The organism is Streptomyces sp. NPDC005070 (genome assembly GCF_053600395.1).
On record NZ_JBSFZS010000003.1, the window covers coordinates 1 to 57,671 of the forward strand.

The following is a 57,671-nucleotide window of genomic DNA, read 5'->3' on the forward strand; positions in this document are numbered from 1 at the left end:
CACCGGCCTGTACGGCGACTCTCCTGGCCTCGATCCCGTGGCGCGGCCGGGAGTTCAGTCCTCCGAGGACTCCGTCCCGTCCGAGGTGTCCGGCGTGTCACCGGACCTGGATCCGGATCCAGGTCCCGGCGCGCCGGGCGGGTCCGAAGGGCCCGAGGAGTCCTCCGAACCCGGTGCACGGTCCTGGGCGTCCGTGCCGGCGCTCTCGCCCTGGTCCGTCGCCTTGCGCGGTTCCCCGGCCCCGGTGTCCTGCCCGGCGTCCGACTCCGGGCGCTGGGGCATCGTCGGCCGGCCGCGGCCGCCGGGGGTGTCACGCAGGTACGAGGCCGGCTCGCCGCTCTCCGTGGCGTGGCCCGGGGACCCCGCCGTCGGTCCGCCGCCGTCCCTGCGGCGCAGATAACGCTCGAACTCGCGGGCGATCGCCTCACCGGACGCCTCCGGCAGCTCGGCGGTGTCCCGGGCCTCCTCCAGCGTCTGCACGTACTCGGCGACCTCACTGTCCTCGGCGGCGAGCTGGTCGACGCCGAGCTGCCAGGCCCGCGCGTCCTCGGGCAGCTCGCCCAGCGGAATGCGCAGATCGATGAGGTCCTCCAGGCGGTTGAGCAGCGCCAGCGTCGCCTTCGGGTTGGGCGGCTGCGACACGTAGTGCGGTACGGCCGCCCACAGGGACACGGCGGGTACGCCCGCGTGCGTGCACGCCTCCTGGAGGATGCCGACGATGCCCGTGGGGCCCTCGTACTTGGTCTCCTCCAGGTCCATCGTGCGGGCCAGGTCGGAGTCCGAGGTGACACCGCTGACCGGCACCGGACGGGTGTGCGGGGTGTCGCCGAGCAGCGCGCCCAGGATCACCACCAGCTCCACGCCCAGTTCGTGCGCGAAGCCGAGCAGTTCGTTGCAGAACGAGCGCCAGCGCATCGACGGCTCGATGCCCCGGACCAGCACCAGGTCACGCGGCTTCTCGCCGCCGATCCGGACCACCGACAGACGCGTGGTCGGCCAGGTGATCTTGCGTACGCCACCGTCCAGGAACACGGTGGGGCGGTTCACCTGGAAGTCGTAGTAGTCCTCGGCGTCCAGCGCCGCGAACACCTCGCCCTTCCATTCCCTGTCCAGGTGCGCGACCGCGGCGGAGGCGGCGTCGCCGGCGTCGTTCCAGCCCTCGAACGCGGCCACCATGACTGGGTCGATCAGCTCGGGAACCCCCTCCAGCTCGATCACCCAGCGCCTCCTTCCGATCTGCCCTCGCGTACGCCTCAACCTTACGGCGTGCCGAGGGGACCTCCGCAGCCCCCTTGCACGGGGGAGTGAACGGATCACTGCCCCGTCGAAGGCCCGGAAACACGCGAGCCCGCCACCCCGCCCCGCGCCCCCGTCCCGGCCGGCCCCCGCCAACTCGCCTGCCGGCCACGAGCGTTGCCGCGGGGGAAGCGGCCTCGGAGCACGCGGCGCCCCGCACAGGGGTGAGGGGCGGCACCCCCCGTGGGAGCCGCCCCTCACCCGTCCGCCGGACGCCTACTTGCCGTCGAGCAGGTCCTGCACCTTGCCGCGGACCTCGTCCGTGGCGAGACCCCGGATCGTCAGCGTCGTACGGCGGCGCAGTACGTCGTCCACCGTCTCGGCCCACTCGTTGTCCCGGGCGTAGACGACCTGCGCCCAGATCTCCGGGGCGTCCGGGTGGACGCGCTCGCCGAGCGCCGGGTTCTCGTTCGCCAGCCGGGCGATGTCGAAGGCCAGCGAGCCGTAGTGGGTGGCCAGATGCCGGGCCGTGTCGGCGGCCATGCGCGGACCGGGCGCCGGTCCGTCCACCAGCAGGCGGTGGGCGACCGCGCGCGGGTTGGCGACACCGGGCAGCGGCAGCTTCTTCGGCAGCGTGGACATCGGCTCGAAGTCCTCGCCCAGCGGGTGGCCGGGCAGCGACTCCAGCTTCTTCATGACCGTACGGCCGATGTGCCGGAAGGTGGTCCACTTGCCGCCCGCGACGGACAGCATGCCGCCGCGGCCCTCCGTGACGACCGTCTCGCGCTTGGCCTTCGACGTGTCTCCGGGGCCGCCCGGCAGCACCCGCAGACCGGCGAAGGAGTATGTGATCAGGTCGCGCGAGAGCTGCTGGTCGCGGATGGAGAACGCGGCCTCGTCGAGTATCTGGGCCGTGTCCTTCTCGTTGACCGAGACGTCCGCCGGGTCGCCCTCGTACTCCTCGTCGGTGGTGCCGAGCAGCAGCATGTCCTCCCAGGGGAGGGCGAAGGTGATGCGGTACTTGTCGATCGGGGTGGCCAGCGCCGCCTTCCACGGGGAGGTGCGCTTCAGGACCAGGTGCGCGCCCTTGGACAGACGGATCGACGGAGCCGCGTTCGGGTCCTCCAGCTTGCGCAGGTGGTCGACCCACGGGCCGGTCGCGTTCAGCACGAGCCGGGCGTTCACGCCGAACTCGTCGCCGGACAGCCGGTCCCGCAGCTCGGCGCCCGTCACCCGGCCCCGGGTGAAGCGCAGGCCCGTGACCTCGGCGTGGTTCAGGACCGCGGCCCCCGACTCGACGGCCGCGCGGACCGTCATGAGGGCCATGCGGGAGTCGTTCATCTGGTCGTCGCCGTACACGGCCACGGCCTTGAGGTTGTCGGTGCGAAGTTCGGGCACGTCCTGCGCCGCCTTGGAGGGGCTGAGCAGGTGTCCCACGCCGTCACCGAACGCCGACAGGGCGGAGTAGGCGAAGACGCCCGCTCCGAGCTTCGCCGCGCCGTGCGGCCCGCCCTTGTACACGGGGAGGTAGAACGTGAGCGGATTCGCCAGGTGGGGTGCCACCTGGCGGGAGACCGCACGGCGCTCGAAGTGGTTCTCCGCCACCAGCTTCACCGCGCCGGTCTGCAAGTAGCGCAGACCGCCGTGGAGAAGCTTGGAAGAGGCGGAGGAGGTCGCGCCGGCGAAGTCGCCGGCGTCGACCAGCGCCACCCGCAGACCGGACTGCGCGGCGTGCCAGGCGGTGGAGATGCCCAGGATGCCGCCGCCGATGACGAGGAGGTCGTACGTCGCCTTGGAGAGCTGCTCCCGGGTCTCGGCGCGGCTCGGGTTGGAGCCGGAGGCCGGGTGCGTACCGAGGGCAGGCACGGACTGCAGGGTGGACTGGCTGGTCATTGCGGGTTCTTACTCCTCGTCAGTTCTCGTCTTCGATCCAGCCCATGGTCCGCTCGACGGCCTTGAGCCAGCTCTTGTACTCACGGTCGCGGACGTCCGCTTCCATGTTGGGGGTCCATTCCGCGGCCCGGCGCCAGTTGGCGCGCAGGTCCTCGGTGTTGGTCCAGAAGCCGACGGCCAGACCGGCGGCGTAGGCGGCGCCGAGGCAGGTGGTCTCGGCGACCATCGGGCGCACCACGGGGGCGTCCAGGACGTCGGCCAGGGTCTGCATCAGCAGGTTGTTGGAGGTCATGCCGCCGTCGACCTTGAGCGCCGTGAGCTCGACGCCGGAGTCCTTGGTCATGGCGTCGCTGATCTCACGGGTCTGCCAGGCGGTGGCCTCCAGGACGGCGCGCGCGATGTGCGCCTTGGTGACGTACCGGGTCAGGCCGGTGATCACACCGCGGGCGTCGGGACGCCAGTACGGGGCGAACAGGCCGGAGAAGGCCGGCACGAAGTACGCGCCGCCGTTGTCCTCGACCGAGGACGCGAGCGTCTCGATCTCGGCGGCGGACTTGATCAGGCCCATCTGGTCGCGCATCCACTGGACGAGCGAGCCGGTGACGGCGATGGAGCCTTCGAGGGCGTAGACCGGCTTCTGGTCGCCGATCCGGTAGCCGACCGTGGTCAGCAGGCCCGAGTACGAGTTGATGATCTTGTCACCGGTGTTCATCAGCATGAACGTGCCGGTGCCGTAGGTGGACTTGGCCTCGCCCTCGGAGAAACAGGTCTGGCCGAACAGGGCCGCCTGCTGGTCGCCGAGCGCGGAGGCGACCGGGATGCCGCCGAGCAGGTCGCCGAGCGGACCGCCGGTGACCTCGCCGTACACCTCGGCGGAGGAGCGGATCTCGGGCAGCATGGCCAGCGGCACGCCGATCGACTCGGCGATCTTCTCGTCCCACGCCAGGGTGTGCAGGTTCATCAGCATGGTGCGGGAGGCGTTGGTGACGTCGGTGACGTGCTTGCCGCCGTCGACACCGCCGGTCAGGTTCCAGATGACCCAGGTGTCCATGGTGCCGAAGAGGATGTCCCCGGCCTCGGCGCGCTCCCGCAGGCCCTCGACGTTGTCGAGCAGCCAGCGCGCCTTGGGTCCCGCGAAGTACGACGCGAGGGGCAGGCCCGTCTCGCGGCGGAAGCGGTCCTGGCCGACGTTGCGGCCGAGGTCCCGGCACAGGGCGTCGGTGCGGGTGTCCTGCCAGACGAGCGCGTTGTGGACGGGCTCACCGGTGTTCTTGTCCCACAGCAGCGTGGTCTCACGCTGGTTGGTGATGCCGATGGCCTTGATGTCGTCACGGGTGATGCCGGCCTTGGAGATGGCCCCGGCGACGACCTCCTGGACGTTGGTCCAGATCTCGGCGGCGTCGTGCTCGACCCAGCCCGGCTTCGGGAAGATCTGCTCGTGCTCCTTCTGGTCGACGGAGACGATGCGTCCGTCGCGGTCGAAGACGATGCAGCGCGACGAGGTGGTGCCCTGGTCGATGGCGGCGATGAAGGGGCCGGCGGTGTGTGCGTCGGTCACGGTGTGCTCCTGGTGTCCGTGGGAGAGGGGCTGTATACGGCGCGGTGCTTCAAAGCGGTGCTGTGCGGCTCATGGTGCATGGGACCGGTGCTGTGGGGCTCATGGTGCATGGGACGCGGCTTCCAAGCGTGCTGGAGCGGGGCTCCTAGGCGAAGGCGACGTTGTATATGCCTGCCGCGATCGCGCCGCCGATGAGCGGGCCGACGACCGGGATCCAGGCGTAGCTCCAGTCGGAACCACCCTTGTTGGGCAGGGGGAGCAGGGCGTGCACGATGCGCGGACCGAGGTCACGGGCCGGGTTGATCGCGTAGCCGGTGGGGCCACCGAGGGAGAGGCCGATGCCCACCACCACGAAGGAGGTGATCAGGGCGCCGAGGACGCCCAGGCCGTCGCCGTTGTTGTTCAGTCCCTGCGTGAGGATCGCGAGGATCAGGACCACGGTGCCGATGATCTCGGTGGCGAGGTTCTGCACGGCGTTGCGGATCTCGGGGCCGGTGGAGAAGACGCCGAGCACCGGTCCCGCGGCCTCCTCCTCGGCCTCGACGGCCTTCACGGCCGGCTTGCCGGAGCCGCCGACGATCTCGCTGTCGGTGAGGTGCGCGAGGAACTGGCCGTAGTAGGCGACCCAGACCAGCGCGGCACCGATCATGGCGCCGAGAAGCTGCCCGCCCCAGTAGGTGGCGAGGTTGCTGTAGTCGTCGTCCTTGATCGCGAGGGCGAGGGTCACGGCCGGGTTGAGGTGCGCGCCCGAGAGCGGCGCCGAGATGTAGACCGCGGTCATGACCGCGAAGCCCCACCCGAAGGCGATGGCCAGCCATCCGGCGGCTCGCGCCTTGGAGGCCTTCAGTGTGACGGCGGCGCACACGCCACCGCCGAGCAGGATGAGAACGGCGGTACCGATGGTCTCGCCGATGAAGATGTCGGAGCTGGACACCCGCGACTCCTTTGTCCTTCGTCCAGGGGAAGCCGAACCCCGGGTCCCACCGGTGGTTCGTGCTCTCGGGGAGTGAGAGCGATATCGGCCCTGGCATGGCCACACCTTAGCGTCTATTGCCGGTAGGTGTTCGACAATGCCGACCGATGGACGGGAGTCTTGCTCTCGCTTCGCCGACTCGTCAAGGGTTCGGTTATCGAAAGCGGGATCGTTATTGATTGCTGTGTGCTATCAGTGCGTCGCCGCTCGTCAGAGGGCATACGAAGGAGGCCGGGAAGCATTCCGCTTCCCGGCCTCGACACCCGCGAACACCGGACCTCGTCCCGTACGAAACCGGGACCGAGGTATGTGAAAAACACCGTCGAACGGTGTACGCGTCAGGGCCGCCGGCCATGGCTGGGCCCGCCCGAACCGCCCGGCGCCCGCAGTACGCGCCGGTACGGCCCCGCGAACGCCGTTCGTGTCAGAACCGACCCGCGCCCAGGTCGCGCGACACCGCGCGGGCGCAGTCGCGTACCGCGGCGATCAGCTCCGGACGCAGCTCCCCGTCCTTGCACACCCGCTCCACGGCTCCGGTGATGCCCACCGCGCCGACCGGCATGCGCCGCCGGTTGTGGATCGGGGCGGCGACCGAGGCGACACCCGTCCACGTCTCCTCGACGTCCTCCGCGTACCCCCGCGCGCGGGTCACGTCGAGGACGCCCTCGAAGTCGTCCAGTTCGCTGATCGTCCGCGGGGTGAACGGCTTGCGCTCGACCTCCAGGACCTCGCTGTGCGCCACCGGGTCGTACGCGGACAGCACCTTGCCCAGGGCCGTGGAGTGCAGCGGCTGCATCGCCCCCACCTCCAGGACCTGCCGGCTGTCGTCGGGCCGGAAGACGTGGTGCACGATCAGGACGCCCTGCTGGTGCAGCACGCCCAGATAGACGCTCTCGCCGCTGGAGCGCGCCAGGTCGTCGGTCCACACCAGGGCGCGTGCGCGCAGTTCGTGCACGTCGAGATAGGTGGTGCCCAGCCGCAGCAGTTCGGCGCCGAGCTGATAGCGCCCGGAGGCGGTGTCCTGCTCGACGAACCCCTCCTGCTGGAGGGTGCGCAGGATGCCGTGGGCCGTACCCTTGGCCAGGCCGAGCGAGGAGGCGATGTCCGACAGGCCGAGCTGCCGCTCGCCGCCCGCGAGCAGCCGCAGCATCGCCGCTGCCCGTTCGAGCGACTGGATGTTCCGTGCCATCGCCGTGCTGCCTCCGTCCCCTTCGACCGTCGGCGCGACTTCCCGCTGCCGTTCGGCAATGTCGAACACTACCGGTCGTCGCCGAGCTCCCGCCAATGGGTGGTCGTCCCGCGTTCCGTCCCTCTCCACACCGCCGTCACCCACGCCACGCCCGTCCGCCTCGTGGACGCCCACGCCTGATCCTCGGTGCTCCGGGCTACCCTGACGGCGTGCGCCTTCCATGGGAAGCGCAAAGCCGACAGCCGTCGCACTCCAGGGAGCACCTTCATGGCCTCGTTGCCGAACCCGTCCCTTTCGTCCGGTCCTTCCGAAGGCCGGGAGCGAACCGACGCACTCCGAGAAGCGCTCGCCACCCGTGTCGTGGTGGCCGACGGCGCGATGGGCACGATGCTTCAGGAGCAGGACCCGACGCTCGAGGACTTCGAGGACCTCGAAGGCTGCAACGAGATCCTCAACGTCACCCGCCCCGACATCGTGCGCTCCGTCCACGAGGCGTACTTCGAGGTCGGCGTCGACTGCGTCGAGACGAACACCTTCGGTGCGAACCACTCCGCGATGGCCGAGTACGACATCGCGGACCGCGTGAACGAACTCTCCGAGGCCGGCGCCAGGATCGCCCGCGAGGTCGCCGACGCGTTCGGCGCCCGCGACGGCCGCCAGCGCTGGGTGCTGGGCTCGATCGGCCCCGGCACCAAGCTGCCGACTCTCGGCCACGTCTCCTACGGCACCCTGCGCGACGGCTTCCAGGCCAACGCCGAGGGCCTGCTCGCCGGCGGCGCCGACGCCCTGATCGTCGAGACCACCCAGGACCTGCTCCAGACGAAGTCCTCCGTCCTCGGCGCGCACCGCGCCATGGAGGCCACCGGCGTCCGGGTGCCCCTGCTGGTCTCGATGGCCTTCGAGACCACCGGCACCATGCTGCTCGGCTCCGAGATCGGCGCCGCGCTGACCGCGCTGGAACCCCTCGGCATCGACATGATCGGCCTGAACTGCTCGACCGGCCCCGCCGAGATGAGCGAGCACCTGCGCTATCTCACCCGGCACTCCCGCATCCCCCTGCTGTGCATGCCGAACGCGGGCCTGCCGGTCCTGACGAAGGACGGCGCCCACTTCCCGCTCGACGCCGAGGGACTCGCCGACGCCCAGGAGAACTTCGTACGGGACTACGGCCTCTCCCTGATCGGCGGCTGCTGCGGCACGACCCCGGAGCACCTGCGACAGGTGGTCGAGCGGGTGAACGGCCTCACCCCCGCCGAGCGCAGCCCGCGGCCCGAGCCCGGCGCCGCCTCCCTCTACCAGACGGTCCCGTTCCGCCAGGACACCGCCTACATGGCGATCGGCGAGCGCACCAACGCCAACGGCTCGAAGAAGTTCCGCGAGGCCATGCTGGAAGCCCGCTGGGACGACTGCGTGGAGATGGCCCGCGACCAGATCCGTGAGGGCGCCCACATGCTCGACCTGTGCGTCGACTACGTCGGCCGCGACGGTGTCGCCGACATGGACGAGCTCGCCGGCCGCTTCGCCACCGCCTCCACCCTGCCGATCGTCCTCGACTCCACCGAGGTCGAGGTCCTGCGCGCGGGACTGGAGCGCCTCGGCGGACGCGCGGTCCTCAACTCCGTCAACTACGAGGACGGCGACGGCCCCGAGTCCCGGTTCGCGAAGGTCACCGGCCTCGCGCGTGAGCACGGCGCCGCGCTCATCGCGCTCACCATCGACGAGGAGGGCCAGGCCCGTACGGTGGAGACCAAGGTCGCCATCGCGGAACGGCTCATCGAGGACCTCACCGGTAACTGGGGCATCCACGAGTCCGACATCCTCATCGACACCCTGACCTTCACCATCTGTACCGGCCAGGAGGAGTCCCGCAAGGACGGCATCGCCACGATCGAGGCGATCCGCGAGCTCAAGCGCCGCCGCCCCGACGTCCAGACCACGCTCGGCCTGTCCAACATCTCCTTCGGCCTCAACCCGGCCGCCCGCATCCTGCTCAACTCGGTCTTCCTCGACGAATGCGTCAAGGCGGGCCTGGACTCGGCGATCGTGCACGCCTCCAAGATCCTGCCGATCGCCCGCTTCAGCGAGGAGGAGGTCACCACCGCCCTCGACCTCATCCACGACCGGCGCGCCGAGGGCTACGACCCGCTGCAGAAGCTCATGGCCCTCTTCGAGGGAGCCACCACCAAGTCCCTCAAGGCGGGCAAGGCCGAGGAACTGGCCGCGCTCCCCCTGGAGGAGCGCCTCAAGCGGCGGATCATCGACGGCGAGAAGAACGGCCTGGAGGCCGACCTCGCCGACGCCCTCCAGGACCGCCCGGCCCTGGACATCGTGAACGAGACCCTGCTCGACGGCATGAAGGTCGTCGGCGAACTGTTCGGCTCCGGCCAGATGCAGCTCCCCTTCGTCCTCCAGTCCGCCGAGGTCATGAAGGGGGCCGTCGCCTACCTCGAACCCCACATGGAGAAGTCGGACGCCGAGGGCAAGGGCACCATCGTGCTGGCCACCGTGCGCGGCGACGTCCACGACATCGGCAAGAACCTCGTCGACATCATCCTGTCCAACAACGGCTACAACGTCGTCAACCTCGGCATCAAGCAGCCGGTCTCCGCGATCCTGGACGCCGCCGAGGAACACAAGGCCGACGTCATCGGCATGTCGGGACTCCTGGTCAAGTCGACGGTGATCATGAAGGAGAACCTGGAGGAGCTCAACCAGCGGGGCATGTCCGCCGACTACCCCGTCATCCTCGGCGGTGCCGCCCTGACCAGGGCCTACGTCGAACAGGACCTTCACGAGATCTACCAGGGCGAGGTCCGCTACGCCCGCGACGCCTTCGAGGGCCTGCGCCTCATGGACGCCCTCATCGGCGTCAAGCGCGGAGTGCCCGGCGCGGTACTGCCCGAGCTCAAGCAGCGCCGGGTCCGCGCGACCACGGCGGCGCAGGTCGAGGAGCGCCCGCAGGAGGGCCACGTCCGCTCCGACGTCTCCACCGACAACCCCGTCCCCGAGGCCCCCTTCACCGGCACCCGCGTGATCAAGGGCATCCAGCTCAAGGAGTACGCCTCCTGGCTGGACGAGGGCGCTCTCTTCAAGGGCCAGTGGGGCCTCAAGCAGGCCCGCGCCGGCGACGGCCCCACCTACGAGGAACTCGTCGAGACCGAGGGCCGGCCGCGGCTGCGCGGTCTGCTGGACCGGCTCCAGCGGGACAACCTGCTGGAGGCCGCCGTGGTCTACGGCTACTTCCCGTGCGTCTCCAAGGACGACGACCTGATCATCCTCGACGAGCAGGGCAACGAGCGGACCCGCTTCACCTTCCCCCGCCAGAGCCGCGGCCGCCGGCTGTGCCTCGCCGACTTCTTCCGCCCCGAGGAATCGGGCGAGACCGACGTCGTCGGACTCCAGGTCGTCACCGTCGGCTCCCGCATCGGCGAGGAGACCGCCAAGCTCTTCGAGGCCAACGCCTACCGCGACTACCTCGAACTGCACGGCCTGTCCGTCCAGCTCGCCGAAGCCCTCGCCGAGTACTGGCACGCCCGCGTCCGCTCCGAGCTGGGCTTCGCCGGGGAGGACCCCGCCGCGATCGACGACATGTTCGCCCTCAAGTACCGCGGTGCCCGCTTCTCCCTCGGCTACGGCGCCTGCCCCGACCTGGAGGACCGCGCCAAGATCGCGCAGCTCCTGGAACCGGAGCGCATCGGCGTCCACCTCTCCGAGGAGTTCCAGCTCCACCCCGAGCAGTCGACCGACGCGATCGTCATCCACCACCCGGAGGCCAAGTACTTCAACGCACGGTGACGGCGCCGACGCGCCGGGGCCCGCGCCACGACGCACACTGATCGGATAAGTCGTACACTGGTCGGTCCATCGCAGGCCGGTTGTCCCCTGACGTACAGGGAGCGACCGGCCTGATCGTCCCTCAAGGAGGTGCGCCAGGATGACCAGTACGGTCCCCGCGCTCGGAACCCGTACGGCCGAAGGCTCAGCCCTTCAGGCCGTACTCCTCGACATGGACGGAACCCTCGTGGACACCGAGGGCTTCTGGTGGGACGTGGAGGTCGCGGTCTTCGCGGCCCTCGGGCACGCGCTGGACGACTCCTGGCGCCATGTGGTGGTCGGCGGGCCGATGACCCGCAGCGCCGGATTCCTCATCGAGGCCACCGGCGCCGACATCACGCTCCCCGAACTGTCCGTGCTGCTCAACGACGGTTTCGAGGAGCGCATCGGCCACTCGCTGCCGCTGATGCCGGGCGCCGCCAGACTCCTCGCCGAACTCGCCGCGCACGAGATCCCCACCGCGCTCGTCTCCGCCTCGCACCGGCGGATCATCGACCGTGTCCTGGGCACGATCGGCTCCCACTTCTTCGCCCTGACCGTCGCGGGCGACGAGGTCGAGCGGACCAAGCCGTTCCCCGACCCCTACCTCCTCGCGGCCGCCCGGCTCGGCGCCGAACCGGCCCGCTGCGCCGTCATCGAAGACACCTCGACCGGTGTCGCCTCCGCCGAGGCCGCGGGCTGCCAGGTGGTCGCCGTGCCCTCGGTCGCGCCCATCGCCCCGGCCGCCCGACGCACGGTCGTGAATTCCCTCGAAGAGGTCGACCTGCCCTTTCTGCACCGTCTGATGACAAAAGCCAACTGACCGGTCACCGAAAGTCGATCAAGCCTTCACTCAGCGTGCGGGTCCGCCTGCGGGGGAAAGCCGCGGCCGTTCCATGTGGTAAGCGCGGGCGAGGGACTGCCGGAATGCATAACGGGGCGGATCGATGAATTCCGGTACGCTTCAATCAATTTTGCGGTGTGACGTTCACCACGTGACGGAGGGTCGACAGCGGGACCGACTTGTGCCCGCCCCGCCCATTCGTGAAGCTTCGGTGTGCCCTTGTGTCCCGATTGATGGAAGGCTGCACTAATTCTTCCCGTGTCGGGTTATCGGTGCGTCCGCGCCCGGTTTCGCAGCGTGAGCGGAAGGCCGCTCCGACATAAGCCGGCCGACCTTGTGGTGCGGACTAATGTCATCGCGAGAACATCGCCGTATCCCCGTGACCGAGCCGCGCCACCCCTGCATGCCGGTTAGCGGAACCTACAGCTCTGGAGAAACACGAGCATGAACCGCAAGACTTTGGTGCTGCCGGCCGTGATCGGCCTGCTCGCCCCAGTGCTCGCCGCGTGCGGCGGGTCCGCCAGCGGGGGCGACAGCGGGGATGCCATCGTTGTCGGTACCACGGACCAGTTCACCGCGTCGAAGGATGCCCCGGCTCCCTTCGACCCGGCGTACGCCTACGACGTCGGCACCTGGAACGTGCTCCGTCAGACCGTGCAGACGCTGATGGTGCAGCCGCGTGGTGACGGTGACCCGCAGCCCGAGGCCGCCGAGAAGTGCGGATTCACCGACAGCGGCAACGAGCGCTACTCGTGCACGCTGCGCGAGGGCCTGGAGTTCTCCAACGGTGACGCGATCACCGCTAAGGACGTCAAGTTCTCGATCGACCGCGCCAGGGCCATCAAGGCCGACTCGGGCGTCTTCGCCCTGCTCTCGACCATCGACACCGTCGAGACCCGCGGCGACCGCGAGGTGATCTTCCACCTCAACAGCGCCGACGCGACCTTCCCGTTCAAGCTGTCGACCCCGGTCGCCGGCATCGTGAACCCGAACGACTACGAGAAGAACAAGCTGCGCGACGGCTTCTCGGTCGACGGTTCCGGCCCCTACACCGTGGAGACCGAGGTCAAGGACGACACCGTCGTCAAGGCCGTCTTCACGAAGAACTCCCACTACAAGGGGCAGTTGAAGGTCAAGAACTCCAAGGTCGAGCTGCGCTCCTTTACGGACGCCGGCGAGATGGGCACCGCCCTCGAAAAGGGCGACATCGACCTGATGACGCGCTCCATGACGCCGGACCAGATCACCAAGCTGGACAACGCTTCGGGCAGCAACGTCAACCTGAACGAGATGCCCGGTCTGGAAATCCGCTACCTCGCCTTCAACACGAACTCCGCCTCGGTGAAGTCGACGGCCGTCCGCCAGGCCATGGCGCAGATCATCAACCGCGGCGAACTCGTCTCCAAGGTCTACGGATCGCAGGCCGAGCCGCTCTACTCGATGGTCCCGGCGACCATCGCGGGCCACTCCAACGCGTTCATCAACAAGTACGGCGACCCGAGCGTCAGCAGGGCCCAGGGGCTGCTCACCAAGGCCGGCATCACCACCCCGGTCAAGGTCACCCTTCACTACACGACCGACCACTACGGTTCGGCCACCGAGAAGGAGTTCGAGGTCCTGAAGGCGCAGCTCAACAAGAGCGGCCTCTTCGACGTCAGCATCCAGGGCACGACCTGGGACAAGTTCGTCCCGGCCGAGCGCGCCGGCAAGTACGACGTCTGGGGCATGGGCTGGTTCCCCGACTTCCCCGACGCCGACAACTACCTGGCGCCGTTCCTCGACAAGGACAACTTCCTCAAGTCGCCCTACTCGAACCCCGAGATCATCAAGAACCTCATCCCCGCCTCCCGGCGCGAGGAGGACCGCACCTCCTCCAAGGCGCTCACGACCATGCAGGACATCGTCGCCAACGACGTCCCGCTGATCCCGCTCTGGCAGGGCAAGCAGTACATCGCCGCGCGTGACGACATCACGGGCTCGGAGTGGGCACTCAACTCCTCCTCCACGCTGCAGCTCTGGGAGCTCGGCCGCGGCGTCAGCGAGTAACAGCACCAACCGACCCGGGGCCACCACGCCCCGGGCCCGACCCGGGACCCGACGGTCCCGGGTCTTTCGGGTTCCACGACCCGGAACACACCTCCGCACGGGCGCCGCACACGGCTTTCCATACGAAAGGGCGCCCGTTCCCCAGCGGAAACGGGCGCCCTCACACTTCGGACGGACAAACCGGCCCGGGCACTACTGCGCCCCGGGACGCACCAGCCCGCTCTCGTACGCGTACACCGCCGCCTGCACACGGTCGCGCAGCCCCAGCTTCGTCAGCACATGCCCCACATGCGTCTTGACCGTGGTCTCGCTGACGAACAGATCGGCCGCGATCTCCGCGTTCGACAGACCACGCGCCACCAGCTTCAGCACCTCGACCTCACGGTCGGTCAACGTGTGCAACGTGTCCGGAACCGGCTCGTCCCCCGACGGCAGATGACCCGCGTACTTGTCCAGCAGCCGACGCGTGATGCTCGGCGCGAGCATCGCCTCACCCGCCGCGACCACCCGGATCGCCTGCACCAGCTCATTGGCCGGCGCGTCCTTGAGCAGGAAACCGCTGGCACCCGCCCGAAGCGCCTCCACCACGTACTCGTCGAGGTCGAACGTCGTCAGCACCAGAACCTTCGCCGGACCGTCCCGGCCCGGACCCGTGATCTGCCGCGTCGCCTCCACACCGTCCATCCGCGGCATACGGATGTCCATCAGAACCACATCGGGCTGCAGAGCACGCACCTGATCGAGTGCCTGGAGACCGTCACCGGCCTCGCCGACGACCGCGAGGTCCGGCTCCGCTTCCAGAATCATCCGGAAGCCGGTGCGCAGCAGCGGCTGGTCGTCGACCAGTAGGACGCGGATGGCCACGTAAGTCTCCTTCGCTAGTCCGGCCCCATTCTGCCCTGCTCCACGACACCCGACCCGGGCGCCCTGACCGGGAGCGGATATGCCGGGGGAGTACCACCGAATTCCGGACACACCGCCTGGTGATCACACCAACCGCAGAGCTTCGTGGGACGCGGCCGCCACTCGCCCGTCTCCGTCGCCTCCCGGATCGCGTCCCACAGCGCCAGCAGCTTGCGCTCGACCCGCTCCAGATCCCCGATCTCCGGGTCGTACGTCAGCACGTCACCGCTGCCCAGATAGACGAGCTGAAGACGGCGCGGAACCACCTGCTTCAACCGCCACACCACCAGCGCGTAGAACTTCATCTGGAACAGGGCGCCCTCGGCGTACTGCGGCCGCGGCGCCTTCCCCGTCTTGTAGTCCACGATCCGGACCTCGCCCGACGGAGCGACATCGACCCGGTCGATGATCCCGCGCAGCGTCAGCCCGGAATCCAGCCGCGCCTCGACGAACAGCTCCCGCTCCGCAGGCTCCAGCCGCGTCGGATCCTCCAGCGTGAACCAGCGCTCCACCAGCCGCTCCGCCTCCGACAGCCAGCGGGCCAGCCGCTCGCCCTCCGGATCGTCCGCGAACAGCTCCACGACCTCGGGCTTCGTCTCCCGCAGCCGGTCCCACTGCGCGGGGATCAACGACTTGGCACGCGGAGCCGTCCGGTCGGCGGCCGGAGCGTCGAACAGCCGCTCCAGGACCGCGTGCACCAAGGTCCCCCTCGTCGCCGCCTCACTCGGCTTCTCCGGCAGCTTGTCGATCACCCGGAACCGGTACAGCAACGGACACTGCATGAAGTCACTGGCACGCGAGGGCGACAGCGAGGCCGGAGCGCGCGCGACCGCGGGAGCCGGACCGTCGGCGACGGCTCCGCCGGCCACGGCCGCTTCTTCGGGCACGGCGCCCTCGGTGCTGGTTTCCATGACAACAGACCATACGGCCCGCCACTGACAGTGAACCGGTCCCGGCGGGCACCGCGGCACGGAAAACTGAAGGGGTGCCGGGGCGGAACGCACCGCGACGGCCGCATACCATCGACCCCAGACCCTTCCGCTCCGCACGACCCGGGGGCGGGGGACGCTTCGAACGAGGGGACATCGTGGACGAGAGCGGCGGGAGCGGGCAGCCGCGGTCCGGCACCGACGAGGCGACCGAGCACCACGCGAGGCCGTCGGCCTCCAGCGGTCCCTCCTCGGACGCGCGCCCCGGACCGGCAGGGCCCGGGACCACCGGGCCGAAGCCCACGGCCCCCGGACACGACTCCACCGAGCGCACCGACGCCACCACCCCCCACGGCGAGCACCCCGAGCCCGCCGACACCTCCGGGGGCCCTGAGCCCACCGGGACCCCCGGGCCCACCGAACCTTTTGAGCCCACCGAGGCCTCCGAGCCCACGGACCCCTCCGGGTCCTCCGGGACCACCGGAGCCTTCGAGCCCTCGGAGTCCTCCGAGCCCACGGAGCGCTCTCGGCCCCTCGAGCCCGCGGAATCCTCAGGGTCCTCCGCCGGGCCGTCCGGACCCTTCGACGCCTCCCAGCCGTCCGACGGCCGGGACCAGGACCAACGCGACCCCGCCGGCGCCCGCCGCACCCCCGCCCGCACCGGCACCACCAAAGGACGCCCCCCACGCCGCCCCAAGGATCCCGGCGGCGGACTCCTCATGGGCCGCCCCTTCGGCGTGCCCGTCTACGTCGCACCGAGCTGGTTCCTCGTCGCCGCCCTGATCACCTGGGTCTTCGGAGGCCAGCTCGACCGCGTCCTGCCCGACCTCGGCGCCGCCCGCTACCTCGTCTCCCTCTTCTTCGCCGTCGCCTTCTACGCCTCCGTCCTCGTCCACGAACTCGCCCACACCGTCGCCGCCCTCCGCTTCAAACTCCCCGTCCGCCGCATCCAGCTCCAGTTCTTCGGCGGCGTCTCCGAGATCGAGAAGGAAGCCGAGACCCCCGGCCGCGAATTCGTCCTCGCCTTCGTCGGTCCCCTCCTCTCCCTCGTCCTGTCCGGCCTCTTCTACCTCGCCATGCTCCCCGTCGAACCCGGCACCGTCCCCGGCGTCCTCCTCGCCGGCCTGATGATCTCCAACCTCATCGTGGCCGCCTTCAACCTGCTCCCCGGCCTCCCCCTCGACGGCGGCCGCATGCTCCGAGCCGTCGTCTGGAAGATCACCGGCAGAGCCATGAGCGGCACCGTCGCCGCGGCCTGGGTCGGCCGCGCCCTCGCCGTCTCCGTTCTCATCGGACTGCCCCTCCTCACCCAGTCCGAGACCCTGGGCAACGCCCCCGAGAACGCCGGCAGCATGGACACCATCACCGACGCCCTCCTCGCCGCCATCCTCGCGGCGATCATCTGGACCGGCGCCGGCAACAGCCTCCGCATGGCCCGCCTGCGCGAACACCTCCCCGAGCTGCGCGCCCGCTCCCTCACCCGCCGCGCCGTGCCCGTCGAGACCACCACCCCCCTCTCCGAAGCACTCCGCCGCGCCAACGACGCCGGCGCCCGCGCCCTCGTCGTCGTCGACGCCGACGGCGAACCGCTCTCCCTGGTCCGCGAGGCCGCCATCGTCGGCGTCCCCGAGCACCGACGCCCCTGGGTCGCCGTCAGCGGCCTCGCCCAGGACCTCACCGACGGCATGCGGGTCTCCGCCGAGCTCGCGGGCGAGGAGCTCCTCGACGTCCTGCGCGCCAGCCCCGCCACCGAATACCTGGTGGTCGAGGACTCCGGCGAGATCTACGGCGTCCTGTCCGCCGCGGACGTGGAGCGCGCCTTCGTCAAGGCCATGGCCCGGCCCTCCTGACGGTGGTCGGCGGCCCTGTCCCGGACCGGTAGGCTGTTCACATGTCCGAACCGACCGGTGCCGCCCGCAGGCGCGGGCCCTTCAAGGTCGGGGACCAGGTTCAGCTGACCGACCCCAAGGGCCGCCACTACACGTTCACGCTCGAGGCCGGGAAGAATTTCCACACCCACAAGGGTTCCTTCCCCCACGACGAGCTGATCGGTGCTCCCGAGGGCAGCGTCGTCCGCACCACGGGGAACGTCGCCTATCTCGCGCTGCGCCCCCTGCTCCCCGACTACGTCCTGTCCATGCCCCGCGGCGCCGCCGTGGTCTACCCCAAGGACGCGGGGCAGATCCTGGCCTTCGCAGACATCTTCCCCGGCGCCCGCGTCGTGGAGGCGGGAGTCGGCTCCGGCTCGCTCAGCAGCTTCCTGCTGCGCGCCATCGGCGACCAGGGCATGCTGCACTCCTACGAGCGCCGCGAGGACTTCGCCGAGATCGCCCAGCAGAACGTGGAGCGCTACTTCGGCGGACCCCACCCCGCCTGGCAGCTCACCGTCGGTGACCTCCAGGACAACCTGAGCGACACCGACGTCGACCGGGTCATCCTCGACATGCTCGCCCCCTGGGAATGCCTGGAGGCCGTCTCCAAGGCACTCGTCCCCGGCGGCATCCTCTGCTGCTACGTGGCGACCACCACCCAGCTCGCGCGGACCGTCGAGTCGATCCGCGAGATCGGCTGCTTCAACGAGCCGACGGCCTGGGAATCGATGATCCGCAACTGGCACATCGAGGGCCTGGCCGTCCGCCCGGACCACCGGATGATCGGCCACACCGGCTTCCTGCTCACCGCCCGCCGCCTCGCGGACGGCGTCGAGCCGCCCATGCGCCGCCGCCGCCCCTCCAAGGGCGCGTACGGCGAGGACTACTCCGGTCCGAACGCCGACGGCGGCGCCGGTCGCTGACGTACCCAACGCACCACACCTGTGGCCGAGTTCCCGGAACCCTTCGGGAACTCGGCCACAGTGCTGTTCCGTTGACGCACCACCAGAAACCCTTGTCCGAAACGCGGAACACCCCCGAGCCCCGAGGGCACACGCCGGTGACTCGGCCCGAGCTGCCCGGAGCGGGTGCTTCCGGCCGCTCCGGCAGAGGCCCCCCGGGTTCGCCGGGCCGCCCAGCGGCGGGACTCCGGCCGAGGGTGCATCGACCCGCTGCCGCTCCGCGCGGGGGTGTGCGGTGGGGTTTCCGCAGGCCCGGCCGACGGTGTGCCATAGGGATTCCGGAGGCCCGCCCGGGGCTCCGCCGTGGGACTTCCGTAGGCCCGGCCGGGACTGTGCCGGGGCTGTGCGGCGGCCCTGCCGGAAACCGTGCCGGAACTCTTCACGAGTCCGGACCCCGCCGTTCCACCAGGCTGTGACGTGTGGCACCATGCGGGACACCCACCCCACCGGCACAGCCCTCGCGGGAGACACCCCTAGTGCAGCAATCCGTTGTCCCGGAACTGGCACATACGCAGGCCAGCCCCATCCAGTGGGTCGCCACGGCCACCGCCATCGCCGGTGTCGTGGCCCTGTCCTCCCTCGTCCAGCCGGATCCGGCGAGGGCGGCCCAGCCCGGCGCCGACCCCAAACCGGCGGCGGCCCCCGCGACCGCCCCCGACCCCACCGGCGTCGACTTCCCGATCGTCTGCGGCCCCGTCAAGGCCCTCGTCGAGAAGAAGGCCTCAGGAGACCTGGACGGCGACGGCCGCCCGGAGACCGTCGCCGTCGTCCGCTGCGACGCCGGCTCCGGCACCCCGCCCAGCGGCGTCTACGTCCTCACCCAGGCCGAGGGAGCCAAGGAACCCAGGGTCGTCGCGACCCTGATCGATCCCAAGGACCGTCTCAGCGTCACGGACTTCGCGGTGCGCGACGGAGCCGTCACCGCCACGCTCCTCGGCTACTCCTCGGCCGACGTACCGAGTTGCTGCCCGGACCTGAGAGAGAACGCCAAGTGGCAGTGGAAGAACGGCGCGTTCATCCGTTCCACACCGTCCGAAGCGCGCGGCGCCTGAGCGCGCCCCCGGCGCGAGACCCGAACAAAAGACGACACCCTCCGCGGCGCGGAGGGTGCGAGGAACGGCCACATGGCGACGCGGGGTGCCCGCGAGGTCACTCCGCGTCAGGACCGAAGACTTCGACCTTGTCCGAAACGCGACGGACGTGGATGCAGTCGCCCGGACACTCCTTCGCCGAGTCCACCACATCGCGCAGAAGCGGCAGGGGCACGGGCGTTGTGGCCCCCACGGCCTGCAGGAGCTCGTCCTCGTCGCTCTTCACATAGGCCAGGCCGTCGATGTCCAGCTCAAAGACCTCGGGCGCGTACTGGACACAGATCCCGTCGCCGGTACAGAGATCCTGGTCGATCCAGACCTCAAGCGCCTCGCCGTCGACTGCGGCCTCCTGCTGCACGGTCATTTCTCCTGCCGTTTTCTGCGTCGAGCGAACCGAAGACTGGGGAATCGGGCCAGCTCTGACGGGTGTTGAACACTTCGACCCTACCTCCGCCCGCTTCCCAATCATGTTCGGTGGGTATTCCCCTGGCGTGAGGGAGAGCGCAAGGGTGAAGATCGGACACACCCCGACAGTCTTTGTGATCTAGGGGTTTCAATCGACACCCACCCAGGTAGGGTCTGGAAGCGTCCAGCTCCCCTTGGAGGAGGTGAGGACCGTGGCAGCCCACGACGACGACATGAACCGCGGCATCCGCCCGGGACGAGGGTCCGATGACCCCGCCGGGCAGATTGCCTACCTTGAGCAGGAGATCGCCGTCCTGCGACGCAAGCTCGCCGACTCTCCGCGACACACGAGGATTCTCGAAGAGCGGATCGTCGAGTTGCAGACCAACCTGGCAGGCGTGTCCGCACAGAACGAAAGACTGGCGAACACACTCCGTGAGGCCCGCGACCAGATCGTGGCCCTCAAGGAGGAGGTCGACCGGCTCGCGCAGCCGCCGGCCGGCTTCGGTGTCTTCCTCACGGCGAACGAGGACGGCACGGCCGACATCTTCACCGGGGGCCGCAAGCTCCGGGTGAACGTCAGCCCCAGCGTCGAGCTCGACGAGCTCAGGCGCGGCCAGGAAGTGATGCTCAACGAAGCCCTCAACGTGGTCGAGGCCATGGAATACGAGAGCGTCGGCGACATCGTCACCCTCAAGGAGATCCTGGAGGACGGCGAGCGCGCCCTCGTCCAGGGGCACACAGACGAGGAACGGGTGGTACGGCTCGCCGAACCACTCCTGGACGTCAACATCCGCCCCGGAGACGCCCTGCTCCTCGAACCCCGTTCCGGCTATGTCTACGAAATCGTTCCCAAGAGCGAGGTCGAGGAACTCGTCCTCGAAGAGGTCCCGGACATCGGCTACGAGCAGATCGGCGGTCTGGGCGGCCAGATCGAGATGATCCGCGACGCGGTCGAGCTCCCCTACCTCTACCCCGACCTCTTCAAGGAACACGAACTGCGGCCCCCGAAGGGAGTCCTGCTCTACGGACCCCCCGGATGCGGAAAGACGCTCATCGCCAAGGCCGTGGCCAACTCACTGGCCAAGAAGGTCGCCGAAGTGACCGGCCAGGCCACCGGCAAGAGCTTCTTCCTCAACATCAAGGGCCCCGAGCTCCTGAACAAGTACGTCGGCGAGACCGAGCGGCAGATCCGCCTCGTCTTCCAGCGTGCCCGGGAGAAGGCCAGCGAGGGCACCCCCGTCATCGTCTTCTTCGACGAGATGGAGTCCCTCTTCCGCACCCGCGGATCCGGCGTCAGCTCGGACGTGGAGAACACCATCGTCCCGCAGCTCCTCGCCGAGATCGACGGTGTTGAAGGTCTGCAGAACGTGGTCGTCATCGGCGCCTCCAACCGCGAGGACATGATCGACCCCGCCATCCTGCGGCCCGGCCGGCTCGACGTGAAGATCAAGATCGAACGCCCGGACGCCGAAGCGGCCAAGGACATCTTCCAGAAGTACCTCACCGAACGCCTCCCCCTGCACTCCGAAGACGTCGGAGAGCACGGCGGCGACAGGGCGGCAACCGTCCACGGCATGATCCAGACAGCCGTGGAGCAGATGTACGCCGAGTCCGAGGAGAACCGCTTCCTGGAGGTCACCTACGCCAACGGTGACAAGGAAGTCCTCTACTTCAAGGACTTCAATTCCGGCGCCATGATCGAGAACATCGTGGGCCGCGCCAAGAAGATGGCCATCAAGGACTTCCTGGAACACAGCCAGAAGGGCCTCCGGGTCTCCCACCTCCTCCAGGCATGCGTGGACGAGTTCAAGGAGAACGAGGACCTCCCGAACACCACCAACCCCGACGACTGGGCCCGCATCTCCGGAAAGAAGGGCGAACGGATCGTCTATATCCGTACGCTCATCACCGGAAAGCAGGGCGCGGACACCGGACGCTCCATCGACACGGTGGCCAACACCGGTCAGTACCTGTAAAAGACAGGGCGGCTGCGGGTGCCCTCCACGGGGCATCCGCAGCCGCCTGCTTTTCCGGTCACGGCAGTAACACAGCAATGACGCAAATGATCTCCCCACCAGCGCAGTGGCGTTCTAGGCTCTTTCGTACCGCCGAGTCGCGCAGTGCGGGGACGGGCACCGCACACGCACCGGAGCACCAGCGGTACTTGAGCAGCGCCCCCGACCGAGGGCGCCGCCGGGCAAGGAGGGCCGCATGACCGTACGGCGAGTAATGGGCATCGAGACGGAGTACGGGATCTCCGTCCCCGGTCACCCCAACGCCAATGCCATGCTCACCTCGTCCCAGATCGTCAACGCCTACGCGGCGGCGATGCACCGGGCGCGCCGCGCCCGCTGGGACTTCGAGGAGGAGAACCCGCTGCGGGACGCGCGAGGCTTCGACCTCGCCCGGGAGGCCGCCGACTCCAGCCAGCTCACCGACGAGGACATCGGCCTGGCCAATGTCATCCTCACCAACGGTGCACGGCTGTACGTCGACCACGCACACCCGGAATACAGCTCCCCCGAAGTCACCAACCCGCGGGACGCGGTCCTGTGGGACAAGGCCGGCGAGCGCATCATGGCCGAGGCCGCGGAACGCGCCGCCCAGCTCCCCGGCGCCCAGCCGATCCACCTCTACAAGAACAACACCGACAACAAGGGCGCCTCCTACGGCACGCACGAGAACTACCTGATGAAGCGGGAGACCCCCTTCTCGGACATCGTGCGCCACCTCACGCCGTTCTTCGTCTCACGCCAGGTCGTCACCGGAGCGGGCCGCGTCGGCATCGGCCAGGACGGGCACGAGCACGGCTTCCAGCTCAGCCAGCGCGCCGACTACTTCGAGGTCGAGGTCGGCCTCGAGACCACCCTCAAGCGCCCCATCATCAACACCCGCGACGAACCACACGCCGACGCCGAGAAGTACCGCCGGCTGCACGTGATCATCGGGGACGCCAACCTCTCCGAGATCTCGACCTACCTCAAGCTCGGCACGACGGCCCTCGTCCTCTCCATGATCGAGGACGGCTTCATCGCCGTCGACCTGGCCGTGGACCAGCCCGTACGCACCCTCCACCAGGTCTCCCACGACCCCACCCTCAAGCGACTGGTCACGCTCCGCAGCGGCCGCACACTCACCGCGGTGCAACTGCAGATGGAGTACTTCGAGCTCTCCCGCAAGTACGTGGAGGAGCGCTTCGGGGCGGACGCCGACGAACAGACCAAGGACGTCCTCCTGCGCTGGGAGGACACCCTGAACCGCCTGGAGAACGACCCGATGAGCCTCTCCGGAGAGCTCGACTGGGTCGCCAAGCGGGAACTCATGGAGGGCTACCGGCGCCGTGACGGCCTCGACTGGGACGCCGCCCGGCTGCACCTGGTCGACCTCCAGTACGCCGACGTACGGGCCGAGAAGGGCCTCTACAACCGTCTCGCGGCCCGCGGCAAGATCAAGCGACTGCTGGACGAGAACGAGGTCGAGCGAGCCCGTACGACGCCGCCCGAGGACACCCGCGCCTATTTCCGCGGGCGCTGTCTGGAGCAGTACGCGGACGACGTGGCCGCGGCCTCCTGGGACTCGGTGATCTTCGACCTGCCCGGCCGGGACTCGCTCCAGCGCGTCCCAACCCTGGAGCCGCTTCGCGGAACGCGTAATCACGTCAAGGAGCTCCTGGACCGCTGCCGCACGGCGGAGGACCTGGTCAGGGTCCTTTCGGGCAACTGAGCTTCCGCCCGGACGGCACGCGCCGGACAGGGTGGAATACCCGGCGTTACGGGAATCATCGAGGTGGTCCCCGTACGTTGTGGCAACTGCGGGGCCGATGTCGGACCCTGCTTGTAGGGTCTGATCAAGAACGTCGAACCGAGCGGGGTGAGGGTTATGGCGACCAAGGACACCGGCGGCGGACAGCAGAAGGCGACGCGTTCCACCGAGGAGGTCGAGGAACAGTCGCAGGACGCGCAGACGACCGACGACCTCAAGGAACGCCAGGAAAAGCTGAGCGACGATGTCGACTCGGTTCTTGACGAAATTGACGATGTACTCGAAGAGAACGCCGAGGATTTCGTGAGGTCCTTCGTTCAGAAGGGTGGGCAGTAAGCCACTTTTTCCATCGAATCGCAGGTTCGAGTCGAGCGTGACTGAAGAAGTGGAAGCGCGAAGCTGCTCGCGGTGCAAGCAGGCCAAACCGCGGGCGGCCTTCGCGAGCAACAGGTCGATGCCCGACGGTCTCCAGGTGTACTGCCGGGAATGCTCCGCGGAGTACTACAGGCAACGCCAGGAGGCCAAGGGCAGGGCGGTGCGGGTCAAGGTGCCCGTACCGCCCGGTCACAAGCACTGTCCGCAGTACCGGGTCGTGAAGCGGCACTCCGCATGGGAGCGCAACAAGTCCTCCTCGGACGGTTGGGCAAGTCATTGCCGTGAATGCCGTGCGGAGCGGAACCGAGTCAGCTATTACCAGCGCAAGTACGGCCTCACTCCAGCCGAGTTGGACGCGATGGTCGCGGAGCAGCAGGGAATCTGCTGTATCTGCCTAAACGCCCCTGCCGAACATGTGGATCACTGCCACCAGACGGGTAGGGTCCGAGGCGTACTGTGCTTCAGCTGCAATGCCGCACTGGGGCAGTTCAAGGATCGGCCCGACGTCATGAGACGGGCTGCGACATACCTGGAAGGAAACGCGTGGAAGCCAACACTCGTAGCACCGGGCGTCTACCGGCTGCCTTCCTGACGCCCGGGTCGTCGTCCTTCATGGACTTCCTGTCCGAGCACCAGCCGGAGATGCTCCCGGGCAAGCGGCAACTGCCGCCCGTCCAGGGCGTGATCGAGGCCCCGCACGGCACGACGATCGTCGCCGTCACGTTCCCGGGCGGAGTCGTCCTCGCCGGTGACCGGCGGGCCACGATGGGGAACATCATCGCCCAGCGCGACATCGAGAAGGTGTTCCCGGCCGACGAGTACTCGGCGGTGGGCATCGCCGGCACGGCGGGTCTGGCCGTGGAGATGGTGAAGCTGTTCCAGCTCGAGCTGGAGCACTTCGAGAAGGTGGAGGGCGCGCAGCTCTCCCTGGAGGGCAAGGCGAACCGCCTGTCCACGATGATCCGTTCCAACCTCGGCATGGCCATGCAGGGTCTCGCCGTGGTGCCGCTCTTCGCGGGCTACGACGTGGACCGCGGCAGGGGCCGCATCTTCTCCTACGACGTCACCGGCGGCCGTTCCGAGGAGCACGGCTACGCGGCGACGGGCTCCGGCTCGCTCTTCGCGCGCGGTGCCATGAAGAAGCTCTACGCCAAGGATCTGACGGAGGACCAGGCCACGACGCTGGTCATCCAGGCCCTCTACGACGCGGCCGACGACGACTCGGCGACCGGTGGTCCCGACGTCGCGCGCCGGATCTACCCGATCGTCACCGTGATCACGGAGACCGGCTTCCGCCGGCTCACCGAGGAGGAGTCCTCCGAGATCGCCCGCGTGATCCTGGAGAGGCGGCTCCAGCAGCCCGACGGCCCGCGTGCCGCGCTGTACTGAACGCCCGTCTCTCTTCCAGGTGATCCAGTGACTTCGACAGAAAGGGACGGATAGCCGGTGTCGACGCCGTTCTATGTCTCACCCCAGCAGGCGATGGCCGACCGGGCGGAGTACGCCCGCAAGGGCATCGCCCGTGGCCGCAGCCTGGTCGTGCTGCAGTATGCCGACGGCATCGTGTTCGTCGGCGAGAACCCGTCCCGTGCGCTGCACAAGTTCAGCGAGATCTACGACCGGATCGGCTTCGCGGCCGCCGGTAAGTACAACGAGTACGAGAATCTGCGGATCGGCGGTGTGCGGTATGCCGACCTGCGTGGCTACACGTACGACCGTGACGACGTGACGGCTCGTGGTCTGGCCAATGTGTACGCCCAGACGCTGGGCACGATCTTCTCGTCGGCGGCGGAGAAGCCGTACGAGGTGGAGCTGGTGGTCGCGGAGGTCGGCGAGACGCCGGACGGTGACCAGATCTACCGGCTGCCGCACGACGGTTCGATCGTGGACGAGCACGGTTCGGTGGCCGTCGGTGGCAACGCCGAGCAGATCAGTACCTATCTGGACACGCAGCACCGGGACGGTATGTCCCTGGCGGAGGCGCTGAAGCTGGCTGTCCAGTCGCTGTCCCGGGAGCCGAACGGCGGTGAGCGGGACATTCCGGCCGAGCGGCTGGAGGTCGCGGTGCTGGACCGGACGCGGCCGCAGAAGCGGAAGTTCAGGCGGATCGTCGGTCGTCAGTTGTCCCGGTTGCTGGAGGCCGGGGGCGCGGAGACGGCGACGGAGGCCGAGGACGCCGACGACGAGTGAGGTGGTGACGGGCGCCCGTTGTCGGGTGCGCGTACGCGAGGGGCCGCCCGGTGCAGACCGGTGCGGCCCCTTCCGTGTGTTCCGGGTCCTGACGGTGGGTGGCGGGTCTCAGGCGCCGGGAGGGGCTGTGGAGCCGCGTACGACGAGTTCGACGGGGATGTCTTCCTCCGGGGGTGTGCGGCCGTCCAGGACGGCGAGGAGGGCTTTCATGCCCTGTTCGCCGAATCGTTCGGCGTCGAGGCGGACCGTGGTGAGTTCGGGGTCGAGGGCGCGGGCGAGGGCGAGGTCGTCGAGTCCGGTGATGGAGATGTCGTCGGGGATGCGCAGGCCGAGGCGGCGGGCGGCCTTGTAGGCGCCGGCGGCGAGTTTGTCGTCGTCGCAGATGACGGCGGTGGGGCGGGGTCCCGGTGCGGTGAGGGCGCTGTGGGCGGCGGCGAGCGCGTCTTCGAAGGAGATGGGGGCGGGGGCGACGCGGAGGCTGGTTCCGGGGACTTCGACGAGGCAGGCGGCGAGTTCGCGGGCGCGGACCTCGAAGGTCCAGGAGGGGATGTCGGCGGCGAGGTGCAGGAAGCGGCGGTGGCCGAGGGCCAGGAGGTGGTCGGTGACCTGGCGTACGCCGTCGGCGATGTCGAGGTTGACGGTGGCGGCGCCCTGGCTGCCGGCGGGGTCGCTGTCGAGCATGACGAGGGGGAGCTGGTCGCCGCGGATGGCGGTGAGGGCGTCGGCGGCCATGGAGGAGGCGATGACGCCGTCGAGGGCGGCCTGGGCGGAGCCGAAGGGGTCGCGGGCGGGGCCGATGCCTTCGGGAGAGGGGTAGAGGACCACTCCGAAGCCGTGCTGGGCTGCGACGCGGGCGGCGCCGGTGTAGACGCCGGCGAAGAACTCGGTGGTGAGTGCGGGGACGACGAGGAGGACGGTGCGGGTGCGGCCGAGGCGGAGGTTGCGGGCGGCCAGGTTGGGGCGGTAGCCGAGTTCCTGGGCGGCGTCTCGGACGCGTTCGGCGGTGGCGGGGGAGACGCGGCCGCGCCATTTGTCGCCGAGGACGAGGGAGACGGCTGCCTGGGAGACGCCGGCGGCCTCGGCGACGTCCCGGCTGGTGGGGCGCGTGCTACCTCTTGCCACCGTGGGCCTGCTCCTTCGTCTGGACTCGCGGTCAGCGCACATGGTACGTATGGAGGCAGACGTTATACGTAACACTTGAACGTCGCGCGCTATCGAGAAGGGCATGCCATGGCTGCGGGATACCTGGAGATCCTCAGGGCGAGGCACGCCACCAGGCTGCTGGTGGGGACGCTGGTGGGGCGGTTGCCGAACGCCACCGCGGCCATCGCCGTCGTGCTGTTCGTGCGGGCCGAGGGCGGCACGTACAGCCTGGCGGGCGCGCTCGCGGCCGTGTACGGGGTGGCCAACGCGGTGGGGCAGCCGCTGCTCGGCCGGCTCGTGGATCTGCACGGCCAGCCGCGGGTGCAGTTGCCGGCGGCGGTGGTCTCGGCGCTCGGCATGGGTGTCTTCGCCGTGGCCGGGACGGAGCCGGTGGCGCTCGCGTGCGCCGCGATGGCCGTGGCCGGGCTCTTCACGCCTCCGCTGGAGGGCGGCCTGCGGGCGCTGTGGCCCTCGGTGCTGCGTGAGGAGGAGCAGGTGCACACGGCGTACGCGATGGACGCGGTGGCGCAGGAAGTGATGTTCACCGTCGGACCGTTGCTGGTGACGCTGTGCGTCGCGCTCTGGTCCGCGGAGGCCGCCCTGCTGATCCTCGCTGTCGTCGGTGTCCTGGGGGCCCTCTCCGTGGTCCTCTCGCCGCCTTCGCGCGCGTGGCGTTCGGCTCCGCGCGAGGCGCACTGGCTCGGTGCCCTGCGCTCGCCGGGGCTGCTGGCGCTGCTCGGGGCGTTCCTGTTCATCGGGATGGCGCTGGGTTCGATCACGGTGGCGGCGGTGTCGTACGCGGACGCGCACGGCGGGGACGCGGTGTACGGGTGGCTGATGGCGGGCATCGGTCTCGGCGCGCTGCTTGGTGGTGTGGTCTACGGCGCGCGGCGGTGGGGCGGGGCGCCGGAGCGGCGACTGCGGGTGCTGGTCGCCCTTCTGGCGGTGTGTTACGTCCCGCTGGTGCTGGTGCCGGGTCCGGTCGCGATGACGGCGCTGACGACGCTCGCGGGGGTGTTCCTGGCGCCGAGCATCGCGTGTGCCTTCGTGCTGGTGGACCGGCATGCGCCGACCGGTACGGTCACCGAGGCTTTCTCGTGGCTTGTGACGACGTTCACCGTGGGCGCGTCGGTGGGTACGGGCCTCGCGGGGCCGGTCGTGGAGTGGGGCGGGGCGGCCCGGGGTTTCGCGGTTCCGGGGGTCGCGGGGGCCGCCGCTCTGGTGGTTCTGCTGGCCACGGGCGGGGTCCTCGCAGCTGCCGGGAGGGGCGGGGTTGTTGCGGCTTCATCGGAAAATGATCCAAACCGAGCCGTCGAACCCCGTTTCAGCTCAGGGGATCGGGCGTAATGTTCAGTCATGGACCGCCGCATTTTCGGGCTGGAGAACGAGTACGGCGTCACGTGTACGTTCAGGGGACAGCGTCGGCTGTCTCCCGACGAGGTGGCGCGGTACCTCTTCCGCCGTGTCGTGTCATGGGGCCGCAGCAGCAATGTCTTTCTGCGGAACGGTGCCCGCCTTTATCTCGACGTGGGATCACATCCGGAATACGCGACACCCGAATGTGACAACGTGACGGAGCTCGTCACCCACGACAAGGCCGGCGAGCGCATTCTCGAAGGTCTCCTGGTGGATGCCGAACGGCGCCTGCACGAGGAAGGGATCGCGGGCGACGTCTATCTGTTCAAGAACAACACCGACTCGGCAGGCAACTCCTACGGATGTCACGAGAACTATCTGGTGGCCCGGCACGGGGAGTTCTCGCGCCTCGCGGACATCCTGATCCCGTTCCTCGTCACGAGGCAGTTGCTGTGCGGCGCGGGCAAGGTGCTGCAGACGCCGCGTGGTGCCGTGTACTGCGTCAGCCAGCGGGCCGAGCACATCTGGGAGGGCGTCAGTTCCGCGACGACGCGGTCCCGGCCCATCATCAACACGCGTGACGAGCCGCACGCGGACGCCGAGCGGTACCGCCGGCTGCATGTGATCGTCGGCGACTCGAACATGTCCGAGACGACGATGCTCCTCAAGGTCGGTGCCACGGACCTCGTGCTGCGCATGATCGAGGCGGGCACCGTCATGCGTGACCTGACGCTGGAGAACCCCATTCGGGCGATCCGCGAGGTCAGCCACGACATCACGGGCCGCCGGAAGGTGCGTCTGGCCAGTGGCCGTGAGGCCTCCGCGCTGGAGGTGCAGCGCGAGTACTACGAGAAGGCCGTGGACTTCTGCGAGCGCCGCGGTATCCGTACGGGGACGGTCGAGCAGGTCCTCGAACTGTGGGGCCGTGTCCTCGACTCGATCGAGGCCGAGGACCTCGACAGGATCGGCACCGAGATCGACTGGGTGATGAAGTACCAGCTCATCGAGCGGTACCGGGCCAAACACAACATGACCATGTCGCACCCCCGGGTCGCGCAGATAGACCTCGCCTACCACGACATCCACCGTCGTCGTGGCCTGTACTACCTGCTGGAGAGGAAGGGGCAAGCCGCGCGGATCTGTAACGACTTGAAGATCTTCGAGGGCAAGTCGGTGCCCCCGCAGACCACTCGGGCGCGGCTGCGTGGTGACTTCATCCGTCGGGCGCAGGAGCAGCGGCGGGACTTCACCGTCGACTGGGTGCACCTGAAGCTCAACGATCAGGCGCAGCGCACGGTGTTGTGCAAGGACCCGTTCCGTTCGGTGGACGACCGGGTGGAGAAGCTCATCGCCGGAATGTGAGCCGGGAGTTCCGTGGGTGACGTGGAACGCAACGCGGGGCGCCGTACGTTTTCCGTACGGCGCCCTGCTCACGTCGTAGAGTTGCGCGCACGCCATCCACCAAGATCGACCGATACGAGGCCCCCACCGTGCGCCGACGCTCACTCCTCCTCTCCGTACCCGCTGGACTGGTCACACTCGCCGGATGCGGTGACGACGGCACGTCAGACACGGCGAAGTCCAGCAACAGTCCGTCGCCTTCGGCTTCCTCGGCGGCGTCCGCGCCGCCCCCGCCGAAGATCGTCGACGGTCCGCTGCCGGCGATCACGGCCGGTACGAAGTTCGGTGAGAAGCCGACCGTGGCCAAGGGCACGGGGGAGCCGTCGAAGGATCTGGCGGTCAGGACGGTGATCGCGGGCAACGGGAAGACGGTCGCGGAGAACGACTACATCCAGGCCAATTACCTGGGTCAGATCTGGGCCACGGCGAAGGTCTTCGACAACTCCTACGACCGGGGGACGCCGCTGGTCATCCAGTTGGCGCAGGGCGGGATCATCGACGGCTGGCGTTATGGTCTGGTCGGCAAGAAGACCGGCAGCCGTGTCGAGATGGCGGTGCCGCCGACCTGGGGTTACGGCTCGGAGGGCAACGCGCAGGCGGGTATCAAGGGCACGGACACGCTGGTGTTCGTGGTGGACATCGAGGACACGTTCAACTCGAAGAGCTCCGCCAAGGGCAAGAACGTGCCGCAGGGGGACGCCTCGCTGCCGACGGTCGGCACGAACACGGACGGCTCGGCTCCCAAGATCACGGTGCCGAAGAAGGACGCTCCGACGAAGCTCGTGGCGAACTACGTGATCGAGGGCGACGGCGACGTGGTCAAGGCCGACAGCAGTGTCCTGGTGCAGTACGAGGGTGTGCTGTGGGACAGCGGCAAGGAGTTCGACTCGACGTACAAGCGGGGCCAGCTGACGCAGTTCTCGCTGCAGCAGGTCGTCAAGGGCTGGGCGCAGGGGCTGACCGGCAAGAAGGTGGGCAGCCGTGTCCTCATCGTGATTCCGCCGGCTCTGGGCTACGGCGACAACCCGCCGGCCGGCAGCGGAATCAAGAAGGACTCCGTTCTCGTCTTCTCGGTCGACATCCTGGCGAAGTTCTGACCCCTCCGGGGATGTAAGACTGTCCGTGTTGTCCTTACGTACACAAAGCAGGAGCAAAGACGTGAGCATCGAGAAGCCCGAGATCGATTTCCCCGAGGGCCAGCCGCCGGCGGACCTTGAGATCAAGGACATCTGGGAGGGCGACGGCCCCGAGGCCAAGTCGGGCCAGAACGTCACGGTGCACTACGTGGGTGTGGCGTTCAGCACGGGTGAGGAGTTCGACGCGAGCTGGAACCGGAACTCCCCGTTCCGCTTCCCGCTCGGCGGCGGCCGTGTCATCAAGGGCTGGGACCGGGGCGTGCAGGGCATGAAGGTCGGCGGTCGTCGCCAGCTCACCATCCCCGCGCACCTTGCCTACGGCGACCAGAGCCCGACCCCGGCGATCAAGCCGGGCGAGACGCTGATCTTCGTGGTCGACCTGATCGCGGTCTGATCACGGCGGACCGGATCCGATCCGGATCGGATCATCTGGGGCCCATGCCCGTCCGGGCATGGGCCCTCGGCTTTTGCCGCGCCACGGTGGAGCGGTACGGTCATCGGTCGGAAGCACCATAGGAAGGGCGTCGATGGCCATTGCCAAGGCCGAGCGGCTGATGAACCTCGCACTGTGTCTGCTCGGGACGCGGCGGCCGCTCAGCAAGCGGGAGCTCCGCGAGTCCATCGAGGCCTATCTGGAGGCCGGTTCGGACGACTCCTTCAACCGGATGTTCGAGCGGGACAAGGACGATCTGCGCGAACTCGGCCTGGTCATCGAGACGGTGGAGAACCTCGACGGCGACGTCGGCTACCTCGCCCGCCGCGACAGCAACCGCCTGCCGCCGATCACCCTCGACGCCGAGGAGGCCGCCGCCCTCGGTCTGGCCGCCAAGGTCTGGCAGCAGGCCCGGCTCGCCGGAGCCGCGAGCGGGGCGCTCCAGAAGCTGCGCGCCGCGGGTCTGCCCGAGGACGTGGACCCGTACGGATCCCACGGCGCCCTCGAACCGCACATCCCCGTCCACGAGGCCGCCTTCGAGCCGCTGATGCTGGCCTGCCGCGACCGCCGCCCGGTCGTCTTCGACTACCGCAAGGCCAACGCCGCGCAGCCCGGGACCCGGCACGTCGAGCCCTGGGCCCTGGAGTGCTGGCGCGGCCACTGGTATCTCGCGGGCTGGGACCGCGACCGCGGCGCCGAACGCGTCTTCAGGCTCTCCCGGATCACCGGCAAGGTCCGCGCCCGTGCGGGCCGCTACACCGCCGAGGTCCCCGACGTGGTGACCGTCCGCGAGACGGTGTCCGGCTGGGCAGGGGAGATCACCGACCGCTCCGCGCTGATCCGGCTGCGTTCCGGCGCGGGCTACCCGCTGCGCGCCAAGGCCGTCTCGGTACGGGAACTGGGCGACGGCTGGGACGAGTTGGAGATTCCGTACGGGCACGGTCTGGACGCCTGGCTCGTGGAGTTCGGGCCGGACGTGGTGGTCGTGGAGCCCGCCGAACTGCGGGCCGATGTGGTCGACCGGCTGCGCGCCGTGGCCAAGGGCTGAGGGGAAAGTAAGAAAGTGGCAGGAAAACCGGCCAGGCCCACGAACGCGATCGACCAGACCCGGCGGATGCTGTCCCTGGTGACGTATCTGCGCGAGCGCCCCGGTGCCCGCGTCAGTGATGTGGCCCGTGCCTTCGGGATCACCGAGGACGAGCTGATCTCCGATCTCGACGTGCTGCCGCTGTGCGGGACGAGTTTTCGCGGCGGGGATCTGCTCGACATCGACACGGACGGCGACCGGATCTGGTGGCACAACCCGGACGACGTCGCCGAGCCGCTGCGGATCGCCGCCGACGAGGCGACCGCGCTGCTGGTGGCCGCCCGCGCGGTGTCCACCCTGCCCGGTCTGCGCGAGGGCGACCGGCAGGCGCTGCTGCGGGCCACCGCCAAGGTGGAGGCCGCTTCGGGCGAGGCGGCCTGTGCCAGTTCCCGGCTGTCGGTGACCTTCGAGTCCGAGGGTGGTGTCTTCGCCGACGTGGACCGGGCGATCTCCGAACGGCGCCGGCTGTGGATCCGCTACTACTCGCCCTCGCGGGACGAGCTCAGTGAACGCGAGATCGACCCGATCCGCCTGGTCAGCGTCGGTCACACCTATGTGGAGGCCTGGTGCCGCCGCTCCGAGGCGCGCCGTACCTTCCGGCTGGACCGGGTCGCCGAGATCCGCATCCTGGACGAGCCGTCCGCGCCGCCCGAGATCGAGCTGCGGGACCTGTCCGAGGGTCTCGTCCAGCCCGCGGCGGAGGATCCCGAGGTCGTCGTCGAGGTGGGTCCCGGCGGGCGCTGGGTCGCCGAGTACTACCCGCACGACAGCGCGGATGAGCTGCCGGACGGCGGGCTGCGTATCACCTTGCGGACTCCCGACCCCGCCTCGCTGCGGCGGCTGGCCCTGCGTCTCGGCGGTGACGGCCGGATCGTCTCGCCGCAGGGTCTCGCGGACAGCGCGCGGAGCGCGGCCCGCGAGGCGCTCGCCGCCTACGACGGGCCCGGCGGGCCCGGAGCCCAGGACAGTCCGTACGAGGGGCGGGAGCAGGGGCTTTGAGGACGTCGGGGTCTGGTGCGCAGGGAAGGCCGGGTGGCCCGGAGAAGCCGGGTTCCGTGCGGCGGGCGGGCGTGACGGGGCGCGCCGGGTCGGCCGCGGGCGGTCCCGGGCGTGCCGGGTCCGTCCCGGGCGTGGCGGAGATCTCGGTGGGGACGGCCTTCGCCGGGATGCGCCGGGTCGTCGAGGTCATGTTCAAGGCCGCCTGCCCCGACTGCCGGGCCGGTTTCGAGCTCACGCCCGGTGCCCTGCGCCTGGCCATCGGCGCCAGCAGCCGTACGACGTTCTACTCGTTCACCTGCCCCGCGTGCGGGGCGGCCGTCCGCAAGCCCGCGGGGGAGCGCATCGTGGAACTGCTCACCGGGGGCGGGGTCCGCACGCTGCGGCTGCACTCCACCCTCTAGGGTCGTCGTCATGTTGTGGCCGATGTTTGCGATCGCCGCGGGTTTCCTGGGAATCACGGTTCTCGGGGTCCTCGCCGTCCGTGTCTTCCTGGAAACGGAGCGTCTGGGCCGCCAGGTGGCCGATTCCGCGCGCCGTATCAGCACCGCCTCCGAGGACCTGGAGAAGGCCGCGGCGGGGGCGGCGCGCTCCATGGATACGGTATGAGTCGTTCCATGGATGCGTAATGCGTCACGCTGGCCTGTCGACTTGGTGCGGGGGCCAGGTACGCTCATGGGCGCGGCCCGGAGAATGAGGCGCGGGCCGCGAACTGGGAGTACGCACAGGGATTGCCCCGCGTTCACCCCTGAGCGTTACGATCGCTGACATCACGATGATCGGACACATGTCCGATCGATCGGCCAGCACCCCGACCATGCAGCCTCGGTGAGAAGGTAAAGACTTATGTTCGGAAGGCTCGGAGCTCCCGAGATCATTCTCATCCTCGTCGTCATCATCCTGCTGTTCGGCGCGAAGAAGCTTCCGGACATGGCGCGCTCCCTCGGCAAGTCCGCCCGGATCCTCAAGAGCGAGGCGAAGGCGATGAAGGAAGAGGGCAGCGGCCCGGCCGCTCCGGCCGGTCAGCCCGCCGGTGACGAGCAGCCCCCCGCGCAGCGCACCATCCAGGCGGCCCCCGGCGACGTGACCAGCTCGCGCCCGGTCAACGAGCCGACGGACACGACCCAGCGCTGACGCAGGGCCGGTGACATCCGGCCCGCCGCATGAGATGAGGATGTGGGTTGCTCACGTCTGCCCGCAACACGGAGAAGGACCCCGAGGGGCGCATGCCCCTCGCGGACCATCTTCGCGAGCTTCGCAACCGGCTCGCGAAGGCGGTGCTGGCCATCGTCCTCGTGACGGTCGTCGCGGCCTTCTACTACAACGACATCATCAACTTCTTCACCAAGCCGGTCCTTGACTCCGTCGGGTGCCCGGAGACGTTCGCCGAACTGGCGAAGCAGCCCAAGAACCATCAGTGCGCGCAGATCACCATCAACGGTCTGCTCGCCCCGTTCACCCTGGCGCTGAAGGTCTCCCTGATGGCGGGCGTCGTGCTCGCCTCGCCGGTCTGGCTCTACCAGCTCTGGGCGTTCGTCGCCCCGGGTCTGCACAGGAGCGAGAAGAAGTACGCGTACGCGTTCGTCGGCACCGGCGTCCCGCTGTTCCTCGGTGGCGCGTTCTTCGCCTACAAGGTGCTTCCCACCACGGCGAAGGTCCTGATGGAGTTCACGCCGGACGGCGTGAACAACCTTCTGCCGCTGGACGACCTGCTCGACCTGGTCACGCGCATGGTGGTCGTGTTCGGTCTCTCCTTCGAGCTGCCCCTGCTGCTGGTGATGCTCAACCTCACGGGCATCCTCACCGGCACGCGCATGCTCGGCTGGTGGCGCGGCATGATCATCGGCATCACGGTCTTCGCCGCCGTCGCCACTCCCAGCACCGACCCGCTGACGATGCTCGCGCTCGCCGGGCCGATCTGGATCCTGTACTTCGGCGCGGTTCTCTTCTCCCTGCTCAACGACCGGCGCAAGCGCCGGCGCGACGAGTCCGGGCCCGCCGACGACGAGGCGTCCGACCTCGACCTCACCCCTGAGGACATCGGCGACGTCGAGAACGTGTCGGCCCGCCGGACCCTTCCGGAGCAGGCCACCACGGACCGGGTCAACGGTTATGACGACGTGACCTGACGGAGCCCGTGACCTCGTAGGGTCACCCTGTGACCAGCGAGATCACCCTCATAGTCAACCCCACCGCGGGCCGCGGCCGGGGCGCCCGAGCGGCGCTGCCGGCCGCTTCCGTTCTGCGTGCCGCGGGATTCTCCGTCGAGACCGTCCAGGGCGAGGACCCGGCCGACGCCCTGGCGCGGGCGCGCGAGGCGGTCGCCGGCGGCACCGGCGCCCTCGTCGCGGTCGGCGGGGACGGCATGGCGAACCTGGCGCTCCAGGCCGTCGCCGGAACCCGCACCCCCTTCGGGCTGGTCGCCGCCGGCACCGGCAACGACTTCGCGCGGGCCCTCGGCCTGCCCGTGGGCGACCCGGCGGCCGCGGGACGCATGATCGCCGAGGCGCTGAAGGGCGAGAGACTGCGCGAGGTCGACCTGGGCCGGGTGAACGGCACCTGGTTCGGCACCGTCCTCGCCTCCGGGTTCGACTCCCGGGTCAACGACCGCGGGAACCGGATGCGCCTGCCCGTCGGCCGCTTCAAGTACGACGTCGCGATGGTCGCCGAACTGGCCGCGTTCCGGCCCGTCCCGTACCGCATCACGCTCGACGGCGGCGAGACCCTGGAGACCGAGGCGACGCTGGTGGCCGTCGGCAACGGACCGTCGTACGGCGGCGGCATGAGGATCTGCCCCGGCGCGAGCCTCGGCGACGGACTGTTCGACATCACGGTGGTCGGGGACTGCTCCCGCTCGACCCTGCTCAAGATCTTCCCCCGCGTCTACCGGGGCACCCACGTCGGACATCCCGTGGTGAGCGTGCTGCGGGCGGCCAAGGTGGAACTCCTCGCCGAGGGCGTCACCGGCTACGCGGACGGAGAGCCGCTGGGCCCGCTGCCGCTCACGGCGGAGTGCGTACGGGCCGCGGTGCGCGTCGCACTTCCCTGAGCTGCGGGGATCCGGGGTTTCACAGCCGCTTATCGGGATAATGATCGTCCTTGTGTCAGTGCCTCCCGGTAGTCTCGAAAGCACGATGACAGAGGACCTCTCACCGGCCGAGCGGTACGCGGCAGCACGCAGGCGCGCTGCCGAGCAGGCCACCGCGCTCGCCTCCTTCCGCGAGATGTACGACTTCGGCCTCGACCCCTTCCAGATCGAGGCCTGCCAGGCCCTCGAAGCGGGCAAGGGTGTGCTGGTGGCCGCGCCCACCGGCTCGGGCAAGACGATCGTCGGCGAGTTCGCCGTCCACCTCGCCCTCCAGCAGGGCAAGAAGTGCTTCTACACCACGCCGATCAAGGCGCTCTCCAACCAGAAGTACGCCGACCTGTGCCGCCGGTACGGCGCGGACAAGGTCGGCCTCCTCACCGGCGACAACAGCGTCAACTCCGAGGCACCGGTGGTCGTCATGACCACCGAGGTCCTGAGGAACATGCTGTACGCGGGCTCACAGACCCTTCTCGGACTCGGCTATGTGGTGATGGACGAGGTGCACTACCTCTCCGACCGCTTCCGCGGCGCCGTCTGGGAGGAAGTGATCATCCACCTCCAAGAGTCGGTGACCCTGGTGTCGCTCTCGGCGACCGTCTCGAACGCCGAGGAGTTCGGCGACTGGCTGGACACCGTGCGCGGCGACACCCAGGTGATCGTCTCCGAGCACCGGCCCGTCCCGCTGTTCCAGCATGTGCTGGCCGGACGGCGGATGTACGACCTCTTCGAGGAGGGCGAGGGCCAGCGCAAGGCCGTCAACCCCGACCTCACGCGCATGGCGCGCATGGAGGCGAGCCGTCCGTCGTACCAGGACCGCAGACGCGGCCGCGCGATGCGCGAGGCCGACCGGGAGCGGGAGCGCAGACAGCGCTCGCGGATCTGGACGCCGGGCCGGCCCGAGGTCATCGAGCGGCTCGACGCCGAAGGGCTGCTGCCCGCCATCACGTTCATCTTCAGCCGCGCGGCCTGTGAGGCCGCCGTGCAGCAGTGCCTGTTCGCAGGGCTGCGGCTGAACGACGACGCGGCGCGCGCACGGGTGCGTGAACTCGTCGAGGAGCGCACCGCCTCCATCCCGGACGAGGACCTGCACGTCCTCGGCTACTTCGAATGGCTGGAGGGCCTGGAGCGGGGCATCGCGGCCCACCACGCGGGCATGCTGCCCACCTTCAAGGAGGTCGTCGAGGAACTCTTCGTCCGCGGCCTCGTCAAGGCGGTCTTCGCGACGGAGACCCTCGCGCTCGGCATCAACATGCCGGCCCGTTCGGTGGTGTTGGAGAAGCTCGTCAAGTGGAACGGTGAGCAGCACGCCGACATCACACCCGGCGAGTACACCCAGCTCACCGGCCGGGCCGGCCGCCGCGGCATCGACGTCGAGGGCCACGCGGTCGTGCTGTGGCAGCGCGGCTTCGTCCCCGAGCACCTCGCGGGACTCGCGGGCACGCGCACCTATCCGCTGCGCTCCAGCTTCAAGCCGTCGTACAACATGGCGGTGAACCTGGTCGAGCAGTTCGGTCGGCACCGCTCGCGCGAGCTGCTGGAGACGTCCTTCGCGCAGTTCCAGGCCGACAAGTCGGTCGTCGGGATCTCCCGGCAGGTGCAGCGCAACGAGGAGGGCCTCGAAGGCTACAAGGAGTCGATGACCTGCCACCTCGGGGACTTCGACGCCTACATGGGGCTGCGCCGCGAACTCAAGGACCGCGAGACGGATCTGGCCCGCCAGGGTATGTCTGAGCGCCGGGCCGAGGCGGCCGTCGCCCTGGAGAAGCTGAAGCCGGGTGACATCATCCATGTGCCGACCGGCAAGTACGCGGGACTGGCGCTGGTCCTCGAACCCGGGCTGCCCGCCGGCCGGTCGAACGGCCACCGCGGCTTCGAGCAGCACGACGGACCGCGTCCGCTGGTGCTCACCGCCGAGCGCCAGGTGAAGCGGCTGGCCTCGATGGACTTCCCGGTGCCGGTCGAGGCACTCGACCGGATGCGGATCCCCAAGTCCTTCAACGCCCGTTCGCCGCAGTCACGTAGAGACCTCGCCTCCGCCCTGCGCACGAAGGCCGGGCACATCGTGCCGGACCGGCACCGCAAGAGGCGCTCCGAGGCGGCCGACGACCGTGAGATCGCCCGGCTGCGCACGGCGATCCGCGCGCACCCCTGCCACGGCTGCAACGACCGCGAGGACCACGCCCGTTGGGCCGAGCGCTACCACCGGCTCCAGCGGGACACCTCGCAGCTCGAGCGCCGCATCGAGGGCCGGACGAACACCATCGCCCGTACCTTCGACCGGATCGTGGCCCTGCTCACCGAGCTGGACTATCTGCGGGCCGACGAGGTCACCGAGCACGGCAAGCGGCTCGCCCGGCTGTACGGGGAACTCGACCTGCTGGCCAGCGAATGCCTGCGCGCCAGCGTCTGGGACGGGCTCTCCCCGGCCGAACTGGCCGCCTGCGTCTCGGCGTTGGTGTACGAGTCGCGGGTCGCGGACGACGCGATGGCGCCGAAGGTGCCGTCCGGCAAGGCGAAGGCCGCGCTCGGCGAGATGGTGCGCATCTGGGGCAGGCTGGACGCGCTGGAGGAGGACTTCGGGATCAACCAGGCGGAGGGCGTGGGCCAGCGCGAGCCGGACCTCGGGTTCGCCTGGGCCGCCCACGAGTGGGCGTCCGGCAAGGGTCTGGACGAGGTGCTGCGCGAGGCCGAGATGCCCGCCGGTGACTTCGTGCGCTGGTGCAAGCAGGTCATCGATGTCCTCGGCCAGATCGCGGCGGCCGCGCCCGTCTCGGGCGGCGAGAGGTCGACGGTCGCGAAGAACGCACGCAAGGCGGTCGAGGCCCTGCTGCGCGGGGTCGTGGCCTACTCGTCGGTCGGCTGACCGACGACGGCCGGGCCGTCGCCGGGTCCGGGGCCTGAGCCCCGCCCGGCGGCGGCCCGTGCCCGAACCGCGGTGTGTCTGTGCCCGGCCGGCACCGGCCGCTCCCGGCTTCGGCGGGTGCGGTCCGCCGTCGGCCGGGTGTCGGTTGCCGCCGGGCGATGTCCGACCCTGCGGGGTGCGGTCAGCCGGGCTGCCGGTCGTCCAGGTACGCGCGCCAGCCGCCGTACCGGGTGATGTCGGGGGCGTCCTTCAGTGCGCCGGGTTCGCAGAGGAAGCCGGGCACGTGGGTGCCGTCGGCGAGTTCGACGCTGCCCAGGGTCATCGGGCGGGAGAGTGCCGCCAGCAGGCGTCCGAGGCCCTCGGCGGGCAGGCTCCACACCTCGGCCTCGACGGCGGCGCCGCCCGAGCCGACGTGGACGAGCCCAGGCTTCGGCGGACTGGTCGCCAGGGCGTGCAGACGGTAGACGGCGGCGGTCGTCGTCGTCCGTTCGAGGCGGGCGCCCAGAGACAGCAACTGCGGGTTCAGCGGCCGGCCGGACAGATGCGCCCCCACCACGGCGAGGCGGGTCTCCGGTTCCAGGAGGCGGGCGATCCCTGCGAGCCGTTCGTCGGTGAACGCCGGGCCGATCAGCATCACCCCGAACGGACGTCCCGCGGCCGTCCGTCCGGCCGGGACGGCGACCGCCGCCAGGTCGAACAGGTTCGTCGAGTTGGTGAAGCGGCCCAGCCGGGCGTTGGCGCCCAGCGGGTCGGCGGCGACCTCGGCGAGCGTGGGATGGCCGGGCGCGGTCGGCAGGAGCAGCGCGTCGGCGTCGGACAGTTCGGCCAGGGCCCGGGCGCGCAGGCCGGCCAGCCGCTCCTGGTCCGCGTAGAGTTGGTGGGCCGGGATGTCCCGCGCGCGGGTGATGATCCCGGCGACGGTCGGGTCGAGCCCGGCACCCCCCTCCGAGGTCTGCTTGTCGACAAAGCCCCCTACCGCCGTGTAGCGCTCGGCGACGAACGCGCCCTCGTAGAGCATCGCGGCGGCCTCGGTGAACGGGGCGAGGTCGAGGGTGCGTACCTCGGCCCCCGCCGCGACGAGCGCGCGCACCGCCGCCTCGTAGGCCTCCGCCCAGCCCTCGTCCAGTTCGCCGAGTTGTGCCGTCGGCGGGACGGCGACGCGCCACGGGCCGGGCGCGCGCTGTGCCAGGGGCGGCAGTTCGCGTCCGGAGGGGGACGCGAGACGGGCGAGGGCCTGTTCGGCCTCCGGCAGGGTGCGGGCGAACACGGTCACGCAGTCCAGGGAGGCGCAGGCCGGGACGACGCCGGTGGCCGGCACCAGGCCGCGGGTCGGCTTGAGGCCGACGATGCCGTTGAACGCGGCGGGCACGCGGCCCGAGCCGGCGGTGTCCGTGCCGAGCGCCAGGTCGACGATGCCGAGGGCCACCGCCACGGCCGATCCCGAGCTGGAGCCGCCGCTGATCCTTTCCGGGTCCAGGGCCCCCCGGACCGCGCCGTACGGCGAGCGGGTGCCGACCAGGCCGGTGGCGAACTGGTCCATGTTGGTGGTGCCGAGCACGACGGCTCCGGCCGCGCGGAGACGGGCGACCGCGGGGGCGTCGGCCTTCGGGGCGTAGGCGTAGGCCGGGCATCCGGCGGTGGTGGGCAGGCCGGCCACGTCGATGTTGCCCTTCACGGCGAGGAGCCGGCCGGCGAGCGGGAGACGCTCTCCGCCAGCTACCCGCTCGTCCACGGCACGGGCCTCGCGTTCGGCCTCCGCCCGGGGGCGCAGGTCGATCCAGATCTCGGGGCGGTCCACGGCCTCGATACGGGCGTACGCCATGCGGACTCGGGTGAGGGCGGACATCGGGACTCCTTGCGCTGAGAGGGTGCCCGGCCCGGGGCCCGGTCCGTGACGCGTCCCGTGACCCGCCGGGTTTCCCCCGCCCGGCGGGTCAGGGCCCTGAAAAGGAGACCGGCCGGGTGCGGGCGGCGGAGGAGCAGGGTCCACGGGCGGGCGGAGAGCAGGGTCGTACGGGCGGAGGGCAGGGGGCGGACGGGCGGAGACGGCAGCGGGCGCGGCGCGGGGTCAGGACGGGGACGGTTCCAGGGGCGCGAGCACGAGCAGGGCCGTGCCCGCCTCCACCTGCGCGCCCGGGCGGGTGAGGATCCGCTGGACCACGCCGTCGATCGGGGCGGGGACACGCGACTCCATCTTCATCGCTTCCAGCGCGAGCAACGGCTGCCCCGCCGTGACCTGTTCGCCCGGAGCCACGTTGAGCTGCCACACCGACGCGGCGAACTCGGCCTCGATCAGCCGGCCGCCCGCCGGGACCGTCACCTCGACGGCCGGCGCGGGCGCGGACCCCGCGTCCTCGGCCCGTGTGAACTCGCCCGCCGCCTCCCAGGCGTCCCGCTCGGCGGAGAACGCGCCGCCCTGCCGGGACCGGAACTCCGCGACGGACTCGGCGTTCTCGGCGAGGAAAGCCTCGTACGCGGCGAGGGAGAAGGTGCCCTCCTCCACGCGTGGCACGAAACGGCCGGAGACGATGTCGGCCCGCAGTTCGAGGAGTTCGTCCGCCTCCACCGGGTACCACTTGATCCGGTCGAAGAAGCGCAGCAGCCACGGCGAGCCCGGCTCGAACGCGCCGCGCTGCTGCCAGGGCGACCACACCTGGGTCGTACGGCCGACGAACTGGTAGCCGCCCGGGCCCTCCATGCCGTAGACGCAGAGGTAGGCGCCGCCGATGCCGACCGAGTTCTCGGCGGTCCAGGTGCGGGCCGGGTTGTACTTCGTGGTGACCAGACGATGGCGCGGGTCGAGCGGGGTGGCGACCGGCGCTCCGAGGTAGACGTCGCCCAGGCCGAGGACGAGGTACTCGGCGTCGAAGACGGTGCGGTAGACGTCGTCCACCGAGTCCAGGCCGTTGACCCGGCGGATGAACTCGATGTTCCAGGGGCACCAGGGGGCGTCGTCGCGGACACCGGCCATGTAGCGGGCGATGGCCTCGCGGGTGGCCGGGTCGTCCCAGGACAGCGGGAGATGGACGGTGCGGGAGGGGACGACGAGCAGGTCGCTCGGGGGCAGGGCGCGGACCGTGCGCCGTACGGCGTCCAGGAGTTCGCGCTGGGGCAGCCGGCGCGGGTCCGTCTGGATCTGCAGGGAGCGGATGCCCGGCGTGAGGTCCGTGACGCCGTCGAGATCCGCCTCGGTCACCGCCTCCATCAGCGCGTGCACCCGCATGCGCAGGGCCAGGTCCAGTTGCATGGGCCCGAACTCGACCAGCAGGTTGTCGTCGCCGCTGCGGCGGTACGTCACGTCGCCGTCCCGGGCGAGCACGCCGCCGTCGACGATCGCGGGCCGCGCCGAACCGTCGTCGGCCAGCGGCGCGAAGCGCACGGTGTCGCCGGGGCGGAGCTGGCCGAGCTTCCAGCGTTCCGTGGTGACGACGGTCGCCGGGCACACGAAGCCGCCGAGGGAGGGGCCGTCCGGGCCGAGCAGCACCGGCATGTCGCCGGTGTAGTCGACGGCCCCGACCGAGTAGGGGGTGTCGTGGATGTTGGAGGGGTGCAGGCCGGCCTCGCCGCCATCGGTGCGGGCCCAGCGGGGCTTGGGCCCGACGAGCCGCACTCCGGTGCGGGCCGAGTTGAAGTGGACCTTCCAGTCGGCGGCGTAGAAGTCGTGGATGTCGTCCTCGGTGAAGAACTCCGGTGCCGCGTGGGGTCCTTCGAGGGCGCCGATCCGCCATGCGGCGGTGAAGGCGGGGCGCTCGGCGGGCGGCACGGGTGTCCCGGATTCCGTGACCGTGCCGCCGTGCAGGACGTCGCCGGTGCGCAGGGTCCGGCCGCCGTGGCCGCCGAACCGGCCGAGGGTGAAGGTGGAGGCGCTGCCGAGGAAGGGGGGCACGTCCAGGCCGCCGCCCGCGAACAGTACGTAGGTGCGCAGTCCGTGCCCGTCGGGCGCCCCCACCTCCAGCACCGCCCCGGCCGGCACGGTGACCGGCTCCCACTGGGCGATGGCCGACCCGTCCACGGTGACCGGTGCGGGTGCGCCCGTGACGCAGACCGTCGTGGCGTGGGTGAACCTCAACGCCGGTCCCCGCAGGGTGCATTCGAGTCCGGGCGCGCCCTCGGGATTGCCGAGCGCTCGGTTGCCGAGCCGGAAGGAGAGGTCGTCCATCGGGCCGCACGGCGGTACCCCGACCTGCCAGTAGCCGGTGCGTCCCGGCCAGTCCTGCACGGTGGTGAGCGTGCCGCCGGACACGACCTCGACGCGCGGGGTGGGATCGCTCACGCCGGCCAGCGTGGCGGTGGAGTGCTCCGCCTTCCGGAAGGACGGTTCGGCGAGCGCGGCCCGCACCAGGCCGAGGTTCGTCTCGATGCCGTCCACGCGGGTCGCGGCCAGTGCCGCGTCGAGGCGTTCCAGGGCCTCGGCCCGGTCCGCCCCGTGGGCGATGACCTTCGCGAGCATCGGATCGTAGGAGGTGGTCACCTCGGTGCCGGTCTCGACCCAGCCGTCGACGCGGACCCCGTCGGGGAACGCGACCCGGGTCAACAGGCCCGCGCTGGGCTGGTGTTCGCGCGAGGGGTCCTCGGCGTACACCCGCGCCTCCACGGCGTGGCCGCGCGGTGCCCCCGGTTCCCGTACGACATCGGACTCGCCCCGGGCCAGCCGCAGCATCCAGGCGACCAGGTCGACGCCGTAGATCTCCTCGGTGACCGGGTGTTCCACCTGGAGGCGGGTGTTGACCTCCAGGAAGTACGCCTCCTCGCGGGCGGCGTCGTAGACGAACTCGACGGTTCCGGCCGAGCGGTAGCCGACCGAGGCGCACAACTCGCGTGCGGCGGAGGCGAGCCCGTCGCGGATGTGGGAGGGCAGGCCGGGGGCGGGTGCCTCCTCCAGGACCTTCTGGTTGCGGCGCTGGAGCGAGCAGTCGCGGTCGCCGAAGGTGACGACGCGGCCCCGGCCGTCGCCGAAGACCTGCACCTCGACATGGCGGGCGGGTTCGACCAGGCGCTCCAGGAACACCCCGGCCGAGGAGAACGAGGCCGCCGCGACGCGCTGCACCCGGTCCCAGGCCTCCGTCAGTTCCCCGGCGGATCGACATGCCGACATGCCGATGCCGCCGCCACCGCCGGTGGCCTTGAGCATGACGGGGTAGCCGATGCGGCCGGCCGCCTCCAGGGCCTCGGGGAGGCCGGGGAGCAGTCCGGTGCCCGGTGCGAGCGGTACCCCGGCGGCCTCGGCCGCCGCCCGCGCCGTGTGCTTGGCGCCGAACAGTTCGAGCTGTTCCGGTGCGGGCCCGACGAACACGATCCCGGCGTCCTCGCAGCGGCGGGCGAACGCCGCGTCCTCGGACAGGAAGCCGTATCCGGGATGGATGGCCCCGGCTCCGGTGTCCTTGGCGGCCTTCAGGACCAGGTCGGCGTCGAGGTAGGACTCCTTCGCGGGGGCGGGGCCGAGCCGTACGGCCTCGTCGGCGAGGCGGACGTGGGGTGCGGCGCGGTCGGCGTCGGAGTACACGGCGACGGTGCGCAGGCCCAGTTCGCGGGCCGTGCGGATGATGCGGACGGCGATCTCGCCGCGGTTGGCGACCAGGAGGGTGTCGAAGCTCATGCAGAGTCCCCGATCGTCATCGCGACCGCGGTCGGCTCGAAGCCGTTGCACGGGTTGTTGATCTGGGGGCAGTTGGAGACCAGGACGATCACGTCGCGGTCGGCACGCAGGGTCAGCCGGCGTCGCGGGGCGGAGATGCCGTCGACGATGCCGAGGGTGCCGTCCTTCTCGACGGGCACGTTCATGTACCAGTTGATGTTCGACACGAGATCGCGCTTGCCGAGGCCGTAACGGGAGCCCTCGGCGAGGAAGTTGTCCACGCAGGCGTGCTGGGACCAGGTGTGGTGGCCGTAGCGCAGGGTGTTCGACTCCTTGGAGCAGGCGCCGCCGACGGTGTCGTGCCGGCCGACCTCGTCCTCGGTGACGGTCATGAGCGGGGTGTGCTCGTTCGACATCAGCACGCTGCCGGTGGTCAGGAAGATGTTTCCCTGGGCCTGGATCGTGTCGGGCGCGCTGTAGCGGACGGCGGTGTCCGCGGCGTCGTACACCAGGAAGTCGACGGCCTGGTTGCCGTGCAGGTCGGTGACGGTGAGCGTCTGGCCGGCGCGGAGGAGCGCGGACCAGGCGGCGCGGGCCGGGACGGTGACGTGCGTCATGCGAGCCCCCTCGTGGCAAGGAATTCGGCGGTGTTGAGGAAGGCGCGGCGGCCCTCGGGTGTGGCCTCCCACAGCGGGTCGCCCGCCGCGGTCGCCCGCGCGCGCCAGGCCAGCACCTCCAGGGGGGTGCTCGTGTAGGCGGGGCGCGGGTCGGCCGGGTGCGGCACGTTCGCGATCAGCACGGTGACGTCCTGCTCGGCGCGCAGGGTGACGGCGGCGCCGGGTCCGGCCGAGCCGGTGAAGTCCGGCGAGCCGTCGTCGCGTATCTCCACGCCCTGGAAGAAGGAGAGCGAGGGCGGCAGGTCGCGGGGTGTGAGCCCGTTCTTGGCGGCGGCCAGCTTGAACAGCTCGCGGCCGGCCGGGGACGCGGACTGCGGGGTTCCGTCCCCGTAGCGCCCGGTGTTGCGTACGAGCGTGGAGGTGCCGCAGAGGGTGTCGTGCCGGCCGGAGGTGTCGGCGATCACGGAGGCGAGCACCCGGCCCTGGTCGGAGAGGAGCAGCCGCCCCGCGCCCAGGTAGGCGTTCCACTGGACCTTGACGGTGTCGGCGACGTTCAGGCGTTCCCACGGCCGGTCCGCGACGTACAGCAGGAGGTGGGCGCAGGCGTCGCCGGCGAGGTCGGTCAGGCGCAGTTCGGTGCCTCGGGCCAGCACCTTGTGCGTGTAGTTGCCGCCGGCCACGGACTCGGCCCAGACGAGGGGGCCCGCCTCGGGCGGCGGGGCCGGCCAGTCGTCCGCGGGGACCACGGGCATCGTCTCGGCGCGGGTTCCCTGCTGGGCGCGGGCGTGATCGCGTGCTCCGTGTGTGGTCGCTGTCGCCATCGCGGGTCCTCCGACTCCTCGGTCATTTCTGTCGCGTGACAGAAATTAGGGGCGGGGCGGGTCGCGGCCGTGTCCCGCGTGTTGCCGGGCGGTTACCTGTCCCTCACGCGGAGCGCGCCGCCGGTGAGGGGCCGTGCGCGGCGCGGCCCGGTGTCCGCCGTGCGCGCCGCGGCGCCCCGCCCGGGGCGCGTCGGGTGTGCGAGGATCGAACGCATGGGAACGGGTGGCGGACGCCGGGTCGGCAGGCCCCGGGCCGCGCAGCGGCCGGACAGCGGGCTGTCGCCGCGCGCCGAACTGCTGGACGCGGCCGCCGAGTTGTTCACGACGCGGGGATACGCGGCCACCACCACCCGGGCCGTCGCCGAGCGGGCGGGCATGCGTCAGGCGTCCATGTACCACTACGTCACCGGCAAGGAGGAGCTGCTCGCCGAGCTCCTGGAGTCCACGGTCACCCCCTCCCTGGCGTACGCCCGTGAGCTCCTCGCCGACGACACGGCGTCCGCGGAGGGCCGGCTGTGGGAGCTGTGCCGCACCGATGTGGAGGTGTTGTGCGGGGGGCCGCACAATCTCGGCGGTCTCTATCTGCTGCCCGAGGTGCGCGCCGAACGCTTCGCCGGCTTCCATGCCGTGCGGGCCGAACTCAAGGACACCTACCGCCAGTTGCTCGCGGCCACGACGGCCGGCGGCGCGCTCCCCAAGAGTGAGCTCGATCTGCGGACGGATCTGCTGTTCGGGCTGATCGAGGGCGTCATCCTCGTGCACCGCTCCGATCCGCAGCGCCCGGTGTCCGCCTTCGCCGAGGCCACGGCGGACGCGGCGCTGCGCATCGCCGGGGTCTGATCCCTCACCGCCATGCCGTTCGCACGCCCGTACGCCATCACGCAGCGTGTGCGAACGGGGGCGCAGCGTGTAAATGAGGCTGAGGGTACTCCAGTCCCACGGGTGGTTTCAGGTGCTCGCCGAATATGACACAGCGTTGATCCGGTCGGACTAAGCTCGCCCGCGGCGCACCGAGTTGAGGCTTATTCGTGCGCTTGTTCCCAAAAGTTCCGAAGATCTGGTTTGACCCATGCCGATCCGTGCCGATTCCCCCACAAACCTCCCCCACCCCCAGCCGATTTGTCTCAGAGGGCATACATGGTGAGTGTTCAATCGCCTCCCGGTGACAGTGAACTTCCCTACGCGCGCGTGCTGTTGCTGCCGGCCGTACTGATGGCGGTGGCGACCGGCGCCGCCGTCGCCGTCGTGACCGAGCCGGCCCGGGGCGCGGTGGCCCTGTGCGGCGGCTTCGCCACGCTGCTGGTCATCGCGATCGGCGGCGAAGCCGTCCGCCGCGGCCGCGTCACCCGCGAACTGCGGGCCGACTTCGCGCGCCGCACCGCCTCCCTGGAACAGCGCGTCGTCGCGCACGATCAGGAGATCGTGCGCTTCACCCGGGACGTCCTGCCGTACGCGATCGACCGGCTGCACGAGGGGAACTCCCCGTCGGAGGTCATGCGCACCCTGGGCCGCGACAACCCGGACCTCCGCGAGATCCCCGCGTCCCAGAAGGACCTGCTGAAGAAGCTGCTCAAGGCCATCGACACCGAGGAGTCGATGCGCGACGCGGCCCAGCGCTCCTTCGTCAACATCGCCCGGCGCGTCCAGGCCATCGTCCACCAGCAGAACAACGAACTCCGCGAGATGGAGGAGGACCACGGGCGCAACCCCGAGGTCTTCGACGACCTGCTGCGCATCGACCACGGCACCGCGCTGATCGGCCGGCTCGCCGACTCCATCGCCGTGCTCGGCGGCGGCCGCCCCGGACGGCAGTGGCCCGAACCCGTACCGCTGTTCAGCGTCCTGCGCGGCGCGATGTCACGCATCCTGGAATACCGGCGCATCGAGCTCCACAACATCGTCGACATCGCCGTCGACGGTGTCTCCGTCGAACCGCTCATCCATGCCCTGGCCGAGCTCCTGGACAACGCCACCCGGTACTCACCGCCCCACACCAAGGTGCACGTCACCGCGATCGAGGTGCAGACCGGCATCGCCATCGAGATCGAGGACGGCGGCGTCAGCCTCAGCGACGAGGCCCGCGGCAAGATCGAGGAACTGCTCCGGCTGGCCGCGGCGGGCGTCGACCCGAACACCATGGGCCAGGCACCCCGGCTCGGGATGGCCGTCGTCGGACGACTCGCGCAGATGTACAACATGCAGATCTCGCTGCGGCAGTCCGCGTACGGCGGTGTCCGCGCCGTCCTCGTCGCACCGCGTGCCATGCTCACCACCGACTTCGCCCCCGGTCTCGCGCACGGCATCGGGGCCAGCTCCGTGGCCGGCATCGACAACGGCGGCGTCGAGGGCCCCGCGCGCAAGCCCAAGAAGCGCCGGCCGACCACCGGCCCCCGGATCCCGTCGTCGAGCGGCGACCCGCTCGAGGACGACGTCCCGGTCGTCACGGAATGGACGCCGAACGGTCTGCCGCAGCGCCGCAGCCGCATGAAGGTCCCGCTCAGCCGGCGGTACGCCGAGGCCCGCGCGGAGCAGGAGGCCGCCGAGGCCGCCGCCTCCTGGGAACCCGACCCCGCGCCGCAGGAGAAGGAGCCCGAACCCGGGCTGTGGGTCGAGGCGTTCATGAACGGGCTCAAGGGCGACCCGGACCCGGCCGCACTCAGCACGGACAGCAGGCCGGGCCCGGCCGAGGCCGACGACGAGAGGGACCTCAAGTGATCCAGCAGCGAGCCAACTTCGACTGGATGCTCAAGGAACTCGCCGACGGAGTGCCCGGCATCCAGCAGATCGTGGTGCTCTCCGCCGACGGCCTGCGCATCGCCCGCTACGGCGGCGACCCGGACGCGGCCGACCGCGTCGCCGCGGCCTGCGCGGGCCTGCAGAGCCTCGCGGGAGCCGTCGCGGGCGAGATCCCCAAGAGCGACGGCCGGATGCGGATGGTCATCATCGAGATCAACGGCGGCTACTTCTACCTGATGTCGGCGGGACCCAACGCCTACCTCGCCGTCCTCGCCAACCAGACCGCGGAACCCGGGCTGATGAGCAACCGCATGCGCGACCTCGTCGTACGCATCGGCGCCCATCTCACCAGTCCGCCGCGCCGCAACGGGCAGACCGTATGAGCCCTCCGCAACGCCGACGGCGCCAGCCGAGGGAGCGGCCCCCCGAACCCCCCGCGCCGCCCTCCCCCCTCGCGGGCCCGGAAGACTCCGCGGGGGAGGGGCAGGAGGGCGAGGAAAAACCGAAGAACCCGGAGCGGCTGTACGTCCTCACCGGCGGCGGTGAGGACGGCGACCGGGCCGAGGTCGACCTGGTCACGCTGGTCGTCGCCCGTGCCGTCACACCGCCGCCCGCCACCCAGCCGGAGCAGTCGGCACTGCTGCGACTGTGCAGAACTCCCCTGTCCGTGGCCGAGATCTCGGCCTATCTCAATCTGCCGTTCAGCGTGGTGACCGTCCTGCTCACCGAGCTGCTGACGGCCGAACTGGTACGGGCGCGCGCCCCGATCGTCCGTCAGGCGCTTCCCGACCGTTCCCTCCTCGAAGCGGTGATGCATGGACTTCAAAAGCTCTGACACCGTCACGGGCCCTCGCGCCGAGGACCACCTCCCGCACACCGCGCAGGCGGCGGTGAAGATCGTGATCGTGGGCGGCTTCGGAGTCGGCAAGACGACCATGGTGGGCTCCGTCAGCGAGATCAAGCCGCTGACGACCGAGGAGACCATGACACAGGCCGGTATAGGCGTCGACGACAACTACGGGTCCGAGACCAAGACCGCCACCACCGTGGCCATGGACTTCGGCCGGATCTCGATCACGGACCAGCTCGTGCTCTACCTGTTCGGCACGCCGGGCCAGGAGCGCTTCTGGTTCCTGTGGAACGGCCTGTTCGAGGGGGCGCTCGGCGCGGTCGTCCTGATCGACACCCGCCGCCTCGAGGTCAGCTTCGACGTGATCGGCCGCCTGGAGGAGCGCGGTGTTCCGTTCGTCGTCGCGATCAACGACTTCCCCGACGCGCCCCGGTACCCGGTCGAGGACCTGCGGACCGCGCTCGACCTCGCCGAGGAGATCCCGATCGTGCGGTGCGACGCCCGCCGCAGGGCGTCCAGCCGGGACACCCTCATGACCCTGATGCGGTTCCTGCATTCCCTCGCGATGACGTCGGCGCACCGCTGAAGGCCGTACGGTGAAAGCAGCATCCGTACGCCAACTACCAATCCACAGAACGTACTTGAGCTTCGGAGCGATCATTGTGACGACCGAATCCCATTCCCCGGCCGGTACGGAAGAACCCGCGTTCGACCCCCCGCCCGGCTGCCCCGCCCACGCCATGGGCCCCGGCGTCGGGCCGGGCGGACTGCGCCGCCTGTACGGGCCCGAGGCGGAGGACCTGGGCACGCTGTACGAGAAGCTGCGGGCCGAACACGGCGCCGTCGCACCCGTGTTGCTGCACAACGACGTACCCGTCTGGGTGGTCCTCGGCCATGCCGAGAACCTGCACATGGTCAGCACCCCCGCGCACTACGCCCGCGACAGCCGGCTGTGGACCGCCGTCCAGGACGGCACGGCGGGAGCCGACCACCCGCTCGCCCCCCACATCGCCTGGCAGCCCATCTGCTCCCACGCCGAGGGCGACGAGCACCTCAGACTGCGCGGCGCCGTCACCGGCGCCATGTCGACCATCGACTTCCGCAGCCTGCGCCGCTACATCAACCGCGCGACCCAGCGTCTGGTCAACGCGTTCTGCCCGCTCGGCGAGGCCGACCTGGTCGGACAGTTCGCCGAACATCTGCCGATGTCCGTGCTCTGCGAGATCATCGGCATGCCCGAGGACTACAACGACCGCATGGTGCACGCCACCCGTGACCTGCTCAAGGGCACCGACACCGCCATCGCCAGCAACGAGTACGTCATGAGCGTGCTGACCCAGCACACCCTGCGGCGCCGCGCCGAGCCCGAGGACGACTTCACCAGCCACCTCATCAACCACCCGGCCCGGCTCACCGACGACGAGGTGGCCCAGCACCTGCGGCTCGTCCTCCTCGCCGCCTACGAGGCCACCGCCAACCTCATCGCCAACGTGCTGCGCATGCTGCTCACCGACCCGCGTTTCCGCGCCCAGCTCAACGGCGGGCAGATGACCGTGCCCGAGGCGGTCGAGCAGTCCCTGTGGAACGAACCGCCGTTCAGCGCCGTCCTCGGCTACTTCGCCAAGCAGGAGACCGAGCTGGGCGGCCAGCGCATCCGCAAGGGCGACGGACTGCTGTTCGGGATCGCGCCCGGCAACGTCGACCCCCGGATCCGTCCCGACCTGGCCGCGAGCATGCAGGGCAACCGCTCCCACCTCGCCTTCGGCGGCGGCCCCCACGAGTGCCCGGGACAGGACATCGGCCGTGCCATCGCCGATGTCGGCGTCGACGCCCTGCTGTTGCGCCTGCCCGACGTCGAACTCGACTGCGACGAGAGCGACCTGCGCTGGCGCAGCACCATGTCCTCGCGCCACCTCGTCGATCTGCCCGTGCGCTTCGAGCCCAAGCCCACACAGGAGGTCACCCAGCGGCCGTCCGTGCGCGCCCTGCCCGCCCAGCGGACCCCCTGGCAGGTGACCACCGAAGACGCCGCCGCACCGGCCACGCCCGCACCGCAGCCCAAGGCCCCCGAGCCCGTCCCGGCCGCTCCCGGGCCCGCCGCCCGGCCCGGCGCCTGGCAGCGCCTCCTGCGCTGGTGGCGCGGCTACTGATCCCCGGCGCCCCGGCCCGACCAGGTGTCGTACGCGGTCCACGCCTCCAGCGTCCGCCCGCTGACGAACCGATGGGCCCGGCCGGTGACCGGATCGGTGAACTCCAGCGTCCGCGCCAGCAGTTGCAGCGGACGCCGGAAGTCACCGGCCGGCATCGGCCCGGTCACCACCGGGTACAGCGGATCGCCGAGGATCGGCACGCCCAACGCGCTCATGTGCAGCCGGAGTTGATGGGTCTGCCCGGTCCGCGGAGTCAGCCGGTAACGCCCGAGACCGTCCCGGTGCTCGACGAGGTCGACCCCGCTGACCGCGTTCGGCTCGCCCGCCACCTCCCGGGCGGCCATCACCCCGCGCTCCTTGAGGATGCGGCTGCTGACCGTACGCGGCAGACCCAGACCGGAGTCGTACGGTGCCACGGCCTCGTACTCCTTGCCGATCAGCCGGTCGCGGAACAGCGACTGGTACGCGCCGCGCTCCCCGGGCCGCACGGTGAACAGCACGAGCCCCGCGGTCAGCCGGTCGAGACGGTGCGCCGCGCCCAGTTCCGGCAGCTCCAGCTCCCGGCGCAGCCGCGCGAGAGCCGTCTCGGCGACATGGCTGCCGCGCGGTGTGGTGGCCAGGAAGTGCGGCTTGTCGGCGACGACGATGTGCTCGTCGCGGTACACCACGTCGAGCGGGAACGGCACCTGCTCCTCGTGCGGCAGTTCTCGGTGGAACCACAGGAACAACCCCGGCGCGTAGGCCTCCTCGGCGGTCAGCGGCCGTCCGTCCTCCAGGACGATCAGACCCTCGCCGATCATCGTGTCGATGACTCCGCCGCCCGCCGCGAGCCGTTCCACGAGGTACGCCCGCGCCGTGGCCCAGCTCCCCTCGCGCGGCAGTCTGATCCGCACGGGGTCGACCCCGTGGCGCTGCGGGAGGGGAGCGGGCGGGATCCGGGGCTTACGTCTCACCCGGTCAAGCGTACGAGGCCTCGGCGGCCTCGGGCGCCGCTCCCTTCGCCGACCGCGCCTCGAACGCCCGGTACACGGCGCCCACCACCAGCGTCACGGCGAGGAACAGCAGGGTGAACCAGCGGAAGTACCAGTGCCCGCCCGCCGGGTCGTACACCGCGGCACGCGGCCACGCCAGGTTGACCGTCATGAAGAGGCCGTAGGCGAGGGCGAGCGCGTTGACGGGGACGCCCCAGCGGCCCAGCGAGAAGAGCGGCGCGCCCGTCTCGTCGGTGCCCTCCACCGCGAAGCGCCCGCGCAGCCGGCGCACCAGCAGGGGGCCGGTGACCATCGCGTAGGCGAGGTACAGCATCACGATGCAGGTGGTCCCGATCGCCAGGAACGCGTCCGGCGAGGCGAAGTTCAGGAGCAGCAGGGCCGTCGCGAGGACGCCGACGACCAGGGCGGGTGCGGCCGGCATGCCGGTGCGCGCGTCGACCTTCGCGAGCCGGGCGGAGAAGGGGAGCCGGCCGTCGCGGGCCATCGAGAAGAGCATGCGGCCGGCGGCGGTCTGGATCGCCAGGGTCGCCACCGCGATGGCCACCACTACGTCGGCGAGCAGCGCCCGGCCGACCCCGTCGCCGAGGCTGCTGGTCAGGACGTAGCTCAGCCCGTCGACGCCGAGCCGGCCGTCGGTCAGGCTCGGGGCGGCGAGCAGCCCGCCGAGCACGATCAGCCCGCCGAGCAGACCGGCCGCGCCGAGCGCGGTGAGGATCGTACGGGGCGCTGTGCGCCTCGGGTGGTGGGTCTCCTCGCTCATCTCTCCGGCGCTGTCGAAGCCGATCATGACGTACGCGGCCATGAACGAGCCCACCATCAGCGCCCCGAACAGGCCGGTGCCGCCTCCGCCGGTGTGGAAGGTGATGCCGGGGGAGCGCTCGGAGTGGGTGAACAGCAGCACGATGATCAGGACGGCGCCGATGATCTCGGCGGTGACGCCGATCCGGTTGACCGCGGACATCACGCGGTTGTCGAGGACGTTCACCAGCGTGGTCAGGACGAGCAGGACGGCGCCCAGGACGGCCGCGTTGGCGGCACCGTCGGGGCTGGTCGGGGCCGGATCGTCGCCGATGAGCTGGAATCCCGCCCAGATCGCGGGCAGGACCATCTGCAGCGCGAGGGCCGCCGCGGCGACCACGACGGTCTGTCCGATCACCATGATCCAGCCGGCGAACCAGCCGAAGGAGGGGTTCGACAGGCGCGAGGACCACTGGTAGATCGCGCCGGAGATCGGGTAGCGCGCGGCGAGTTCCGCGAAGCAGGCGGCGACCGCGAGCTGTCCGGCGAACACCGCCGGCCAGGTCCAGAAGAAGACCGGGCCGCCGAAGGAGTACCCGAAGGCGAAGAACTGGAAGACCGTGGTGAGGACGGAGATGAAGGAGAACCCGGCGGCGAACGAGGCGTACCGGCCGAGGTTGCGGTGCAGTTCCTGGCGGTAGCCGAACTCGGTCAGGGAGCGGTCGTCCGGCGATGCGGGCGGATCGGGCCGTACATCGGAGGGGGCGGTGGTGGTCACGGCGGTACCTGCCTTCGGCGCGAAGGGTGAGCGGGAAGGGCGAGCAGGATTCCTGTCGGGTGACAGAAATTAGGGAGCCCCTGTTTCCCCCGCGTGACGCGCCCGTATCGCCGACGGACCCAATTCCTCACGCCCCCGGCGTCCGCCGTTCACGGGCTCCTCGCGCCCCCGGCGTCCGCCGTTCACGGGCATGCCTTCCGCTCCTCGCGCCTCGCCGCCGGGTCCGCAGGCCTGTTCCTCGCGGGTCCGCCGCCCGGTGGCACCCGTGCATACGTCAGGAGGCGGACCCGCGTCATGCGGGTCCGCCTCCTGGGGCGTACGGGGACGAGGGAGGGCCGGTGTCAGGCCGGTACCTCCTGCTCCGCCTCCACCTGAGCGTTCCAGTCACGCTTCGCGGCCTGCCAGCCGTCCTCGTTGTGGCCGAGGCGCCAGTAGCCGGAGATGGACAGGTCCTCGCGCGGAATCCCGCGCTCGACCCGCAGCAGACCCCGCAGTTCCTTCACGAAGGCGGCCTCGCCGTGCACGAACGCGTGCACCCGGCCCTCCGGGAACTCCAGGGCCCGTACGGCCTCCACCAGGGCCGCGCCGATGGGCCGGTCGCCGCGGTGCAGCCAGACGATCTCCGCGTCGGAGTCGATCTTCTGCTCCTCCTCGGGCCCGGAGACCTCGACGAAGACGCGGACCGTGGCGGCGTCGGGCAGTGACTCCAGCGCGGCGGCGATCGCGGGCAGCGCGCTCTCGTCACCGGCGAGCAGGTGCCAGTCGGCAGTCGTGTCGGGCGCGTAGGCGCCACCGGGGCCCATGAAGCGGACGAGGTCACCCGGCTGTGCCCGAAGGGCCCACGGCCCCGCGAGTCCCTCGTCCCCGTGCACCACGAAGTCCAGGGTCAGCTCACGAGTCCCGGCATCCCAGGCGCGCACGGTGTACGTCCGCGTCACCGGCCACTGCTCGCGCGGGAACTCCTCGCGGACGCGGTCCATGTCGAAGGGCTCGGGGTAGGTGACACCCGCGGGGCCGAAGAGCAGCTTCACATAGTGATCGGTCCTGCCGCCCGTGGCGAAGTCCGTCAGAGTGTCGCCGCCCAGGACCACCCGTTGCATGTGGGGCGTCAGCCGCTCGGTCCGCACGACCTTCGCGGAGTGGGGCTTCCGGGGCTTGCGTTCCGGGCGCTCTGCCATGACTGCCTCCTGCTCAAATGGTTAGGCTTACCTAAGTTAGCATTCCTTCCTCGGTAACACCTATGCACGAAGGGGTATCCGTCGGGTCAAAAGTGTTCAGCTAAGCCTGCAGTGTCACGAGCAGGCGGTGCAATGAGCCCCCCAGACCCCAGCGCGCCGCCAGTTCCTCCAGCGCGGCGGGATCGCGCGGGGCGTGCGGCAGCGCCGTGTCCACCCCGGGAAGCGGCACGTCCCCGGCCACCTTGACGACCGTCGGCGCCACGGCGATGTACGGCCGCGACTCGTCGAGCCGCTTGCGCTGCGAAGGCGTCAGCTTCGCCCTGGGGTCGTCGACCGCGGCCATGATGCCGGCCAGGTCCCCGAACTCGGCGAGCAGCTTGGCGGCCGTCTTCTCTCCGATGCCGGGCACTCCGGGCAGCCCGTCACTCGGGTCGCCGCGCAGCAGCGCCAGATCCGCGTACCCCGGACCGTCGACTCCGTACTTCTCGCGCAGCCACGCCTCGTCGGTGAGCTGGAGCATGCCGACGCCCTTGAGGGGATACAGCACGCGCACCCCCCGCGCGTCGTCGACGAGCTGATACAGGTCGCGGTCGCCGGTGACGATGTCGACCGGGCCGGTGGCGCGGCCGGTGAACGTGCCGATCACGTCGTCCGCCTCGTACCTCGCGACGCCCACGCGCGCGATGCCCAGCGCGTCCAGGACCTCCTCGATGACGGGCACCTGCGGGGAGAGCGTGTCCGGCACCTCCTCCTCGTCCGGGCCGGTCTCCGTCTCCACCGCGACCCGGTGCGCCTTGTACGACGGGATCAGGTCGACCCGCCACTGCGGACGCCAGTCCGCGTCCATGCAGGCCACCAGATCGTCCGGACGGTGGTCCTTGACCAGGCGGTCGATGAACTCCAGCAGTCCGCGCACCGCGTTCACCGGTGTGCCGTCCGGGGCCTTCACGGATTCCGGGACGCCGAAATAGGCGCGGAAGTACAGCGAGGCGGTGTCGAGGAGCATCAGTCGTCGCGTCTGCAGAGTCACGTTCCGCATCATGCCGTACCCCACTGACAGTGACCTGGACCACTCCCGTGTTTGCTCCGTGTAAGCGGGGGCAGGCGCCGCCACTGACGAACGCGGTTGTGAATTCAACCGTCATCGGCAGCCGGGAACACGCGGGTCGTCCTTCCGCGTGTGCGCCCCTGCCCCGACGAGAGGCACCTGTGTCATCCAGGCTTGAGGCCGACCATCTGTACAAGGTGTTCGGAAGACGACCGGAAGCGGCGGTGGAACGGCTCCGCCAAGGGGCCGACCGTGAGGAACTGCGCGCCGACGGCACCACCGCCGCCGTGATCGACGCCTCCTTCACGGTGGAACCGGGCCAGATCTTCGTCGTCATGGGCCTGTCCGGATCCGGCAAGTCCACGCTGCTGCGCATGCTCAACGGACTGCTGGAGCCCACCGCGGGACACGTGCGCTTCGATGGCCAGGACCTCACCGGGCTCAGCGCGCGCGAGCTGCGCGAGGTCCGCTCCCGGAAGATCAGCATGGTCTTCCAGCACTTCGCGCTGTTCCCGCACCGCAGCGTGCTGGAGAACGCCGGCTACGGCTTGGAGGTCCAGGGCGTACCGGCCGCCGAACGCCGTGAACGGGCGGCCGTGGCCCTGGAACTGGCCGGACTCGCCGGCTGGGAGAAGTCCTGGC

The 57,671-nt window shown here is 70.3% G+C and carries 48 protein-coding genes (1 of these 48 running past the window's edge); 31 read left to right on the forward strand and 17 right to left on the reverse strand.

Features of this window, described 5'->3' with window-relative positions:
* Positions 1-54: 54 nt before the first annotated feature.
* The 5 genes from ACWEBX_RS01535 to ACWEBX_RS01555 all read right to left on the reverse strand — a co-directional run bounded on the left by ACWEBX_RS01535 (position 55) and on the right by ACWEBX_RS01555 (position 6,849).
* The gene (locus ACWEBX_RS01535) at positions 55-1,218 is read right to left on the reverse strand and encodes a PAC2 family protein (RefSeq protein ID WP_451882885.1); all 1,164 of its coding nucleotides are present in this window, start codon (positions 1,216-1,218) and stop codon (positions 55-57) included.
* 294 nt (positions 1,219-1,512) lie between these two features.
* The gene (locus ACWEBX_RS01540) at positions 1,513-3,129 is read right to left on the reverse strand and encodes an FAD-dependent oxidoreductase (RefSeq protein WP_451882886.1); all 1,617 of its coding nucleotides are present in this window, start codon (positions 3,127-3,129) and stop codon (positions 1,513-1,515) included.
* 19 nt (positions 3,130-3,148) lie between these two features.
* Positions 3,149-4,687 (reverse strand): glycerol kinase GlpK, encoded by a 1,539-nt coding sequence (gene glpK, locus ACWEBX_RS01545; RefSeq protein WP_451882887.1) that lies wholly within the window; start codon positions 4,685-4,687, stop codon positions 3,149-3,151.
* A 145-nt stretch (positions 4,688-4,832) separates the two neighbouring features.
* Positions 4,833-5,621: an MIP/aquaporin family protein gene (locus ACWEBX_RS01550; RefSeq protein WP_451882888.1), complete on the reverse strand. Its 789-nt coding sequence runs from the start codon at positions 5,619-5,621 to the stop codon at positions 4,833-4,835.
* A 463-nt stretch (positions 5,622-6,084) separates the two neighbouring features.
* Entirely contained in the window at positions 6,085-6,849 is a 765-nt protein-coding gene (locus tag ACWEBX_RS01555) for an IclR family transcriptional regulator (protein ID WP_451882889.1), read from the reverse strand.
* Positions 6,850-7,116: 267 nt separating this feature from the next.
* On the opposite strand from ACWEBX_RS01555, the gene metH reads away from it, so the two are divergent.
* The 3 genes from metH to ACWEBX_RS01570 all read left to right on the forward strand — a co-directional run bounded on the left by metH (position 7,117) and on the right by ACWEBX_RS01570 (position 13,552).
* The gene (metH, locus tag ACWEBX_RS01560) at positions 7,117-10,644 is read left to right on the forward strand and encodes a methionine synthase (protein WP_451882890.1); all 3,528 of its coding nucleotides are present in this window, start codon (positions 7,117-7,119) and stop codon (positions 10,642-10,644) included.
* Positions 10,645-10,783: 139 nt separating this feature from the next.
* The gene (locus ACWEBX_RS01565) at positions 10,784-11,485 is read left to right on the forward strand and encodes an HAD family hydrolase (protein WP_451882891.1); all 702 of its coding nucleotides are present in this window, start codon (positions 10,784-10,786) and stop codon (positions 11,483-11,485) included.
* A 465-nt stretch (positions 11,486-11,950) separates the two neighbouring features.
* Positions 11,951-13,552, forward strand: a complete 1,602-nt coding sequence (locus tag ACWEBX_RS01570; RefSeq protein ID WP_451882892.1) for an ABC transporter substrate-binding protein — start codon at positions 11,951-11,953, stop codon at positions 13,550-13,552.
* A gap of 192 nt (positions 13,553-13,744) precedes the next feature.
* Here the strand turns inward: ACWEBX_RS01570 and ACWEBX_RS01575 are convergent, their stop codons facing one another.
* A complete protein-coding gene (locus ACWEBX_RS01575) occupies positions 13,745-14,416 on the reverse strand; it encodes a response regulator (RefSeq protein WP_037628456.1) in 672 nt (223 codons plus the stop codon).
* A 14-nt stretch (positions 14,417-14,430) separates the two neighbouring features.
* Complete coding sequence (locus tag ACWEBX_RS01580) at positions 14,431-15,366, reverse strand: RecB family exonuclease (RefSeq protein WP_451882893.1); 936 nt, start codon at positions 15,364-15,366, stop codon at positions 14,431-14,433.
* A gap of 176 nt (positions 15,367-15,542) precedes the next feature.
* On the opposite strand from ACWEBX_RS01580, the gene ACWEBX_RS01585 reads away from it, so the two are divergent.
* The 3 genes from ACWEBX_RS01585 to ACWEBX_RS01595 all read left to right on the forward strand — a co-directional run bounded on the left by ACWEBX_RS01585 (position 15,543) and on the right by ACWEBX_RS01595 (position 19,269).
* Entirely contained in the window at positions 15,543-17,234 is a 1,692-nt protein-coding gene (locus ACWEBX_RS01585) for a site-2 protease family protein (RefSeq protein ID WP_451882894.1), read from the forward strand.
* 41 nt (positions 17,235-17,275) lie between these two features.
* Positions 17,276-18,178 carry a tRNA (adenine-N1)-methyltransferase gene (locus ACWEBX_RS01590; protein ID WP_451882895.1) on the forward strand — a complete coding sequence of 301 codons (903 nt, stop codon included), beginning with the start codon at positions 17,276-17,278 and terminating at the stop codon, positions 18,176-18,178.
* Between the two features lie 515 nt (positions 18,179-18,693).
* Complete coding sequence (locus ACWEBX_RS01595) at positions 18,694-19,269, forward strand: hypothetical protein (RefSeq protein WP_382789200.1); 576 nt, start codon at positions 18,694-18,696, stop codon at positions 19,267-19,269.
* A 97-nt stretch (positions 19,270-19,366) separates the two neighbouring features.
* On the opposite strand, the gene ACWEBX_RS01600 is transcribed toward ACWEBX_RS01595, so the two are convergent.
* Complete coding sequence (locus tag ACWEBX_RS01600; RefSeq protein ID WP_451882896.1) at positions 19,367-19,672, reverse strand: ferredoxin; 306 nt, start codon at positions 19,670-19,672, stop codon at positions 19,367-19,369.
* A gap of 253 nt (positions 19,673-19,925) precedes the next feature.
* Here ACWEBX_RS01600 and arc point away from each other — a divergent pair, with 253 nt between their 5' ends.
* The 6 genes from arc to prcA all read left to right on the forward strand — a co-directional run bounded on the left by arc (position 19,926) and on the right by prcA (position 26,043).
* Entirely contained in the window at positions 19,926-21,692 is a 1,767-nt protein-coding gene (gene arc / locus ACWEBX_RS01605) for a proteasome ATPase (protein ID WP_339128326.1), read from the forward strand.
* Between the two features lie 235 nt (positions 21,693-21,927).
* Complete coding sequence (gene dop, locus ACWEBX_RS01610; protein WP_451882897.1) at positions 21,928-23,439, forward strand: depupylase/deamidase Dop; 1,512 nt, start codon at positions 21,928-21,930, stop codon at positions 23,437-23,439.
* A gap of 156 nt (positions 23,440-23,595) precedes the next feature.
* Positions 23,596-23,814, forward strand: coding sequence for a ubiquitin-like protein Pup (locus ACWEBX_RS01615; RefSeq protein WP_451882898.1), 219 nt, complete (start codon positions 23,596-23,598; stop codon positions 23,812-23,814).
* Positions 23,815-24,211: 397 nt separating this feature from the next.
* Positions 24,212-24,445: an endonuclease VII domain-containing protein gene (locus ACWEBX_RS01620; protein WP_451883000.1), complete on the forward strand. Its 234-nt coding sequence runs from the start codon at positions 24,212-24,214 to the stop codon at positions 24,443-24,445.
* Positions 24,397-25,242: a proteasome subunit beta gene (gene prcB, locus ACWEBX_RS01625; RefSeq protein WP_451882899.1), complete on the forward strand. Its 846-nt coding sequence runs from the start codon at positions 24,397-24,399 to the stop codon at positions 25,240-25,242. The genes ACWEBX_RS01620 and prcB overlap by 49 nt, the downstream gene beginning before the upstream one ends.
* A gap of 57 nt (positions 25,243-25,299) precedes the next feature.
* Positions 25,300-26,043: a proteasome subunit alpha gene (prcA, locus tag ACWEBX_RS01630; protein WP_451882900.1), complete on the forward strand. Its 744-nt coding sequence runs from the start codon at positions 25,300-25,302 to the stop codon at positions 26,041-26,043.
* 108 nt (positions 26,044-26,151) lie between these two features.
* Here prcA and ACWEBX_RS01635 read toward each other — a convergent pair whose 3' ends face one another.
* The gene (locus tag ACWEBX_RS01635) at positions 26,152-27,165 is read right to left on the reverse strand and encodes a LacI family DNA-binding transcriptional regulator (RefSeq protein ID WP_451882901.1); all 1,014 of its coding nucleotides are present in this window, start codon (positions 27,163-27,165) and stop codon (positions 26,152-26,154) included.
* Positions 27,166-27,273: 108 nt separating this feature from the next.
* Here ACWEBX_RS01635 and ACWEBX_RS01640 point away from each other — a divergent pair, with 108 nt between their 5' ends.
* The 12 genes from ACWEBX_RS01640 (at position 27,274) to ACWEBX_RS01695 (ending at position 39,546) form a co-directional block, all read left to right on the forward strand.
* On the forward strand, positions 27,274-28,533 hold the full coding sequence (locus tag ACWEBX_RS01640; RefSeq protein ID WP_451882902.1) for an MFS transporter: 1,260 nt from the start codon (positions 27,274-27,276) through the stop codon (positions 28,531-28,533).
* A gap of 9 nt (positions 28,534-28,542) precedes the next feature.
* Positions 28,543-29,904, forward strand: coding sequence for a Pup--protein ligase (pafA, locus tag ACWEBX_RS01645; protein WP_019066118.1), 1,362 nt, complete (start codon positions 28,543-28,545; stop codon positions 29,902-29,904).
* A 128-nt stretch (positions 29,905-30,032) separates the two neighbouring features.
* Positions 30,033-31,040, forward strand: coding sequence for an FKBP-type peptidyl-prolyl cis-trans isomerase (locus ACWEBX_RS01650; protein ID WP_451882903.1), 1,008 nt, complete (start codon positions 30,033-30,035; stop codon positions 31,038-31,040).
* A 61-nt stretch (positions 31,041-31,101) separates the two neighbouring features.
* On the forward strand, positions 31,102-31,473 hold the full coding sequence (locus ACWEBX_RS01655; RefSeq protein ID WP_362406699.1) for an FKBP-type peptidyl-prolyl cis-trans isomerase: 372 nt from the start codon (positions 31,102-31,104) through the stop codon (positions 31,471-31,473).
* Positions 31,474-31,606: 133 nt separating this feature from the next.
* The gene (locus ACWEBX_RS01660; protein ID WP_451882904.1) at positions 31,607-32,560 is read left to right on the forward strand and encodes a helix-turn-helix transcriptional regulator; all 954 of its coding nucleotides are present in this window, start codon (positions 31,607-31,609) and stop codon (positions 32,558-32,560) included.
* 15 nt (positions 32,561-32,575) lie between these two features.
* Positions 32,576-33,598 carry a helix-turn-helix transcriptional regulator gene (locus ACWEBX_RS01665; RefSeq protein ID WP_451882905.1) on the forward strand — a complete coding sequence of 341 codons (1,023 nt, stop codon included), beginning with the start codon at positions 32,576-32,578 and terminating at the stop codon, positions 33,596-33,598.
* A 167-nt stretch (positions 33,599-33,765) separates the two neighbouring features.
* Entirely contained in the window at positions 33,766-33,999 is a 234-nt protein-coding gene (locus ACWEBX_RS01670) for a hypothetical protein (protein ID WP_451883001.1), read from the forward strand.
* Positions 34,000-34,009: 10 nt separating this feature from the next.
* Complete coding sequence (locus tag ACWEBX_RS01675; protein ID WP_451882906.1) at positions 34,010-34,204, forward strand: hypothetical protein; 195 nt, start codon at positions 34,010-34,012, stop codon at positions 34,202-34,204.
* A 237-nt stretch (positions 34,205-34,441) separates the two neighbouring features.
* On the forward strand, positions 34,442-34,729 hold the full coding sequence (gene tatA, locus ACWEBX_RS01680; protein WP_451882907.1) for a Sec-independent protein translocase subunit TatA: 288 nt from the start codon (positions 34,442-34,444) through the stop codon (positions 34,727-34,729).
* 47 nt (positions 34,730-34,776) lie between these two features.
* Positions 34,777-35,724 (forward strand): twin-arginine translocase subunit TatC, encoded by a 948-nt coding sequence (gene tatC, locus ACWEBX_RS01685; protein WP_451882908.1) that lies wholly within the window; start codon positions 34,777-34,779, stop codon positions 35,722-35,724.
* Between the two features lie 29 nt (positions 35,725-35,753).
* Positions 35,754-36,644 (forward strand): diacylglycerol kinase, encoded by an 891-nt coding sequence (locus ACWEBX_RS01690; protein WP_451882909.1) that lies wholly within the window; start codon positions 35,754-35,756, stop codon positions 36,642-36,644.
* Positions 36,645-36,684: 40 nt separating this feature from the next.
* On the forward strand, positions 36,685-39,546 hold the full coding sequence (locus tag ACWEBX_RS01695) for a DEAD/DEAH box helicase (protein WP_451882910.1): 2,862 nt from the start codon (positions 36,685-36,687) through the stop codon (positions 39,544-39,546).
* Positions 39,547-39,727: 181 nt separating this feature from the next.
* Here the strand turns inward: ACWEBX_RS01695 and atzF are convergent, their stop codons facing one another.
* The 4 genes from atzF to ACWEBX_RS01715 form a co-directional block, all read right to left on the reverse strand.
* A complete protein-coding gene (gene atzF, locus ACWEBX_RS01700) occupies positions 39,728-41,392 on the reverse strand; it encodes an allophanate hydrolase (protein ID WP_451882911.1) in 1,665 nt (554 codons plus the stop codon).
* A 222-nt stretch (positions 41,393-41,614) separates the two neighbouring features.
* A complete protein-coding gene (locus ACWEBX_RS01705; protein ID WP_451882912.1) occupies positions 41,615-45,142 on the reverse strand; it encodes a 5-oxoprolinase/urea amidolyase family protein in 3,528 nt (1,175 codons plus the stop codon).
* Positions 45,139-45,738 carry an urea amidolyase associated protein UAAP2 gene (locus ACWEBX_RS01710; RefSeq protein WP_451882913.1) on the reverse strand — a complete coding sequence of 200 codons (600 nt, stop codon included), beginning with the start codon at positions 45,736-45,738 and terminating at the stop codon, positions 45,139-45,141. The genes ACWEBX_RS01705 and ACWEBX_RS01710 overlap by 4 nt, the downstream gene beginning before the upstream one ends.
* Positions 45,735-46,559 carry an urea amidolyase associated protein UAAP1 gene (locus ACWEBX_RS01715; RefSeq protein WP_451882914.1) on the reverse strand — a complete coding sequence of 275 codons (825 nt, stop codon included), beginning with the start codon at positions 46,557-46,559 and terminating at the stop codon, positions 45,735-45,737. Before ACWEBX_RS01715 ends, ACWEBX_RS01710 begins: the two co-directional genes overlap by 4 nt.
* 213 nt (positions 46,560-46,772) lie before the next feature.
* Here ACWEBX_RS01715 and ACWEBX_RS01720 point away from each other — a divergent pair, with 213 nt between their 5' ends.
* The 6 genes from ACWEBX_RS01720 (at position 46,773) to ACWEBX_RS01745 (ending at position 52,295) form a co-directional block, all read left to right on the forward strand.
* The gene (locus tag ACWEBX_RS01720) at positions 46,773-47,399 is read left to right on the forward strand and encodes a TetR/AcrR family transcriptional regulator (RefSeq protein ID WP_451882915.1); all 627 of its coding nucleotides are present in this window, start codon (positions 46,773-46,775) and stop codon (positions 47,397-47,399) included.
* 297 nt (positions 47,400-47,696) lie between these two features.
* Positions 47,697-49,274, forward strand: a complete 1,578-nt coding sequence (locus tag ACWEBX_RS01725; protein ID WP_451882916.1) for a sensor histidine kinase — start codon at positions 47,697-47,699, stop codon at positions 49,272-49,274.
* Positions 49,271-49,678 carry a roadblock/LC7 domain-containing protein gene (locus tag ACWEBX_RS01730; RefSeq protein ID WP_326788791.1) on the forward strand — a complete coding sequence of 136 codons (408 nt, stop codon included), beginning with the start codon at positions 49,271-49,273 and terminating at the stop codon, positions 49,676-49,678. Before ACWEBX_RS01725 ends, ACWEBX_RS01730 begins: the two co-directional genes overlap by 4 nt.
* Positions 49,675-50,130 (forward strand): DUF742 domain-containing protein, encoded by a 456-nt coding sequence (locus ACWEBX_RS01735; RefSeq protein ID WP_451882917.1) that lies wholly within the window; start codon positions 49,675-49,677, stop codon positions 50,128-50,130. The genes ACWEBX_RS01730 and ACWEBX_RS01735 overlap by 4 nt, the downstream gene beginning before the upstream one ends.
* Positions 50,111-50,731, forward strand: a complete 621-nt coding sequence (locus ACWEBX_RS01740) for a GTP-binding protein (protein ID WP_451882918.1) — start codon at positions 50,111-50,113, stop codon at positions 50,729-50,731. The genes ACWEBX_RS01735 and ACWEBX_RS01740 overlap by 20 nt, the downstream gene beginning before the upstream one ends.
* Positions 50,732-50,807: 76 nt before the next feature.
* The gene (locus ACWEBX_RS01745) at positions 50,808-52,295 is read left to right on the forward strand and encodes a cytochrome P450 (RefSeq protein WP_451882919.1); all 1,488 of its coding nucleotides are present in this window, start codon (positions 50,808-50,810) and stop codon (positions 52,293-52,295) included.
* On the opposite strand, the gene ACWEBX_RS01750 is transcribed toward ACWEBX_RS01745, so the two are convergent.
* From ACWEBX_RS01750 to ACWEBX_RS01765, 4 genes are all read right to left on the reverse strand, one after another.
* On the reverse strand, positions 52,289-53,248 hold the full coding sequence (locus ACWEBX_RS01750) for a pseudouridine synthase (RefSeq protein ID WP_451882920.1): 960 nt from the start codon (positions 53,246-53,248) through the stop codon (positions 52,289-52,291). The genes ACWEBX_RS01745 and ACWEBX_RS01750 overlap by 7 nt on opposite strands.
* A gap of 4 nt (positions 53,249-53,252) precedes the next feature.
* Complete coding sequence (locus ACWEBX_RS01755) at positions 53,253-54,803, reverse strand: amino acid permease (RefSeq protein WP_451882921.1); 1,551 nt, start codon at positions 54,801-54,803, stop codon at positions 53,253-53,255.
* A gap of 341 nt (positions 54,804-55,144) precedes the next feature.
* Positions 55,145-55,981, reverse strand: coding sequence for a siderophore-interacting protein (locus ACWEBX_RS01760; RefSeq protein WP_451882922.1), 837 nt, complete (start codon positions 55,979-55,981; stop codon positions 55,145-55,147).
* Between the two features lie 100 nt (positions 55,982-56,081).
* Positions 56,082-57,020, reverse strand: coding sequence for a 5'-3' exonuclease (locus tag ACWEBX_RS01765; RefSeq protein ID WP_451883002.1), 939 nt, complete (start codon positions 57,018-57,020; stop codon positions 56,082-56,084).
* Positions 57,021-57,190: 170 nt separating this feature from the next.
* Between ACWEBX_RS01765 and ACWEBX_RS01770 the strand changes: the two genes are divergently transcribed.
* Positions 57,191-57,671, forward strand: the 5' portion of a protein-coding gene (locus tag ACWEBX_RS01770) for a quaternary amine ABC transporter ATP-binding protein (RefSeq protein ID WP_451882923.1). Its footprint extends 611 nt past the window's final position; the window shows 481 of its 1,092 coding nt (coding positions 1-481); its start codon is at positions 57,191-57,193; its stop codon lies beyond the right edge, outside the window.

Coding starts and splice junctions, on each gene's coding strand:
- ACWEBX_RS01675 (WP_451882906.1), top strand. CDS start 34,010: ATGTTGTGGCCGATGTTTGCGATCGCCGCGGGTTTCCTGGGAATCACG.
- dop (WP_451882897.1), top strand. CDS start 21,928: ATGACCGTACGGCGAGTAATGGGCATCGAGACGGAGTACGGGATCTCC.
- ACWEBX_RS01540 (WP_451882886.1), bottom strand. CDS start 3,129: ATGACCAGCCAGTCCACCCTGCAGTCCGTGCCTGCCCTCGGTACGCAC.
- ACWEBX_RS01735 (WP_451882917.1), top strand. CDS start 49,675: ATGAGCCCTCCGCAACGCCGACGGCGCCAGCCGAGGGAGCGGCCCCCC.
- ACWEBX_RS01715 (WP_451882914.1), bottom strand. CDS start 46,559: ATGGCGACAGCGACCACACACGGAGCACGCGATCACGCCCGCGCCCAG.
- ACWEBX_RS01580 (WP_451882893.1), bottom strand. CDS start 15,366: ATGGAAACCAGCACCGAGGGCGCCGTGCCCGAAGAAGCGGCCGTGGCC.
- ACWEBX_RS01725 (WP_451882916.1), top strand. CDS start 47,697: ATGGTGAGTGTTCAATCGCCTCCCGGTGACAGTGAACTTCCCTACGCG.
- ACWEBX_RS01640 (WP_451882902.1), top strand. CDS start 27,274: ATGGCTGCGGGATACCTGGAGATCCTCAGGGCGAGGCACGCCACCAGG.
- ACWEBX_RS01710 (WP_451882913.1), bottom strand. CDS start 45,738: ATGACGCACGTCACCGTCCCGGCCCGCGCCGCCTGGTCCGCGCTCCTC.
- ACWEBX_RS01705 (WP_451882912.1), bottom strand. CDS start 45,142: ATGAGCTTCGACACCCTCCTGGTCGCCAACCGCGGCGAGATCGCCGTC.
- ACWEBX_RS01555 (WP_451882889.1), bottom strand. CDS start 6,849: ATGGCACGGAACATCCAGTCGCTCGAACGGGCAGCGGCGATGCTGCGG.
- ACWEBX_RS01590 (WP_451882895.1), top strand. CDS start 17,276: ATGTCCGAACCGACCGGTGCCGCCCGCAGGCGCGGGCCCTTCAAGGTC.
- atzF (WP_451882911.1), bottom strand. CDS start 41,392: ATGTCCGCCCTCACCCGAGTCCGCATGGCGTACGCCCGTATCGAGGCC.
- ACWEBX_RS01695 (WP_451882910.1), top strand. CDS start 36,685: ATGATCGTCCTTGTGTCAGTGCCTCCCGGTAGTCTCGAAAGCACGATG.
- ACWEBX_RS01670 (WP_451883001.1), top strand. CDS start 33,766: ATGCGCCGGGTCGTCGAGGTCATGTTCAAGGCCGCCTGCCCCGACTGC.
- ACWEBX_RS01740 (WP_451882918.1), top strand. CDS start 50,111: ATGGACTTCAAAAGCTCTGACACCGTCACGGGCCCTCGCGCCGAGGAC.
- metH (WP_451882890.1), top strand. CDS start 7,117: ATGGCCTCGTTGCCGAACCCGTCCCTTTCGTCCGGTCCTTCCGAAGGC.
- ACWEBX_RS01660 (WP_451882904.1), top strand. CDS start 31,607: ATGGCCATTGCCAAGGCCGAGCGGCTGATGAACCTCGCACTGTGTCTG.
- tatA (WP_451882907.1), top strand. CDS start 34,442: ATGTTCGGAAGGCTCGGAGCTCCCGAGATCATTCTCATCCTCGTCGTC.
- ACWEBX_RS01615 (WP_451882898.1), top strand. CDS start 23,596: ATGGCGACCAAGGACACCGGCGGCGGACAGCAGAAGGCGACGCGTTCC.
- ACWEBX_RS01720 (WP_451882915.1), top strand. CDS start 46,773: ATGGGAACGGGTGGCGGACGCCGGGTCGGCAGGCCCCGGGCCGCGCAG.
- ACWEBX_RS01620 (WP_451883000.1), top strand. CDS start 24,212: ATGGTCGCGGAGCAGCAGGGAATCTGCTGTATCTGCCTAAACGCCCCT.
- ACWEBX_RS01765 (WP_451883002.1), bottom strand. CDS start 57,020: ATGCGGAACGTGACTCTGCAGACGCGACGACTGATGCTCCTCGACACC.
- ACWEBX_RS01565 (WP_451882891.1), top strand. CDS start 10,784: ATGACCAGTACGGTCCCCGCGCTCGGAACCCGTACGGCCGAAGGCTCA.
- pafA (WP_019066118.1), top strand. CDS start 28,543: ATGGACCGCCGCATTTTCGGGCTGGAGAACGAGTACGGCGTCACGTGT.
- ACWEBX_RS01600 (WP_451882896.1), bottom strand. CDS start 19,672: ATGACCGTGCAGCAGGAGGCCGCAGTCGACGGCGAGGCGCTTGAGGTC.
- ACWEBX_RS01570 (WP_451882892.1), top strand. CDS start 11,951: ATGAACCGCAAGACTTTGGTGCTGCCGGCCGTGATCGGCCTGCTCGCC.
- ACWEBX_RS01760 (WP_451882922.1), bottom strand. CDS start 55,981: ATGGCAGAGCGCCCGGAACGCAAGCCCCGGAAGCCCCACTCCGCGAAG.